We start from the raw sequence: 57,671 nt of genomic DNA, 5'->3' as shown, positions 1-57,671 counted from the left end.
ATCTTAGATCGCGAAAGTGATGAAATCATCCTCAGTTAAAGCTGCGGCTTGTACCCCTTCCAAAATCACCAACTCTTCCGTATCTAGGGTAATGACCGCCGACGAGCCATTTTGAGTAATACTCAATTGGTCAAAGCGCAAACCACCACCAAGAACAATCAGGTCTTCTCCAGAGACAAAATCAGCAATAGTATCCGTGCCGCCATTAGCAAAAATCACAAAGCGATCGCGTCCCGCTCCACCAATCAGGGAATCATTACCCTCATCCCCAAACAACACATCATCACCATCACCACCGAAAATAGTGTCATTACCCGTACCACCGTACAAAGTATCATCACCACCTTCGCCATAGAGTAAATCATCACCATCATTACCAAAAATCAGGTCATTACCACTACCCCCGCGAATCGTATCATTATCATCAAACACCAAAATTTCACCAGTGCTTGGCAAACCGCCAAAGATAGTATCATCACCATCACCGCCGCAGATGAAGTCATTACCCTCATCTCCGAACAGTAGGTCATTACCATCACCACCCAGAATTGTATCGTTACCAATGCCACCATGAATAGTGTCATTGCCATCTCCACCACAGATTTGGTCATCACCCTCATTACCAAAAATCAGGTCATTACCACTGCCACCGAGAATCGTATCATTGTCCTCAAACGGGGTTCCCGCAACCAGATTCTTACCAAGGCCACCAAAGATAGTATCATCACCATCGCCGCCAGAGATGAAATCATGACCCTCATCCCCATACAACAAATTATTTCCAGTTTGACCATAAATCAGGTCATGTTCCTTCCCACCATAAATAGTGTCATTGCCATCACCACCAATCAGGGTATCATTACCACGGTTGCCACTGAGGAAGTTATTACCCCGTCCCCCCCATAACAAATCATGATCATTAGGATCATCACTACCGCCAAAGAGGGTATCATCTCCATCATCTCCAAAGAGAGTATCACTTCCTAAATCTCCCCAGATCCAATCATCACCCTGGCCACCATAGGCAAAATCATCCCCTTGACCGCCATAGATACTATCGTTACCTGGACCTCCTTGCAGTAAATCATCATCTCGGTAGCCGTATAAAACATCCCCAAATACACCATTTCCTATGGGTAAACTACCAGCAGGAGTTCCGATAATAGTATCGTTGCCATCATCCCCATGTAAGGTATCGCTACCTTCATCTCCGTAAATTTCATCATCATCTTTACCGCCATAGATGATGTCATTACCAGGACCCCCACGAATTAGATCTGGGCCCTCATTACCAGAGATAAAGTCATTACCAGGACCACCGTCTAGGGAATCCCGTCCATTGACATCACGGGGTAATCCTAGCTCATCTTGACCCCCCAGTAAGGTATCATCACCAGGTCCACCGTAAAGGAAATCATCCCCAATATTTCCCCGGAGTAAATTGTTACCACCGCCACCGAAAATAGCTTGACCAAAATTGCCACCAATGAGGACATCATTAAAATCAGTACCTATAATCTGTGGCAGAAGACCTATCTCGGCCATATTCCATTCAGGGGGAGCAGGTAAAAAACGACCAACTAAGGATGGTAAAGGTGGTGGCTCCCACATACACTGGCAGCTCATCTCGGGTTCAGAAATATCTGTCAAATCCGGCTCGAATTCCAACCCAGGAATAGTCACTTCTTCATCGGGTTCTAGTTCATGATGAATAGGCTCAGAAGTTTCGCTACTGATTAATGTGTTATCGGGTGTGGGAACTCCTTCGTCTGGACGTACAACTACCACTTCCACAGTAGTTGTACTCGTATTTCCAGCCGGGTCAGTAATAGTGTAATCAAAGGTAGCTATTCCCACAAATCCCGCATCAGGAGTAAAGATGATTTCCTCATTTTCAGGATTCAACGTAACCGTACCACCTGTAGGATTACTGACATCAATAATAGTCAGAGTTTCTCCTTCTGGATCTGTGTCATTTTCTAACAGTTCAGAAACCGGAATAGTGATAGTAGTATTGATTTCTGTATTGACAGTATCTGGTTCAGCCGTTGGTGGTTGATTAACAGGAGGATTCACGGTAACGATAATTTCAGCCGGGTTAGATACAGCACCATTATTATCAGCAACTGTGTAGGTGATAGGAGTAGCTACTCCGCTGAAACCTTCTTCAGGGGTAAAGGTGACATTACCTTCATCATCTACAATATAAGTGCCTTCTCCGGGGACGGTGAAAGTAGTTTGGCGATCGGGAGTATTGGGGTCTAAATCTACGGTAGTTAAGTCTAAAGTCCCATCACTATCGGTGTCGTTATCGGTGACGTTGAAGGTGATAGGTTGTCCGGGGTTAGTTAGGACAGTATCATCGTTAGCTACTGGTGGTGCATTCACGGTAACGATAATTTCAGCCGGGTTAGATACTAACCCATTATTATCAGCAACTGTGTAGGTAATAGGTGTGGCTACTCCGGTAAAACCGTCTTCAGGGGTAAAGGTAATATTACCCTCATCATCCACAGTATAAGTGCCTTCTCCGGGGACGGTGAAAGTAGTTTGGCGATCGGGAGTATTGGGGTCTAAATCTACGGTAGTTAAGTCTAAATTACCCTCAGAATTATCAATAGTAAAGGTGACAGTTTCACCAGGGTTAGCTATGAGATTATCTCCGCCAACTTCTGGTGGTGCATTCACGGTAACGGTGATAGTTGCCGGGTTAGATACTAACCCATTATTATCAGCAACTGTGTAGGTAATAGGTGTGGCTACTCCGGTAAAACCGTCTTCAGGAGTAAAGGTAATATTACCCTCATCATCCACAGTATAAGTGCCTTCTCCGGGGACGGTGAAAGTAGTTTGGCGACCATCAGTATCTGGGTCTAGGTCTACGGTAGTGAGGTCTAAAGTCCCATCACTATCGGTGTCGTTATCGGTGACGTTGAAGGTGATAGGTTGTCCGGGGTTAGTTAGGACAGTATCATCGTTAGCCACTGGTGGTGCATTCACGGTAACGATAATTTCAGCCGGGTTAGATACTAACCCATTATTATCAGCAACTGTGTAGGTAATAGGTGTGGCTACTCCGGTAAAACCGTCTTCAGGGGTAAAGGTAATATTACCCTCATCATCCACAGTATAAGTGCCTTCTCCGGGGACGGTGAAAGTAGTTTGGCGATCGGGAGTATTGGGGTCTAAATCTACGGTAGTTAAGTCTAAATTACCCTCAGAATTATCAATAGTAAAGGTGACAGTTTCACCAGGGTTAGCTATGAGATTATCTCCGCCAACTTCTGGTGGTGCATTCACGGTAACGGTGATAGTTGCCGGGTTAGATACTAACCCATTATTATCAGCAACTGTGTAGGTAATAGGTGTGGCTACTCCGGTAAAACCGTCTTCAGGAGTAAAGGTAATATTACCCTCATCATCCACAGTATAAGTGCCTTCTCCGGGGACGGTGAAAGTAGTTTGGCGACCATCAGTATCTGGGTCTAGGTCTACGGTAGTGAGGTCTAAAGTCCCATCACTATCGGTGTCGTTATCGGTGACGTTGAAGGTGATAGGTTGTCCGGGGTTAGTTAGGACAGTATCATCGTTAGCCACTGGTGGTGCATTCACGGTAACGATAATTTCAGCCGGGTTAGATACTAACCCATTATTATCAGCAACTGTGTAGGTAATAGGTGTGGCTACTCCGGTAAAACCGTCTTCAGGGGTAAAGGTAATATTACCCTCATCATCCACAGTATAAGTGCCTTCTCCGGGGACGGTGAAAGTAGTTTGGCGATCGGGAGTATTGGGGTCTAAATCTACGGTAGTTAAGTCTAAAGTCCCATCACTATCGGTGTCGTTATCGGTGACGTTGAAGGTGATAGGTTGTCCGGGGTTAGTTAGGACAGTATCATCGTTAGCTACTGGTGGTGCATTCACGGTAACGATAATTTCAGCCGGGTTAGATACTAACCCATTATTATCAGCAACTGTGTAGGTAATAGGTGTGGCTACTCCGGTAAAACCGTCTTCAGGGGTAAAGGTAATATTACCCTCATCATCCACAGTATAAGTGCCTTCTCCGGGGACGGTGAAAGTAGTTTGGCGATCGGGAGTATTGGGGTCTAAATCTACGGTAGTTAAGTCTAAATTACCCTCAGAATTATCAATAGTAAAGGTGACAGTTTCACCAGGGTTAGCTATGAGATTATCTCCGCCAACTTCTGGTGGTGCATTCACGGTAACGGTGATAGTTGCCGGGTTAGATACTAACCCATTATTATCAACAACTGTGTAGGTAATAGGTGTGGCTACTCCGGTAAAACCGTCTTCAGGGGTAAAGGTAATATTACCCTCATCATCCACAGTATAGGTGCCTTCTCCATCTACGGTGAAGGTGGTTTGGCGACCAGGAGTATTGGGGTCTAGGTCTACGGTAGTGAGGTCTAAAGTCCCATCACTATCGGTGTCGTTATCGGTGACGTTGAAGGTGATAGGTTGTCCGGGGTTAGTTAGGACAGTATCATCGTTAGCCACTGGTGGTGCATTCACGGTAACGATAATTTCAGCCGGGTTAGATACTAACCCATTATTATCAGCAACTGTGTAGGTAATAGGTGTGGCTACTCCGGTAAAACCGTCTTCAGGGGTAAAGGTAATATTACCCTCATCATCCACAGTATAAGTGCCTTCTCCGGGGACGGTGAAAGTAGTTTGGCGACCATCAGTATCTGGGTCTAGGTCTACGGTAGTGAGGTCTAAAGTCCCATCACTATCGGTGTCGTTATCGGTGACGTTGAAGGTGATAGGTTGTCCGGGGTTAGTTAGGACAGTATCATCGTTAGCCACTGGTGGTGCATTCACGGTAACGATAATTTCAGCCGGGTTAGATACTAACCCATTATTATCAGCAACTGTGTAGGTAATAGGTGTGGCTACTCCGGTAAAACCGTCTTCAGGGGTAAAGGTAATATTACCCTCATCATCCACAGTATAAGTGCCTTCTCCGGGGACGGTGAAAGTAGTTTGGCGATCGGGAGTATTGGGGTCTAAATCTACGGTAGTTAAGTCTAAATTACCCTCAGAATTATCAATAGTAAAGGTGACAGTTTCACCAGGGTTAGCTATGAGATTATCTCCGCCAACTTCTGGTGGTGCATTCACGGTAACGGTGATAGTTGCCGGGTTAGATACTAACCCATTATTATCAGCAACTGTGTAGGTAATAGGTGTGGCTACTCCGGTAAAACCGTCTTCAGGGGTAAAGGTAATATTACCCTCATCATCCACAGTATAAGTGCCTTCTCCGGGGACGGTGAAAGTAGTTTGGCGATCGGGAGTATTGGGGTCTAAATCTACGGTAGTTAAGTCTAAATTACCCTCAGAATTATCAATAGTAAAGGTGACAGTTTCACCAGGGTTAGCTATGAGATTATCTCCGCCAACTTCTGGTGGTGCATTCACGGTAACGGTGATAGTTGCCGGGTTAGATACTAACCCATTATTATCAGCAACTGTGTAGGTAATAGGTGTGGCTACTCCGGTAAAACCGTCTTCAGGGGTAAAGGTAATATTACCCTCATCATCCACAGTATAAGTGCCTTCTCCGGGGACGGTGAAAGTAGTTTGGCGATCGGGAGTATTGGGGTCTAAATCTACGGTAGTTAAGTCTAAATTACCCTCAGAATTATCAATAGTAAAGGTGACAGTTTCACCAGGGTTAGCTATGAGATTATCTCCGCCAACTTCTGGTGGTGCATTCACGGTAACGGTGATAGTTGCCGGGTTAGATACTAACCCATTATTATCAGCAACTGTGTAGGTAATAGGTGTGGCTACTCCGGTAAAACCGTCTTCAGGGGTAAAGGTAATATTACCCTCATCATCCACAGTATAGGTGCCTTCTCCATCTACGGTGAAGGTGGTTTGGCGACCAGGAGTATTGGGGTCTAGGTCTACGGTAGTGAGGTCTAAAGTCCCATCACTATCGGTGTCGTTATCGGTGACGTTGAAGGTGATAGGTTGTCCGGGGTTAGTTAGGACAGTATCATCGTTAGCCACTGGTGGTGCATTCACGGTAACGATAATTTCAGCCGGGTTAGATACTAACCCATTATTATCAGCAACTGTGTAGGTAATAGGTGTGGCTACTCCGGTAAAACCGTCTTCAGGGGTAAAGGTAATATTACCCTCATCATCCACAGTATAAGTGCCTTCTCCGGGGACGGTGAAAGTAGTTTGGCGACCATCAGTATCTGGGTCTAGGTCTACGGTAGTGAGGTCTAAAGTCCCATCACTATCGGTGTCGTTATCGGTGACGTTGAAGGTAACAGCTTCCCCAGGGTTGGTGGTGATGATGTCATCGTTAGCCACTGGGGGGGTGTTTTCGGGGTCGCTAACAGTGACGGTGATAGTTGCTGGGTTGGATACTCCACCGTCGTTGTCTGTGACTGTGTAGGTGATAGGTGTGGCTACTCCGGTGAAACCGTCTTCAGGAGTAAAGGTAATATTACCCTCATCATCTACAGTATAGGTCGTCTTCTCCATCTACGGTGAAGGTGGTTTGGCGACCAGGAGTATTGGGGTCTAGGTCTACGGTAGTGAGGTCTAAAGTCCCATCACTATCGGTGTCGTTATCGGTGACGTTGAAGGTAACAGCTTCCCCAGGGTTGGTGGTGATGATGTCATCGTTAGCCACTGGGGGGGTGTTTTCGGGGTCGCTAACAGTGACGGTGATAGTTGCTGGGTTGGATACTCCACCGTCGTTGTCTGTGACTGTGTAGGTGATAGGTGTGGCTACTCCGGTGAAACCGTCTTCAGGAGTAAAGGTAATATTACCCGCATCATCTACAGTATAGGTGCCTTCTCCATCTACGGTGAAGGTGGTTTGGCGACCAGGAGTATTGGGGTCTAGGTCTACGGTAGTGAGGTCTAAAGTCCCATCACTATCGGTGTCGTTATCGGTGACGTTGAAGGTAACAGCTTCCCCAGGGTTGGTGGTGATGATGTCATCGTTAGCCACTGGGGGGGTGTTTTCGGGGTCGCTAACAGTGACGGTGATAGTTGCTGGGTTGGATACTCCACCGTCGTTGTCTGTGACTGTGTAGGTGATAGGTGTGGCTACTCCGGTGAAACCGTCTTCAGGAGTAAAGGTAATATTACCCTCATCATCTACAGTATAGGTGCCTTCTCCATCTACGGTGAAGGTGGTTTGGCGACCAGGAGTATTGGGGTCTAGGTCTACGGTAGTGAGGTCTAAAGTCCCATCACTATCGGTGTCGTTATCGGTGACGTTGAAGGTAACAGCTTCCCCAGGGTTGGTGGTGATGATGTCATCGTTAGCCACTGGGGGGGTGTTTTCGGGGTCGCTAACAGTGACGGTGATAGTTGCTGGGTTGGATACTCCACCGTCGTTGTCTGTGACTGTGTAGGTGATAGGTGTGGCTACTCCGGTGAAACCGTCTTCAGGAGTAAAGGTAATATTACCCGCATCATCTACAGTATAGGTGCCTTCTCCATCTACGGTGAAGGTGGTTTGGCGACCAGGAGTATTGGGGTCTAGGTCTACGGTAGTGAGGTCTAAAGTCCCATCACTATCGGTGTCGTTATCGGTGACGTTGAAGGTAACAGCTTCCCCAGAGTTGGTGGTGATGATGTCATCGTTAGCCACTGGGGGGGTGTTTTCGGGGTCGCTAACAGTGACGGTGATAGTTGCTGGGTTGGATACTCCACCGTCGTTGTCTGTGACTGTGTAGGTGATAGGTGTGGCTACTCCGGTGAAACCGTCTTCAGGAGTAAAGGTAATATTACCCTCATCATCTACAGTATAGGTGCCTTCTCCATCTACGGTGAAGGTGGTTTGGCGACCAGGAGTATTGGGGTCTAGGTCTACGGTAGTGAGGTCTAAAGTCCCATCACTATCGGTGTCGTTATCGGTGACGTTGAAGGTAACAGCTTCCCCAGGGTTGGTGGTGATGATGTCATCGTTAGCCACTGGGGGGGTGTTTTCGGGGTCGCTAACAGTGACGGTGATAGTTGCTGGGTTGGATACTCCACCGTCGTTGTCTGTGACTGTGTAGGTGATAGGTGTGGCTACTCCGGTGAAACCGTCTTCAGGAGTAAAGGTAATATTACCCGCATCATCTACAGTATAGGTGCCTTCTCCATCTACGGTGAAGGTGGTTTGGCGACCAGGAGTATTGGGGTCTAGGTCTACGGTAGTGAGGTCTAAAGTCCCATCACTATCGGTGTCGTTATCGGTGACGTTGAAGGTAACAGCTTCCCCAGAGTTGGTGGTGATGATGTCATCGTTAGCCACTGGGGGGGTGTTTTCGGGGTCGCTAACAGTGACGGTGATAGTTGCTGGGTTGGATACTCCACCGTCGTTGTCTGTGACTGTGTAGGTGATAGGTGTGGCTACTCCGGTGAAACCGTCTTCAGGGGTAAAGGTAATATTACCCGCATCATCTACAGTATAGGTGCCTTCTCCATCTACGGTGAAGGTGGTTTGGCGACCATCAGTATCTGGGTCTAGGTCTACGGTAGTGAGGTCTAAAGTCCCATCACTATCGGTGTCGTTATCGGTGACGTTGAAGGTAACAGCTTCCCCAGGGTTGGTGGTGATGATGTCATCGTTAGCCACTGGGGGGGTGTTTTCGGGGTCGCTAACAGTGACGGTGATAGTTGCTGGGTTGGATACTCCACCGTCGTTGTCTGTGACTGTGTAGGTGATAGGTGTGGCTACTCCGGTGAAACCGTCTTCAGGGGTAAAGGTAATATTACCCGCATCATCTACAGTATAGATGCGTCTTCTCCATCTACGGTGAAGGTGGTTTGGCGACCATCAGTATCTGGGTCTAGGTCTACGGTAGTGAGGTCTAAAGTCCCATCACTATCGGTGTCGTTATCGGTGACGTTGAAGGTAACAGCTTCCCCAGGGTTGGTGGTGATGATGTCATCGTTAGCCACTGGGGGGGTGTTTTCGGGGTCGCTAACAGTGACGGTGATAGTTGCTGGGTTGGATACTCCACCGTCGTTGTCTGTGACTGTGTAGGTGATAGGTGTGGCTACTCCGGTGAAACCGTCTTCAGGGGTAAAGGTAATATTACCCGCATCATCTACAGTATAGGTGCCTTCTCCATCTACGGTGAAGGTGGTTTGGCGACCATCAGTATCTGGGTCTAGGTCTACGGTAGTGAGGTCTAAAGTCCCATCACTATCGGTGTCGTTATCGGTGACGTTGAAGGTAACAGCTTCCCCAGGGTTGGTGGTGATGATGTCATCGTTAGCCACTGGGGGGGTGTTTTCGGGGTCGCTAACAGTGACGGTGATAGTTGCTGGGTTGGATACTCCACCGTCGTTGTCTGTGACTGTGTAGGTGATAGGTGTGGCTACTCCGGTGAAACCGTCTTCAGGGGTAAAGGTAATATTACCCGCATCATCTACAGTATAGGTGCCTTCTCCATCTACGGTGAAGGTGGTTTGGCGACCATCAGTATCTGGGTCTAGGTCTACGGTAGTGAGGTCTAAAGTCCCATCACTATCGGTGTCGTTATCGGTGACGTTGAAGGTAACAGCTTCCCCAGGGTTGGTGGTGATGATGTCATCGTTAGCCACTGGGGGGGTGTTTACTGGGGTGATGTTGATGGTTGTCGTTGCTGTGTTGCTGTTATTTTCTCCATCGTTTACTACCACTGTGACGCTGCGGTTTGTGGTGTCTGGATTTTCTGAGGTGTTGTTGTATTGGATTTGGTTTATGGCTGTTTGGTAATCAGCTAAAGACGCGCTTCCTGTTAGGGCGATGATTCCGGTGGCGGGGTCATAGCTGCTGGCTGTTATGCCTGTGGGTAGGGTTCCACTTACTGATAGGCTTTCTAAACCTCCATCAGGTCGGTTGGTCAGTGTAATGGTTGCTGACTCTATATTGCTGTCGTCTGGGTCGGTGATGGCTACATCTGTATCCCCTATGGCTACTCCACCTCCTCCTTCTGTGAAGGTGGTTAGGTAGTCGCTGCCACTGGCACCGCTGCTGTTGTCTCCGTCTAAATCTATAACTGGGGGGTTGTTTACTGGGGTGATGTTGATGGTTGTCGTTGCTGTGTTGCTGTTATCGTCACCATCGTTTACTACCACTGTGACGCTGCGGTTTGTGGTGTCTGGGTTTTCTGAGGTGTTGTTGTATTGGATTTGGTTTATGGCTGTTTGGTAATCAGCTAAAGACGCGCTTCCTGTTAGGGTGATGATTCCGGTGGCGGGGTCATAGCTGCTGGCTGTTATGCCTGTGGGTAGGGTTCCACTTACTGATAGGCTTTCTAAACCTCCATCAGGTCGGTTGGTCAGTGTAATGGTTGCTGACTCTATATTGCTGTCGTCTGGGTCGGTGATGGCTACATCTGTATCCCCTATGGCTACTCCACCTCCTCCTTCTGTGAAGGTGGTTAGGTAGTTGTTGCCTGTGGTTGTGCTGTCGTCTTCATCTAGGTCAAGGACTGGGGGGTTGTTTACTGGGGTGATGTTGATGGTTGTTGTTGCTGTGTTGCTGTTATCGTCACCATCGTTTACTACCACTGTGACGCTGCGGTTTGTGGTGTCTGGGTTTTCTGAGGTGTTGTTGTATTGGATTTGGTTTATGGCTGTTTGGTAATCAGCTAAAGACGCGCTTCCTGTTAGGGTGATGATTCCGGTGGCGGGGTCATAGCTGCTGGCTGTTATGCCTGTGGGTAGGGTTCCACTTACTGATAGGCTTTCTAAACCTCCATCAGGTCGGTTGGTCAGTGTAATGGTTGCTGAGTTGCTGACTCTATATTGCTGTCGTCTGGGTCGGTGATGGCTACATCTGTATCCCCTATGGCTACTCCACCTCCTCCTTCTGTGAAGGTGGTTAGGTAGTTGTTGCCTGTGGTTGTGCTGTCGTCTTCATCTAGGTCAAGGACTGGGGGGTTGTTTACTGGGGTGATGTTGATGGTTGTTGTTGCTGTGTTGCTGTCACTTTGTCCATCGTTGACGAATACTTCTATTATTCGAGGGGTGGTGTTGGGGTTGTTGGAGGTGTTGTTGTATTGGATTTGGCTTATGGCTTGTTGGTAATCAGCTAGGGAGGCAGGACCTGTGAGGGTTATGGTTCCGGTGGCGGGGTCATAGGGGCTGGCTGTTATGTCACCGGGTAATGTGCCTTCTACTGATAGGCTTTCGATGCTATCCCCATCGGGTCGGTTGGTGAGTACAATGGTGGCATCAGACATTTCAATACTATCGGGGTCGGTGATGCCGACATTACCGCTGGCTATGGCTACTGCTGCTCCTCCTTCGCTGAAGGTGGTTTCATAGCTGGTGCTGCTGTTATCTGTGGTGTCTAGGTCAATGACGGGGGGGGCAAATCCTTCTAGGGCGAAAACACCGCCACCGCCAACTAAATCTAAACCTCCATTTCCTTCTGTATCTGTGGGGAATGAAGCAGGATTAGTTAAATCAGCACCATCAGGTACATCTCCCCCAACAATAGCATAGCCATAAAATGTTTCATTATCGCCAATACCTAAAGTTGCATAGGAAATAAAAACACCTGATAAGTTTTGGCCAAGATCTGCAGTTTTTGTGAAGTTGGTATCAACTGCTGGGTCTTTTCTCAGAATATGAGATGTATTCAGCGTCTGAATACCAGTACCGAAATTGGTGGCATTGACAGTGGTTAGAGAACCAAATGCTGTGGCTTCTCCTGCTGCATTTATCGCTGTAATTGCTGCTATTTTAAACGGATCTCCTGTACCTCTATCTAAAATTAAGAAACCTACATTATTGGGACTATTAGCACTTAATCCTGCTGTAGAGATAAAGTCAATTCTTTCAATATTATTCTGATTTCCACTAGTATTTCCTGTATTCTGGAATACGTTGTCGGTGCCTCGGTTAATGGTTCGGCTCAGAAGGGCCTCTTCCATATTGTCAATAAAGGTGGGTTTGAGGTTAATATTGTTACCTGATGTTGACTGTTGTTCAAACCAGAGGAGTTGTCTGTTACCGGTTACGTTATCATTGTCAACTCTCTTGATATCAATCCTATCAACAAGCTGAATAAATCCATAGTTGTCTGTACCAGTGCTAAAGCCGGTTATATTACGGTTATTAATGTCGCCAACTTGGAAATCAAAATTATTTGTGCCATCGGAGAAAATATCATCATTATTTTCAGGCAAATTTTCGTTGTCAGTGGTCAGACCTGTGACGGGAGTGACAAAAGTAAAGCTATAGGTTTCTAAGGTTTGTTGTTTAAATGCGAGTTCTGGATAAAAATCTTGAGTAGATACGTCAAGAGTCCAGTTTCCTCCTAATAGAGGATTTCCGATCTTGGTGGTTGATGCTACAATATTGGCGCTGGTTAATTGATATAATTTTTGGATAAATTCTGACCCGGCATCTCCGGCAGCTACATTACAGCCGTAGAGGACTAAGGTGGAAATATTCCAGGATTTTATTTGATGAGCATAATGGTTAATATTCTGTAAGTTTAGGCTACTAGAACCTAGACTTAAACAGCCAGGACAACCGTGAGAAATGAGGTGAACTTCTACGGGTTGCTGATATGCTTTTAGGTGTTCTGATATCTGCTGGATCCCATCATGATCGGGATTGATAATAATTGTCTTGCAGCCAAGTATTGTGCCTTTTACTAAAACTTCTAGGTCTTGAATGTCTCCAGTCAAGAAAATGAGTTTATTGGTGGTAACTGAATCTGCACCTAATACTTTGTTATTCATTATGTTGTCTTCCTGGTAGATGCTAAACGTTGCTGTAAATAATTAGGAGTCCCTAGATAATAAGGCCAGCCTATAAATAAAAATGACGGCCAACATCAATTTGATTTTGACTGCCTATTATATATGTTGCATTGATATATACTCTATCACAACTGAAGGATGTGATCGATACATTTACGGTTGATCACAGATAATTTACCAAATCTTTACAAAAGGGGGGGATAAATATTGAGATAGCGGGGAAGTTGCTTAAAACATTAGCCTGACCCTAAATCCCTCTCCCACCTAGGGATAGGGACTTTGAAGGGGTATTACATGATTACTGAAAGGGCTGTATAGCTTAGACAATTAAAAAAGTGGCTGATTACATATTGCTAAATTGATAGAGTTGTGCTATAATAAACTCCTTTTTTTGGTGATTTTAGCTAATATTGATTGATAAATAAAATCCTGTGAGTGTATGAGATACACTGAAAACCTGACATGAAGGTATAGGTTAACAACACTGAGGGGTTAAAACCCTATAGCGCCGGAGTCATGGGGTGCAACTCACTGAAGGAGAGGCGGTTGCGCGTCTACACCCCAAAGGTCTCTCCCAAAGAGGGTGAGGGGCTTCAGAATGTACTTTATGGCTAGAGAAACTGCTGCTATATAGAGATTTACAATTCTTGACGGTTTGTCAGTAATCTTTTGATTGATGAATTTATATTTAACTATTATTAACTTAAATTCAGATTTAAATTAAACATAAAAAAATGGAGTATAGTAAATAATACTCCATGGTAAATATTGAAGTTTTATGGTTGACTGATGCGTGGAAATTAGTGGGGTTATTTATATGTTAAATAACTTGGTGATTGTTAGGGATAAAGAATCAGTGAAAATTGAGTTTCTTACTTGAGGATTAGTTCGCTGGGTAATTTCTTGAAAGAAAGCCGCTCATTTTCGACATCAACATAGATGGTATTTCCATGATTAAACTCTCCCCGAAGAATGCCTTTGGCAATTTGTGTTTCTAGTTCACGTTGAATAGCTCGTTTGAGGGGACGGGCTCCATAAACGGGGTCAAAACCGACATCAGCTAGGTAGTCCAGGGCGCTCTCAGACAATTTTAAGGACATTTTATGCTGCTCTAAACGCCGAGAAAGATTTACCAATTGTAGGCGGACAATTTCGCGCAATTGGTGGGGTTTGAGAGAGTGGAAAATAATAATTTCATCAATGCGATTAAGAAACTCTGGACGAAAAGCCGATCGCATAGAATCCATAACGCGGTGACGCATTTCCTCATAGCGAGAATCATCGCCAGCAATATCCAAAATATACTGCGACCCAATGTTACTGGTCATAATAATGATAGTATTTTTGAAATCGACAGTACGACCTTGAGCATCAGTCACTCGACCATCATCAAGGATCTGAAGCATGACATTAAAGACATCAGGATGAGCCTTTTCTATCTCATCAAACAGAATGACAGCATAGGGACGGCGGCGGATCGCCTCAGTGAGTTGTCCTCCCTCGTCATAACCTACATATCCGGGAGGAGCGCCCAAAAGGCGGGAAACGGAGTGTTTCTCCATGTATTCAGACATATCAACACGCACGATCGCCTCTTCGGTGTCAAATAGGTAGGAGGCTAAAGCCTTAGCTAGTTCGGTTTTACCGACTCCGGTTGGTCCGAGGAAGATAAAACTAGCGACGGGTCGGTTAGGGTCGGACAGACCAGCGCGCGATCGCTGAATAGAGTCAGCGACGGCTGTTACAGCTTCATCCTGTCCGACTACCCGTTGATGTAACTCATCTTCTAAATGCAGTAATTTCTCCTTCTCAGATTCGACTAATTTACTAATAGGAATCCCCGTCCACTTAGAGATAATTTCAGCAATATCAGACTCGGTTACTTCTTCCCGGAGGAGAGTTTTCCCTCCGGTTTGAGTATCTTGTAATTGTGACTCAGCTTGATGGAGTTGTTTTTTGAGAGCTTCCAGGGTCCCATATTTCAACTCAGCAGCGCGGTTGAGATCGTAATTACGTTCGGCTTGTTGAATTTCAATGTTAACCCGATCAATCTCTTCTTTGAGGGACTGAATATGGGTAATTGTATTTTTTTCCGACTCCCACTGAGCGCTGAGGGTGCGTTGTTCTTCCTTCAGGTTGGCTAAGTCTTTTTCCAGTCGTTCTAACCTTTCTTGGGAGGCGGTATCACTTTCTTTTTGCAAAGACAGTTTTTCCATTTCTAATTGGAGGATTTTCCGGTCGATTTCGTCTAGTTCCTCCGGCTTAGAAGTGATTTCCATTTTCAACTTAGCAGCGGCTTCGTCTACCAAGTCGATCGCCTTATCAGGAAGGAAGCGATCGCTAATATAGCGAGTAGACAGAGTAGCCGCCGCCACCAAAGAACTATCAGAAATCTTCACCCCATGATGAACCTCATAGCGTTCTTTCAAGCCTCGTAAAATCGAGATAGTATCAACCACATTAGGCTGATCAACGTAAACCTGCTGAAAACGTCGCTCTAAGGCTGCATCTTTCTCAATATACTTACGATATTCATCTAAGGTTGTGGCACCAATACAGCGCAACTCACCCCTAGCTAACATAGGTTTCAGGAGGTTTCCCGCATCCATCGCACCTTGGGTAGCTCCCGCACCAACAACGGTGTGAATCTCATCAATAAATAGGATGATTTTACCTTCCGAGTCCGTCACTTCTTTCAGGACTGCTTTTAAGCGTTCTTCAAATTCTCCTCGAAACTTAGCCCCCGCAATAAGTGACCCCATATCCAGTGCTATTAGTTTTCTTTCTTGGAGAGATTGAGGCACATCTCCGGCGATAATACGTTGAGCCAATCCTTCTGCGATCGCAGTTTTTCCAACTCCTGGTTCCCCAATTAAAACCGGATTATTTTTAGTGCGCCGACTCAAAATTTGAATAGTGCGGCGGATTTCTTCATCCCGACCAATTACCGGGTCTAATTTCCCCATACGCGCCGCTTCAGTTAAATCGCGTCCATATTTCTCCAAGGCTTCATATTTGCCTTCCGGGTTCTGATCTGTCACAGTTTGATTTCCTCGAATTTGGGTAATAATTTGTTGAAGTTTCGCTTCATCTAGTCGAAATTCTTGATAGAGAGTTTTACCAAATCTAGCATCTTTAGCGTAAGCCAATAACAGATGTTCAACGGATATATATTCATCTCCATATTGTTGGCGGTAGGCTTCGGCGTTGTCTAACAGGGTATCTAAACTGCGACCTAAATATACGTTGGTGCTGTTTCCTTTAATTTTCGGTTGACGATTAATAAAGTTTTCGGTACTTTCCCGAACCTTAGCCACTGATATTCCGGCTTTATTAAATAAGCTATTGGCGAGTCCATCTTGCTCTAGCAAGGCTTTCATCAAATGCTCAGTTTCGATTTGTTGTTGTTGAGCCTGTTTGACTATATCGGGAGTTTGTGCTAAGGCTTGCCATGCTTTTTCTGTAAATTTACTCGGATCTGTGGGTTGCATAATTTATAACCTCCTATACTGATTTTATCTAATAATTGACTGCTATTAACCATGGGGGACCTTTGGCGGAAGATTTTGATAAGAATGCCATCATTTTCTCAAGGTTTGAGTCTGTCCGACTATTTATAGACTTTAGCTTAATTGACTAGGGGCATTAGTTCTCTATTCCTAACCTTCGGGGTACGGATCACCGAAGTGATCAGCAGAGCTATGGTGGCTACAAATACTGACCAGAGACGTGGACTGGCAGCCAAACGACAAAGGTCGAGCCTACTCCTTCACGGCTTTTGACATAAATGCCGCCGCCTAAAATCTCACACAGTCGTTGGCTGATAGCGAGTCCTAAACCAGTGCCACCAAATCGTTTAGTTGTGGAAGCGTCAGCTTGGATAAAGGCTTTAAAAATGTGTTTAACCTGTTCTTTATTCATACCAATTCCTGTGTCTTTGACCTGAAAAACTAAATACTGAGTTTTAGCACTGGCAAATTTTTCGGCATTCAAGGTGTCTTTTTTCCACTCATTGGGAATTTTGGTTACTCGCTGCACTTGCAGGGTAATGGTTCCTTTATTGGTAAATTTGGAAGCATTACTTAATAGGTTTAATAGCACTTGTCTGACTTTGGGTAAGTCGGCATACATGGTGCCGAGGTCTTTGGCGGTTTTGACTTTCAGAGCGTTATGATTTTTTTCGGTTAAGGGGGTGGCGGTGGCTACGACATCATCAATTAATTGTTGTACGGCAAAATCTTCGAGATACAGGGTGACATGACCTGCTTCGATTTTGGAGATATCCAAAATATCACTAATCATGTCTAAGAGGTGTTTCCCGGCGGTTTGAATCCTCTCTAAATCGGGTAAAAAATCATCGTAGCCTAAATCTTTTGATTCTTCGTGCAGCATTTCGCTATAGCCAATAATGGCGTTTAAGGGGGTGCGAAGTTCATGGCTCATGTTGGCTAAAAATACGCTTTTTGATCGGTTGGCTGCTTCGGCGGCAATTTTGGCTTTTTGGAGTTCTTCGGTGTATTGTGCCACTCGTTTAATTAGTTGGTTAAGGGTGGTTGTGAGTTTGCCGATTTCTGTATGCTGGTCTTCCATTAGGGGAATTCTTAGGGCAAAATCGGAATCTTCTCCTACTTGATCAGCAATGTCAATCATTTTTTCAATCGGATCGGCGATCGCTTTACCTGTATATTTGGCTAGTAACCAACCTAGAACTATAGCGGTTAATAAACTTATTAATATAATGTTACGAGCGATACTTTGTCCGGTTTGTAATTGAACTAAGGCTAAGTCGGCGCGATCGCGGAAATTGACGGCTAACCGCAATGCTTCCCCAGACAAATTATAGAGGTTAGTGGCGGCGGGGCTGTTGTTGAAGTTGTTTAATGATTGTTGGATTATTTGTAGATTTTCGGGGCTGTTGTTCGCCGTTTCTGTGGCTTGAAATATCCGGTTTATTTCCTCTGTATATACGGCGATCGCACTGCTATAATCCTGCAAAATTTCTTGTAATCTTTGATAGTCTTGCTGGATTTTAGGGTCTGTGGTGCTAGGCACTTCCTGCAAATTGTTAATCGCCAGTTGTAATTGAAAAATTTCTGACCTAATTTGGGAAATGATGATTAATAGTTGCTCGGGGTTGTTGATATTATTAACCAGCTTTTTTTGCTGGTCTTTTAGGTCAAAAATATTCGTATCTAAGTTAATTAAAAAATGGGCTTGGTTGTGATTAATCTTAAACTGTTTATTACTGTTATGGGTGAGAACTGTGTTAACTACAAATCCGGTTAACACCCCCCCGACGGCTACACCGAGAACAATCATATAGCCACTACTAATTTTTTGCCGAATTCCCAAATTATTGAAAAACGGCAGAGACAACCCCCAAGGAGTTAGGGTATTTGAAGAATTGGGTTTGGGTGAGGTTTGAGGCATCCGTTGCTTTACAATTAGCCAGGAAGGTCTACAAAATACCAGGCGTAACCCTCGGTTCTGATGGCTGTCAGAATTTTAGATTTTGGGGATGTCTGATATTATTATCGATATCTATATTCAGGCGGCACATTCAGGATCAAGTTGAGCAGAAGGTGAGAACCTACTGGACAAGTATTCTAGCATTTTAATAAGTCAATTTTGATCAACCTTTGATAAACTTAATGAAGTTGGGAGATGCACGCTCAACAGTGTGCATGGGTCAAGGAACTTTGATAGTCCCCAGGCTATCTGCCAATTTTGGTTTTGGCATGGTGATGGCGCTAGGGGTACACTAGAAGTAAATTTAGTGAATGACGGGTAATTGTCCATGAAACTATTTGATCAAATTGTCGGTGCTTTGAATAACCCAGCACTGCAAGCCAACACTAATCAAATTAATGATCTCATAAATACGGCACAACAGCTAGGGGTTAACTTTGGTGGGTCTCCGGAAACCACCCAGGCGGTGATGTCTGTGGTGGGGGACTATGTGCGATCGGCACTCAAGGAAAAGTGCGACCAGGAAGGCAAGGAATCAGTACAATCCTTGGTGAATCAGTATAGTGGTGTTGAAGCGAATCCTGCTGTGGTACAATTACTATTTTCTCCCCAACAGCAAAATCGACTGATTGAAGCGGTCGAACAGCGCACGGGAGTTAATGCTCAGACTATTAGAAGTTTGCTGCCGCTATTGGTTCCTGTGGTTTTGAACTTTTTGCAAACTGGGACTAATAGCCAAGATCCACAAAAAGGCGAAAATCCGGTTTTGACGAGTTTCTTAGATAGTACCGGTGATGGAGAGGCTGATATTGCGGGTGTGCTGCGACTAGCTAGTAGCTTTTTTAAGCGCTAATCTGATAATTGGTCTAATGATATGGTGATTGAATGGTTACGGTTTAAGGTTCCTCCAGGACAGTGGGAAGCCTTCATTCAGAAGGATGAACAGGTTTGGACGGAAGGACTGAAGCAGTTTCCGGGTTTTATTGGTAAGGAAACTTGGGTTGACCCTAAACTAGAAGAGGTGATCCTGATAATTCGCTGGGAAACTCGCGAACAGTGGAAGTCCATTCCCACAGAAGCCTTAGAAAAGCTAGACCTAGCCATGGGTGATCTGAAAATGCCGATTATTGAAAGCTATGAGTATCAGGTGCGTAAGTTCCTACATTAAGGATTGAGGAAGATTAGCTGAATTTGTCAATGAGGGCAAACATAAGGTTAAGGGTCAGTAAACCTACCCCAATCAAAAGCCCGATAAAAGTGGCAATACTCAAAAATGGACGAATTTTGGCAAATCCACGGTTTTGTTTTGGTTCCATAAAACGGATAACTCCTGCTAGGCAACAGATCAGACAATTACGGATTAGACTGGGATTATAACATAATTGCTTGTACCATCATCGACCTGCCCACTTTTAACCTAAATTGAAACCATGGCTATGTTTTCTCCGATTTCTCACCCAAATCAATCTGTACTTAACCATAATCACAGTGCTGCCATGTCCAAACCTAATTCGTCAGAGTCTGATCTTTTACCCTCGCCTTTACCTGTGCGCCACTGGTTGGAGTGGGCAGAATATATTTCTTTGGCAAGTTCTGCTATTGGGTCGGTGGTGGTGGCGCTTTCGGGTCAGGCTTTCTATGGGGTTGCGCCTCTGACTGTGGCTCTCTCTCTTAATGTTGCTAACCGACATCGCCTACAACAGTCTATGGGGGAAACTCAGGCTGATGTGGTTGAGGTTCGGGAGTCGGTGGAGGTTTTGGAACAAAAGGCGGTGCGGGCAATTTTGGGGTTGCGCCAACAACTAAGGGGAGATATTGAGGCACTGGAGAGCAAATTACCAGAACCTGTAAGTGAGGATGAATTGATGAGGGTTCGTGGGTCAAAACAGGTGGCTGTGTTAACGGAGTCTGTGGCTTCGTTTCAGAGTGAAATGTCTCAGGCTTTGGATGAGATGGAACAGCAGTTTCACCAGGAAATTGCCCCTTTACAGGGTAGTGTGATTGAGTTACAAAATGCGATCGCATCATTACAAAATCAACAGGGTAAATTGACAACTCCTGTTCAGGGTCAGGCGGGTGATGTGTCTCAAATTCAGGCTGAACTAGAACGCATATCTAATGAAAACGAGACAATTATTAAGCCTCATATAAAACGTTTACTTTTGGTAGTTAAACAACTGCAAAAGACTGATAATAATTATTTGCCGCGTCCACCTAAACCCAATTCTAATAATAAGAATTAGCTGGCAATATGACATTAACAATAAAGCCGAGAAAAATTATCTTAGATACTGACCCAGGTGGGGATGATGTGTTCGCTTTGCTATGGTTGCAAAGTTTGGTTAGCCAAGGTATGGCTGAATTGGTGGCGGTGACAACTGCAGAAGGAAATGTGGAGGCTCAACGCACTTTTACCACGGCTAGTCAGGTTCTGGCTTGGACTGGAATGGATGGGGTGACGGTGGGTCGTGGGGTGATGGGGGTTAATTCTTTGGTGGGAAATGCTAGTCATATTCACGGGGATGATGGGATCGGGAATTTGTCGGATACTTTACCGCCGCCTACCCATAATTTTGAGGATGCTTTGGGTTCGCCACAGGTGATTATTGACTGTTTAGAAAAATATCCAGGGGAAATTACTATAGCAGCGATCGCTCCTTTAACTAATTTAGCCGCAGCAGAACAAATACGCCCAGGTATTCTCCAGTTGGCGCGGGAAATTGTGATTATGGGGGGTTCTTTTCATTTGGGGGGAAATGTTACGCCCCATGGAGAGTTTAATATTATTTATAACCCGGAAGCGGCGGCTACTGTTTTCGCCAGTCGCCATGATTTGGTGATGATTTCCTTAGATGTTACCCAGCATTTAATTTTCACCCCAGAAATTAGCGATCGCATAGCCGCAGTTAACCCCCAAAGTGCGATCGCCGAATTTATAGTTGATTTAGTCAAGTTCATGGTAACAACCGCCTTAAAAAACCGCCGCACTCGTGGGATTCCCGGTTTTTTAGTGCATGATGCCGCTACTATTGCTTATATATTCTACCCGGAATTATTCAAGTTTTACCGGGCTAAAGTTGAGATAGAAACCCAAGGAATATCAACTCGCGGTCTCACCTGGTTTGACCGCACCCATCAACCCAAATTAGATGTTAATAGTTGGGTAATTTCCGAGGTGGATGATGATATGTTTTTTGCGATTTTAGTCGAAGATTTAAAACAATTAATAATTAATAATTAACAATTAATAATGGATAATGGACAATTGATAATTAATTACCGATTACCGATTGTCCATGGCCGATTATCGATGGTTGAAAGGATTAATTTTCGTCGCTGAGAATTTGAGGAACTCGGAAGAAATCCCCTAACAATTAACAATTAATAATTAATAATTAACAATTAATAATGGACAATTGATAATTGATAATTAATTACCGATTACCGATTGTCCATGGCCGATTATCGATAGTTGAAAGGATTAATTTTCGTCGCTGAGAATTTGAGGAACTCGGAAGAAATCCCCATCAGGTTCTGGGGCGGCGGCGAGTAAAGCGTCGCGATTTGGATAGGCTTCAAGTTGATCAGGACGGGTGATATTACTGACATCGATCGCCCGCATAGTAGGGGCGACTTTTTCCGTATCCAGCTCCTTGAGTTGTTCAAAGTAATCCAAAATACCATTCAATTCCTTAGTAAACTTTTCCTCTTCCGAGGGCTGTAGTTGTAAGCGAGCTAAGTGAGCCACTTTGCGGACTTCTTCGCGATCAATCATGCTGGTAATCAAACTCCTATTTAGAAGTAAACATCAATATCACTGCGGCCTGTTGTTTTCAGCCAGTTCTGAGCTTCAATGTAGTTATTAGGAGCGAGACGAATAGCACGTTTCCAGTATTCTGCGGCTTCCCGATAGGCTTGTTCTGCGGCATCCTCATCTCCGGCTTCTTTGGCGCGATCGCCGCGATAGTGGAAAATGACAGCAATATTATTGAGAGCCTGGGGAAGGCGGGGGTTGAGATCAATTGCTTGATGGTAATAATCTAGTGCTTGGTCATGTTCGCCGTTGCTGGTGTGAATCAAACCAATGTTATAGAGGATATAACTGCGATCGTTAGGATCTTGTTCAAGTTTGAGAGCCTCATAATAGTTTTCGAGAGCTTCTGCATATTCTCCATCAGCTTGAGCGGACATTCCATCGCGATAGTAGGCGAAGGCTTCTTTTGCCTCCCGGCTGGTAGGTAGCATTTTCAGAAGCATATCAGCCGCGACCGTAAAAGTCTTATCAATGAAATTATCGTTACGTTGAGTTCTGGGCATTTTATAGGAATCTGATACATTTACGCGACATTTTTCCGGTTGTTCCCGGACAATGCGACGATAGCACTATTACCCGTTAAGGTAACAGAGGCGGTATCCCGCAAAGCTTTTAGAAAGATTCCCAAAGCACCGTTCCAGTCCCGTGGTAGAGTGAACCCGCACTCAGGACATCGGAACACTTTTGAGCCACCTAGCTGGGAATGGACATGACCACAGTGAGTACAGGTTTTGCTGGTGTATTCTTCGGTCACATCTACAACTGTTCAGTTATTTCCGCGCTTGATGTCTCAGGGTTAGTTTGAATCGATAATGCGCCCATGTCAGCATGGCTCGGGCAGTCTTAGACCTGATTAGACGCTTCACCTTGGCAACCATATTGGAAGTCTCGAAGGTGGGCCCAAAAAATCAGGCTGTGTTATGGGATGGTCAGGGATGCGACCCAATCAACCAAGGGGTTGAAGTCCTCACCGGGTAGTTATTTCGCCCATTTCAGCTCTATTTCATACCCGAAGGTCTCGCACCATACTTGGTATTATACTGTATTGCCGTAAAATGTTAACCTAATTTGAGATTAAATAATGCTCTTTACTGTAGCAATGATTGCCTTGCGATGCAGCCTACACCCATTCGCTTCCAGAGCCTTGAGTTACTGGCCCAAATTCATCTTGTCTGCGGGGTGGCGGGAACCGTTTTATATTCCCAAGGTATGGCGGTGGGGGTTTAATCCGGTTCCCAGAAACTGAATTTACGACAACAGGGAGAAAATCGCCAAAATCCCTACGAGTCTGGATTGGCTCGTTTCAGCAAATCAGAGCGAATTAAACCACCCATCCAAGTCCAGTTTGTGCGTTCTTCTTTTGGTATAAAATGAGCCATGACAGTATCTGGACTACTTTGATAGAAAGTCTTAATTTCTGCCCGTGCCCACAGTCCCCAAGGCGCTCTGACCAAAATATGATCTCCGACCACAAACACCTCACCCTCAGAATTTTCCGCCTGGGGAAGTTCCACCGCAACTTTCGGCTTGTGTTTAATGGGTTTTGAAGGTTTCACGGTGCGACTAGGAATGTGTTTGACAGTCCCAGTAGACCGAGAATTTTCTTGGGTGTTGGTAGTCGGCGATTCGGAACTAGGCTCAGGGGGTTTGTTTGGTCTAGTAACTGCTAAAATTTTGTGATTGCTATTCATTGACACTCCTGGATGCTACATCTCACCATATCCTTTGTTCCTATTTTGGCATCCTTGTTCCGCAAATCCAAGATGATATTTGGAACTTAACCGCTCAAAGATCGGGGTTTCCGGTAATAAAAGCCAAAATTCGGTCAAATTCAAAATTATCAGCCCATCCCTTTAATAAATCAGCCAAAGCGCCATGATACTCTGGAATTTCAGCAATCAAGGCTAGAATTTCCGGTTCGTTGGTACACAAAACCGCTTGATGTAGTTGCTGTATCCAAGTCGTCGGCATCACTCGCAGGGAGTCGCTGTCAAGGGGGACAGCAGGCTGGTTTTGCAGATCGGAAGTTAATGATACATCCTCTATAGGACTTCCTTCGTATAGATAGCGCACGCCTAAGTATTGAGCCATCTTATCAAAAATCACTGCTTCTCGAAAGGGTTTACTGACAAAATCATCACAACCCATAGCTAAAATTTGCGATCGCTCCTCTTCAAAAGCATGAGCTGTCAGAGCGATAATGATAGGGGCGCGATGTGGTGGTATAGTTTCTTTAATGTGTTTAGTAGCTTCCAAACCATCCATAACTGGCATTCTCATATCCATCCAGACCAAATCAGGTTGCCACTTAGCGCACATTGTAATCGCTTCTAAGCCATTTTCAGCCGCCTGCACCTCAAAACCCACCTTAGACAGTAAACAGACCAGTACCTGGCGATTTTCTTGGGCATCTTCTACCACCAAAATCCGATAAGATGGTTGTCCGTCAGCTAAAGCAATCACCCGTTTTTGGATAGGTTGAGCCGGGATTTCTTGAGGGTCTGCTGCTTGTACGACAATGGGAAATTTGACTATTGTACCCTTTCCCACCTGGCTGATAATATCAATTTCGCCGCCCATCATTTGTACAAATTTCTGGCTAATTGGTAATCCTAAACCCGTCCCTTCATTAGACTTACGACCTGTTTCAGTTTGCCCAAATGGTTTAAATAGCATATCAATTTCATCCGGAGCAATTCCTGGTCCGGTATCTTCCACCTCAAAACTGAGGATAGTTATATCGGGGGTTTCATAGTTCTGAGACTGAACTCGCAGGGTAACTCGTCCTGATTCCGTAAACTTAATGGCATTTCCCAATAAATTAATCAAAACTTGTCGTAGTTTATTTTCATCGGTTTTCACATATTGGGGGACATTATGATGCACCTGAAACTCTAATTTCAATCCCTTGGTTTTACTTCTTAAACCCAGCATTTCGTGCAAGTTTTTCAGAAGATAGTAAAGGTCAAAACTGATTTGATTAAACGTAATGCGACCCGCTTCAATTTTCGACATTTCTAGGACATCATTAATCAGTTCTAAAAGATGTTCTCCCGAACGACCAATAATTTTGATATATTCCTGTTGGGATACATTTAACTGTTCATCCCTAGCCAGAATTTGGGTAAAGCCTAAGATAGCATTTAAAGGAGTGCGTAACTCATGACTCATTTTGGTGAGAAATTCACTTTTAGCTCGATTAGCCGCATCAGAGGTTTCTTTGGCTTTCTGTAACTGTTTCATCAGTTCTACTTGTTGGAGGGCGACACCTAATTGATTGGCAATTTGAGCTAATAGACTCACTTCTCGATGCATCCACTCTCTGGGAAAATTGTGTTGATAGGCGGCAATAATTCCCCATTGAGTTTCGCCTAAAAATACGGGAGTAATCATATAGGATCTAATCATAAATTCATCCATGAGAACTCGATGAGAATCAGAAAGGGGGGAGGTATAAATATCATCAACTGCTTGTTGATGGTAAATTTGATTTATATTTCCCTGACTCTCTTTCAAATGTAAAGAAAACCAAGTATTAGGGTCAGTTAGATTGATAAACTGGGGACAGTTTGGCGCTACGGACTCAAACAAAAACTTGCCGTTTCCTTGGGGTAAAAGTCGATAAACTACAACGCGATCGCATCTGAGAATTTGGCGCACAGCTTGAGCAGTAGCCCTAAAAATCATATCCATATCCAGAGTTTGGCGTATGGTTTCAATTAACCTGGATAAAGCCCTTTCCTGTTGAGCGGCTTTAGTTTGTTCTTGGGATTGTTTTTGCGCCTGGGTGAGCAGTTCGGCTTGTTGCAAAGCCACCCCTAATTGGAGAGCTATTTTTTGTACAAATTCGACCTCAGAACTTTTCCAAGAACGAGGATAGGAGCATTGATGAATACATAATAAACCCCAGAGATGGCTCCCTTTTAGCAGGGGAATTACCAAATTTGCTCTCACCTGAAACTTAGATAAAAGTTGAATATAGCAAGGGTCTAAATTTGCTTCATAAATATCAGCAATGGATTGAATGCGGGAGTTTTTGTATTCCTCCACAAATGAATTAGCGAAACAAGCATCATGAACTTTCCAATTTAAAGCTGATTCAAACTGAGGTAAAACATCTTCCGATACAAAATTACCATCCCGGTAATTAGAGAGGGGATGAAAGCTAAAGATAGCCACTCTGTCGGCGTTCAAAAGTTGACGGACTTCGGCGGTAGCTGTAGCAAAAATTGTATTAATATCTAAGGTGCGCCTGATTTTATCAATCACTTCGGCTAAGGCTCGTTCTCGTTCAGCTTCCCTGGCTAAATGTTCGGCTTGGCGACGCAGTTCTATGGCTAAGGTAGTTTGCAATTTTTCTTTTTGTTGTTGGGTTTGAGCGAGAAGTTCTGCTTGTTGAATAGCCACCCCAAGCTGGGCACCAATTTGGATTAAAAAGTTGATTTCACTCTGAGTCCATTGTCGGGGTCGGGAGTTTTGAAATGCTGCTAAAAGTCCCCACAATTTCTGATTTTGATAAATAGCAATAATAGCATAGGATCGCGCTTGATAAGTATGCTGTACATTCAGATAACATTCGGAAAATCCACCTTGATAAATGTCATCGCAAACTCGGAAGACTTCCCCACGACTGAAAGGACCTCCTTGGCTTTCTTGAAGATGGGTGTCTACTATGGGAGAATCTGTTAAATATTTGAGGCTGCATTCACTTATATTGCTACATAATGAATTTTGTTGATTTTGTAAATCCATTAAGGAGATCCAACCTTCGCCTTTGGATTCAACTACAAATTCGCCACTCCAGTCGGGGTTAAATCGATAAATAACTACCCGATCGCTTTTAAGTAATTGTCTGACTTCTTCGGTGGTGGTGATAAAGATAGTTTGTAGGTCTAGGGATTGGCGAATTTTGTTAATAATGGCGGCGACGGCTTTCTCTCTTTGGACGGCTTGCGCGACGGCTTGAGTTAAATCTTTGGACTGTTGTTGTAGTTTTTGGACCAATTCGGCGTGTTGGAGAGCAATGCTTAAATGGGTGGCAATTTGTTCGACAAATTCAATCTCTGAGGTTTCCCATTTCCGAGGTCGAGAACATTGATGAATACATAATAAACCCCACAGGCGATCGCCTTGTAATAGGGGGACGACCAAATTGGCTCTGACATGAAACTTTTCGAGGATCTGAATATGACAAGCAGCCAATTCAAGTTGGTAGATATCTTCGGATATCCAAATTCTGCCTTTTTGATAATATGTCGCGTGATGTTCTCCAAAACAATGGTCATTTATTTTAGCTGCTAATGTGGAATTATATTCAGGTAAAACATCTTCGGAGACAAACTCACCACACTGATATTCGCAATTTTCATCAAAGCGGTACATCCCGACGCGATCGGCATTCAGAAGTTGACGGACTTCTCTGGCTGTCGAGGTGAATATACTTTGTAAATCGAGGGATTCTCGAATTTTGCTAATAACTGTAAATAGCGCTTTATGTTTGGCAATTTGGGCAGATTGAGCCTGGTTAATAGCTGCTATTTTTTCCAGTTCATAAATACGTTTTTCTAGGAATGCTATTTTTTCGATAAGTTCCCCTTGACTGGGGAGATTTGGGTTCAATTTTGGATGGTTAGACATATTTATTATCAACCATAGCTGTAACGCGATCGCGACCCTGTTGTTTAGATTGATACAAAGCGCGATCGGCAATATCAATTAGTTTACAGGGACTTTCTGTTAGCTTAGGAATTTGACTACTTACGCCAAAACTGAGGGTAACAATTTCACTTACCTGAGAATAGAGATGGGGGATTTTCAATTGTTTGACCGCTTGGGAAATATTCTCAGCTACCGTGATTGAACCTTTCAGGTCAGTATCCGGTAAGAGGACCACAAATTCTTCCCCCCCATAACGAGCGGCTAAATCCGAGGGTCGTTTAACATTGTTTTCCAGAGCTTTAGCAATATTGCGGAGACAATCATCTCCCATTTGATGACCATAATGATCATTGTAGGGTTTGAAATAATCCACATCACAAATAATCAGGGATAAGGGTTGCTGAACCCGTGCTAACCTTTTCCATTGCTGAATTATATATTCATCAAATCGCCGTCGATTAGCGACATGAGTTAAACCATCTAAATGAGCAATCCGATACAGTTCGGCGTTAGCTTGTTGTAATTCAATTTGCGATCGTTGTAGGGCTGACTCTATTTCTTTGCGTCTTTGAATTTCTTGCTGTAGCTGATAATTCTGGGCTTGTAGTTGTTGTTGTTGATGTCGCAAAATCATTTGAGTTTTGACTCGCACTAGGACTTCTTCTACCTGAAAAGGCTTAGTAATATAATCTACTCCTCCAATAGTAAAAGCCTTGACTTTATCAGGAAGTTCATCTAAAGCGCTCATAAAAATCACCGGAATTTCTGCCGTAATTTCATCAGCTTTCAGTTGCATACAAACCTCATAACCGTCCATATCAGGCATTTTGATATCTAGTAGCACCAAATCAGGAGGTGAGGCTTTAGCCGTAATCAAGGCCATTTTTCCCTTGGTCACTCTCCTGACATTGTAGCCCTGCTCTGTCAGCATTTGAGAAAGCAGTCGCAAGTTATCCGGTTTATCGTCAACCAGTAAAATATTGCCAAATTGGGATGTGTTTGGGGGCCGGATCATTAGCGTGTCGGTAAACCGGATAGCTAGAATAGGTAGCCAAGAGTCAAGGGAATTGACAAAATACCTCAAAAGGGAGGGAAGTTGATATTTTCCCCCAATGGTTGCCTTGAGAGCAACCCTACCATTTACCTAGAAGGTAAGCAGGAGGGCTGTCTTGCCTATAGATATCCCTCCGGGTGAGGTGGGATGTCTCGCAGTTTCCTAGTTTACCATAATTGCTGTCCTGGGATAATTTTCGATAAAGGCTCCTGTAGCGGCGTTGGTGCTGCTGGTTCACACAGATGTCATATCAATGCTACAACTTCGCCAAATCTCTCATTTAATCTAAGAACTATCAAGCGATTAATGGGAGTGTTAACGATGCAAGATTCTCTAAAATCCTCTGTGCGTCCTATTCAGCCTGTAGCTTATTTATCGATGCTTTTGTTGGGTGCGGGGCTTACTTTTGGTGTTGTTTCCCTTACCCCTAATGCTGGTTCTTCCCGTGAGAGTACCGGTGAAACTAACACTGGAGCGGCAGATATGAACCCTGGGATGGTTTCTCCAGGTCACGTTTTGGCACAAAATCCTAATTTAGTCAGTGCTGTGGTGGAGCGGGTGGGAGCAGCAGTGGTTCAAATTGATACAGCCAGAACTGTAGAAACTCAGGTTCCTGATGTGTTTAATGACCCGTTCTTCCGACGGTTTTTTGGCCAACGACTCCCTAGTGGTCCGGGGCGGCGAGTTGTTCAGGGTTCCGGTTCGGGTTTTATTGTGGGTTCTGATGGTCGGATTTTGACTAATGCTCATGTGGTGGAGGGAGCCACCCAAGTGCGGGTGACTTTGCGCGATGGTCGCCAGTTTGATGGGGAAGTGCTGGGAACTGACCCGGTGACTGATGTGGCTGTGGTGAAAATTCCGGCGCAAAATCTCCCAACTGTGAGTTTGGGTAATTCTGACCGATTGAGACCGGGAGAAATGGCGATCGCTATTGGTAATCCTCTGGGGTTAGAAAACACTGTCACCATGGGTATTATTAGTGCTACCGGTCGCTCTAGTGGCTCTATTGGCGCACCGGATAAACGGGTGAGTTTTATTCAAACTGATGCGGCGATTAATCCGGGTAATTCGGGGGGACCTTTACTTAATCAAAATGGTGAGGTCATTGGTATGAACACGGCTATTATCCAAGGCGCACAGGGTTTAGGTTTTGCTATTCCGATTAATCGGGTTGGGAATATCGCTGATCAAATTGTGGCTAATGGTCACGTTGATCATCCATTTTTGGGTATTCAAATGGTGAGTTTAAACCCCGAAGTTAAGCAGAATATTAATAATGATCCCAACAGTGGTTTAAAGGTTGATACAGACCAAGGGGTGTTAGTTGTCCGTGTGGTTCCTAATTCTCCAGCGGCTCAGGCTGGACTCCGAGTGGGTGATGTGATTTCTCAAATTAATGGTCAAATCATTCGGGACGCAGCGGAGGTTCAACAGTTGGTTGAACAAACGGGAGTAGGTCATCAATTACGATTGGAATTACGCCGCAATGGTCAAAATCAAGGTTTCGCTGTTCGCACCGGAACTTTGAGAGAACAAAGTTAGGTTAACTTGACATTAACTACACCTGGGGACAATTAGTTGGGTTGTTGGCAACTCTCCTAAACTGTCCCCTCCATTTTATAATTGACAGGCTGTATTTAATTTCTGGGTTTCCTGTATGATAGTTGTGGGGATATGTCCGATTATATTAAGCACCTAATATCAAGATTTTAGGCTGGTGGTTCTAAAATTCTAAAGGGTTGGTTATCCCTTTCCCAACGGCAAATTTCAGAGTAGAGGTGGGTTTTATAAAAGTAGGCTTTTTCGTAAGCAAGTCGCAGACTGCGATCGATTATCTCAGGTTTAACATCCTGGGAATTATGAGAACCAATTGCTTTGCATAAAGCCAAAGACAATATTTCTACTAAATCATGACCACAACAAATTTGCCAAGGATCGTCACTTTGACTATTTAAATTCGTGATTTTAGAGATAATATCTGGAGTGCTTAGATAGGACTTTTGGGATTTATTTTTCACAACATCAATTAGCTTTTCGTAGGCAATCTTGATTTGATTTTTATCAACAAACTTACTAAAATCAATAGCCTGAAAAGTTAAGTTTAATCCTTCCGTCTGGGAAATCCAACGCCAATATCCGACAGGCTTTCCGGCTGCTAGTAAAACCTCCCTAATATCTCCCGGAAAGCTAGATATTTTTGATTCTGAACCAAATTCATCCAAGACTTTATTAAAGGCTAGAGAGTTTAATAACATGGTTTCTAGGTCGTGGGTATCTGTCCTAAGTAAATTAGAACTATAACTGGGTAAATCATCAATTAAGTGATCAAAATCAGCGTCAACAATTGCTACAACTCCTGGAAAATCTGAATTTTCAAGTTTTTGGAGAACATCAATAACAAGCTGCTTGTTAGATGGCTTACCAGCAATGATGACAGATTGACAAACTGATTTATCAATAAGCCAATTATAAAAAATCCTGTCAGTATGACCTTCAACTAACAGAAAAGTACCTTTAAATGTACTTCGCAATAGGCGGACTTTATTAACCTCACGGTCTACGGAAATAAACTCTCTCATTTGGGTCCCTGGAGTTCCACTGTCAAATCCCAACGGTCTTGAATGATATCTGGAGAATGAGTAGCCATTACAATATTGAGTTTGGCGAGTTTAGTGATTTCTTGCAAGTCTTTGATAAACTCAACTTGCCAGCCAACATGAAGGGATAATTCTGGTTCATCTATTAATACTAAAGAATCGGGTTTAACTTTAAATAGTAATTCATATATAAGGATTAACTCATGTTGTTCGCCTGATGATAAATCCGTTGGACAAAGTTCATGATTTAAAACTTGTTTATATTCAGATAATGATGATTTATAGGATGATGTAAAAATAAATCCTTGGTCTTTACTAAAGCCAATATTTTTATAAGAATAGGCGAACTTTTTGTTAATTATTTTGCGAAACAAATCAATTTTGTCTGCTATATCATCGAAAACACTTAGTTTTTTATCCATGTCTTCTACATAAACAGATAAGATGTTTTTGGTTGTTTCGTCTATAGATGGTGGATGAATATCAACTTCTGAACTTTCATCTTGATTCAACAAACCCACTTCCATAAGTCGCGATCGCATTTTATCAAGATGGTCTAATTTATCATAAAGTTGCTCATCTGTTAAGTAAGTTGATGGCTGCTGCTGAACCACTCTGAGGGGAAAGGTTCTATCGAGAGATTGAGATATTGTGCCATATTCAGTAAATTTGTGTTGCATTTTTTGCGCTAATTCACGGGAATATACGGATACTGTTGATAAATCAGATAATCTTTTATAAGCGATTCTGCGTTCATAATTAGAGGCAATATTGAGGAGTCTTTGTGATTCTATAAGTCTGACATTAATCTGCCTCTGTAAATCTTGTAGCCACTCAGGTTGTTGTTCACATTTAATACCTCTCAATAAATCTGGGAACCTATCTACAATGTCTGATATTGAGAGCATTTCTTCCGTGGGTAAGTATCGCCACCTTTGAGGACCAACCCGCATAAGTTCAGGAATTAGATAGTCCAAGTCACTGATAGAAATTTCATCAATATCATTGATTTGGGACTTGTCTAAAATAAAGATTTCGGAATTTTTAGAAAAATTAAACCTGATGGTATTTGATTGGTCTTGTCTGCCTGTTTTTTTATCGATTTCCAGATAATTACCATCATCAAATTCTACTTTAAAAGTTTCAAAGGGAAGATTTCTTAATTCTGAATACTGGCAATTAAATAAGCCGTTAAGTAGTTTCAAAATCACGGTTTTGCCAAAGCCATTAGGGCCGTGAATGATGGTAATTCTATCATTTAAATTAACAGGAATTTCGTGGTTAAAAATTCCAAATAAGCCGCCAACATAAACTTTAATGATTTGCATAAATTTACCTCGGATACCTCAAGTTTTACCAGCATTTAAAATTTCTATGGCTGCCCGATCGCCTGCTCCTTCTCCCCCCAATACCTGGCGCATTTGTCGATATTCAGTTAACATTTGTTCTCGTTTGGTGGAGTTGGGAAAAAGTTGGATAACCTGGTTGACAATGGCTTCTGGTGTAACTTCATCTTGTAGCAATTCTGGCACAATTTCCTTCATTTGGACTAAATTGGGAGGAGCCATAAAGGGGATGGAAAAATGGAGAAGGTGACGAGCGACCCAAGCGGTAATTTGACTCACTCGATAAACGACAACTTGGGGAACTTCCAGTAAAGCTAATTCAAGGTTAACGGTACCTGACTTGGCGATCGCCAAATCAGCGGCGGCTAGTACATCAGTTTTATTTTCTACTAAAGAAGCCCGGAGATTATATTGTAAAATACCCCGTTCAATATCTGCCCGATACTTTTCTAAAGATAATGGAATCCAAAAACGCACCAATGGAAACTGAGCCTGAAGAGTGGCGGCGGCTTGAAATATAATGGGCATCAAATAGCGAATTTCCTGCTGTCGGGAAGCGGGAAGTAAGGCGATCGCTATTTCCTCAGTAGCAATACCCAAATTTTCCCTGGCTTGGTGGCGGCTGGGGTAGGCTTTAATCCGGTCAATAAGCGGATGCCCTACCCAGGTCACTTTCGCGCCTTTAGCGGCAAAATAGCGGGCTTCCTGGGGAAAAATGGCAAGGATGCGATCGCTAAAATTGACGATTTGATTAGTATTGCGCGATCCCAGAGACCAAACCCACTCCTGGGGGGCAATATAATAGATAATGGGAATCTCGGGGAATCTGCCTTTAATCAGATTACCGATACCGATATTAGGTCCCATGTAATCAATTAAAATAGCGACATCGACAGGGTTTTCTTGCAGATAACGCCTGACCCTAGCCTGCATTTGCAATGTAGGGATAAAATAGGGCAAAGACTCCCAAATTCCGACCGCACCAATAGCGGTAGTATCCCCCAACAATTGGGCTCCGGCGGCTGCGGTTTGCGGCCCTCCCAAAGCAGTAATTTCCAAGCTATAACCTTTAATTTCGGCTTGTCGGCGCAAGGCTGCTACCAATAGCGCCGCCTGCATATCTCCTGAAACCTCCCCGGTGCTAATAAAAATCCTCATGGCGCTTCTGGTGTGACCCGTTTTCCCGGAATAAGACCGCGCCTTTCCGGTGTGAGTGAGAGACGGACAAAATTAATCAAATGGTCAAGATAGGAATTTTGGGGGAGTTGTTCCAATTGAGCGATCGCTTCTGAGAGACGGTGTGGGGTACGGTATAAAATCCGAAATGCCTTTTTAATTAGTCCCAACTCCTCATTAGTCAAACCCGCGCGTTTAAGACCGACAGAATTAAGCGATCGCACTCGGGACGGGTTGCCTTCCACTAACATAAATGGTGGTACGTCGCGGTCAATGCGACTCATACCTCCAACCATAGAAAACTGACCAATGCGGACGAACTGATGGACTCCCAAAACGCCGCTCAACCGTGCTTTAGACTCAATATGAACATGACCCGCCAAAGCTACCCCGTTGGCAATTACCACTCCATCCTCAATGGTACAGTTATGGCCCACATGAACATAAGCCATAAGTAGATTACCATTGCCAATTTTGGTGGCTTCTCCGGCATAGGTAGCCCGGTTAATGGTCACATATTCCCGAATGCGGTTGTCGTCGCCAATGGTAACAAAACTCACCGCCCCCTCGTATTTTAAATCCTGGGTTTCCAACCCAATAGCAGCCCCCGGAAATATCTGGTTTCTGGCTCCTATTTCTGTCCATCCTTGAATGACGGCATGGGGGCCAATGGTAGTGCCAGGGCCGATTTTTACGTTTTCTCCAATAACGGCGTATGCACCCACCCGCACGGTCGGGTGCAACTGAGCACCAGGCTCGATCACTGCTGTCGGGTGGATTAAAGTGGTCATGGAAATCAAATATGTTACTGATTGACCAAATTGGTTTGCTGCCGCAATTATACGGAACTGTGGCAATTCCTGAACCTGATCTGGTGTAATTCCATTGGTCCAGTTTAAAGTTTAGGCTTTAGTCTGCGAGGGAAAACATTAGTTCTCCTTCACAGGTTCTTGCCCCATCAACTTCGGCGGCTGCTTGCATATAAGCAAAACGACGGCGTTTGACGGACAGTAGTTGTACTCGCATGATTAACTGGTCGCCGGGAACTACTGGGCGGCGAAAGCGGACTTTATCAATTCCCGCAAATAGGAATAGTTTACCTTCCATGTCTGGCAGTTGGGTCAGTACAATGCCGCCGACTTGAGCCATGGCTTCTACAATTAGCACCCCGGGCATAATTGGCCGACCGGGGAAGTGTCCCTGAAAGTGGGGTTCGTTGATGGTGACATTTTTAATTCCGGTTGCTCGTTCTCCGGGAATATACTCGATAATGCGATCGACTAGGGCGAAAGGATAGCGGTGGGGTAGCAGTTTTTGGATTTCTGCGATCGCTAAAGTGTTTTCCGGTGCTAATTGGGAGTTGCTGTTATCCTGAAGATCGGGGGTCGTGTTAACTGTGGACATTCTTTAACTGTTGAACGTTGCTGTTGGTAGGGGTTTGGCTAATGCGCCGCACTAACTCGACGTGCAGGTGATGACCAGCTTTATAGGCAAGATAGTGGGCTTGGGGGATAGTTCCCAGTAAACTGAGATCTCCTACTAAGTCTAAGATTTTATGACGCGCTGGCTCATTTGCAAATCTTAGGGGCGGATTTATCCAACCCGAATGGGAACAGACGATCGCATTATCTAGGCTTCCTCCCTTGATTAATCCAGCTTTTTGTAGGGCTTCTATCTGTGAGGCTAGGGTGAAAGTCCGGGCGGGGGCAATTTCTGTGATAAAGTTTTGCTCATCGGGACTCCAACTATGCCACTGGTTCCCGATAGCCGCCACTTCAAAATCAATGCCGTAGGTAAATCGGGTTTCGGTGGAGGGTATAGCCATCACGAAGGCATCTCCCTGACGCACAGAGATTTCTTGATTGAGGGGTGCACTAGGCTGTGGTTCAATTTCTTTCAGCCCGGCTGCTGCTATGGCTTCTGACCACGGTTTGGCGGAGCCGTCTAATAGGGGCAATTCTGGTCCGTTAACTTCTATGCGTGCGTGACTGACTCCCCCAGCGGTGAGGGCAGATAACAGGTGTTCTACGGTGCGAATACTGGCGCTATCACTATTTCCCAGTTCTGTTGATAGGGTGGTAGACCTTACTGATTCACAACTGGCTGTAATTATTGGGCATTCCGGTAGGTCAACTCGGACAAAGTGCCTTCCGCCTCTGGTGGCTGGCAGAATTTTTACGGTGGTGATTTCACCGCTATGGAGTCCGACTCCTGATTGGCTTATGGCTTGGGCTAGGGTGTATTGTTGAGCAAGACTCATGGGACTTTATGAATTTATGGCATTTATGACCGCTCATGATACAGTTTGACGCACCCTAGGCGCGGATCGTTCAGGGTATATGCACAAAATGTCGTTTTTGTCAAGAGGCGGATTTGGGGCGATCGCTTTTTCCTCAAAAACTCGTGCATCGGGATTTTTAAATTTTACTCGGAGAATTTTATGAGGGGCGATACAATCAGGGTTTTAGCCACTTTTTTGGCGTATAGACACAGCAAGCCCTTGGCAGCGATTTATATGATGATACTCTAACCCGCATCCTGTCGTCAAGTTTTTGAGAGAAGTTATCAACAAAAATTTATCAATCTTTGGAAAATCAAAAGTTTTTGCCGAAATACATCAGGGAAACTTAACTAAAGCCGGGATTCGTTGGAGTAGTTATGGCTATGTAGTTTTGTAGAGTCCCTGAAGGGAGCAACTGATGGGTGGGCCATTAGCCAGGTAAAGATGGAGATATTTCGTCTAGGGAATAGCCCATCATAGCAGGGCTGTATCTACTGTTATATCAAGATTTGTATCACTAAGGAACAAAGTCGGAAAAACCAACTTATCCTAAAAGAAAGACCGTTTAATAATAATAAAAAGCTCATAAAAATTGAGGTAAACCAGAATGATGGATAAGTATTTGTGTCCGTGCTGTTCTGAGCCGCTTCTCATTCATATTATCGCCCATAAGAAAATTGGCTTTTGTATGAACTGTCATCAGGAAATGCCACTAATTGAGCAAAGTCGGCAAATGGCTACTGTGACCGAACCTGTAGATGTTAGCACCATAAACACAGAGCAACTGAGTCGGGATCAAGTCTCTCGGGGAACCCTCCAGACCACGGCGGCGGGAATTTGGATTTTGGATCGCCAGACGAAGACGGCATTTGTTAATCCGAAAATGGCAGAAATCCTGGGATATACTCCGGAAGAGATGATTGGTAAATCTCTGTGGAAATTTATGGATGAGAGACACCCGGCATTTTCGGCGATCGCTCACCAAAATCACCCAGGCGATCGCGAAGAGAAATACAATCTGAGTCTGCGACACCGTTTAGGAAAATCGGTTTGGGTAACACTGTCGGTGCGTCCCCTATTTGATGAAGAAAACCAGTTTGAAGGAAATCTCTGCATTGCCATTGACACCAGTTCCCAAAAAGTGATGGAAGATGCCATCAAGAAACAATCACAACGGGAAGAAGCCATGGAAAGGTTAACCCAAGTGATCCGAAATTCCCTGAATTTAGAGCGGATCTTTCAGATAGCAGTGACTGAACTGGGGAAAATTTTTAAAGTGGAGTCGGTGCAAATTGTGCAGTATATTTCCCAAGGCAAATCATGGCTGAATAGGGCTGAATATCGACAACCGACTAATTCTATATTGGCTAAAATCCCATCTAATTCGGGTAAAACCTACACTAAACAGGTGGGGTCGGAATTACCGTCAGTATTGCGATCGCTAACCCTGAAGGTCCCCAATTCCCAAGATGAAGCCACCATTCAAGACTTCCTACAAAGTTGTCCAGGGGGGTGGCTACCAATTCCCCTGTATAGTCGCAGTCGTTTATGGGGAAGTTTAAGCCTAGTGATGACTGACCCCGGTTATCAGTGGCAAGAGTCCGACCTGAAACTGATCCATGGTTTTGCCAATCAACTGTCGATCGCCATTTATCAAGCCGAACTCTACCACCAGCTAGAAGAGTCCAACCGCAAACTCCAGCAACTTGACATCATCGACAGTCTCACCGGACTGGTAAGCCGTCATGGTTTTAATGATTATCTCAGTCGCCAATGGCAGCGAATGATGGAGGAACAAGCGCCCCTATCTCTGATTTTATCGCGCGTTGAAGATTGGGAACAATACCGAGAGCAACAGGGTGACAACGCCGCTGATCAATGTTTGCGTAATGTTGCCAAAATCATTAAACATACTGTCACCCACCCTCACGGTTTGGTTGCTCGTTATCAACAGGCAGAATTTGCGGTATTATTGCCTTCTACCAATGCTCGATGGGCGGTGCGCCTAGTGGATACTATCCAGGAACAAATTGGACAACTTAGCCAAGTGTCGATTTATTCCCAAAGATTACTCAGTTTTGGGGTCGCCAGTAGCACTCCGGCGATCGGTTCACCGACTCACACCCTAACTAAGGCGGCGGAACAAGCCCTTAATCGCGGTGCTTCTCGATTTTGTCAGTGTCTGCTTTCCCAAAAAGACTAAAAAAAGAGTTGTTGTCTATTAGCCAACAATTATGAAACCCTCCCATGCCTTCTGATTCGATTGACCACATTTCTGGCTTCCGACAACATATCTGGGCGATGCCGCTCGAAGCGCGATCGCCTTTTTTGTCTATCGCTGCAAACCCTATATAATAGGAATTTATCCGCTATTTTACCATCTATTTGTCAAAGTATTTGTAGCTTTTAAAAATATCTAAACCCGCCAATTAGACAATATTACAGCTTGTTCACCAGTCGCTTAATACATTGCCCTCACCCTAAATCCCTCTCCCACAGAGGGAGAGGGACTTTGAGAAGTGATCAGATGATTTATGAACAGGCTGTAATTGTCTGAAGGGAGTCAAAATTAACATTAAATCATGCTAAGAATTATCACTATATGTAATCATTTGTAAACTCCTCCCCACTTTCAGAAAAATCGTCTACCATAGAAACAATTGGCAACCATCATCTACATGGAATCATGCTTTTTGACATCATCACCGAAAACGGATTAGACCTAGGTATAGCTACTCCTGGGAATGACAGAATTATCATGTCTGAACTTCCCCCAGAACAGCTTTCCTATTTTAGATCCTCACCTTTTCCAGATGCGATCGCTCTGTTGGCGGGAAATGATTATGCATTGAATGATAATACCGGACGCATTTTCTACGGAAACCAAGGCAATGACACCATTATTGGAGGCGGTGGCAATGATACCCTTTTTGGTGGTAAGGATAATGACTTATTAGAAGCAGGTGGCGGTAACAATCTCCTATTCGGTAATTTGGGTAATGATACCCTAATTGGAGGGTCGGGAAACGATAGTCTTTATGGCGGCGCTGGTAATGATGTGATTATTGGAGGTCCGGGAAATAGCCTGATATCGGGCGATAAAGGCTTGGATACCTTAACAGGAGGGGGAGGCGCTAATCAATTTATCCTAGCTTCATCAACTGCTGACCGGGACCTAATTACTGACTTCCAGCCGGGAGTTGATAAAATCATTGTTCCTAATGGCGCGAGACAATTAGTAGTTCAAGCCTTAGACCCTTTCACCACCGAAATTCTCGAAAATGGTGGCGTATTAGCCACATTAAATAATGTCAGCATTTCATCTATTAATACCAATGACTTTATCGGTGGCAGAATATCCATCCCACCCCCAACCACAGATAATTCTGATGATGGACATAACCAAGTCTTTGAGCAAGAGGTGCTACAACTGGTCAACCAAGAACGCGCCCAGGCGGGTTTACAGTCCTTATCTTTGAACCCCCTATTAAACCAAGCCGCACGAAACCATAGCACCAACATGGCGCTGCAAGATTTCTTTAGTCATACTGGGCTTGATGGTTCTAGCCCCAGTGACCGCGCCCGAGCCGTAGGATTTACATCTGGGGTCGGAGAAAATATTGCCGCAGGTCATCGTACACCAGAATCTGTTGTTCAGGGGTGGATGGATAGCCCAGGACACCGCGAGAATATCCTCAATCCCAGTTATACCCAAATTGGTATTGGTCACTACTTCCTCGCCAATGACACTGGAAGTTTTAATTTGAACAACTACTGGACCCAGAAATTTGCCTTTTAGCAGTAGGTTGGGTGAAACTCCGTGAAACCCAACACCGTAGGTTGGGTGGAGTAGGTTGGGTGAAACTCCGTGAAACCCAACACCGTAGGTTGGGTGGAGTAGGTTGGGTGGAGGTACGCAACCCAACACCGTAGGTTGGGTGAGGTGGTAGGTTGGGTGAAACTCCGTGAAACCCAACACCGTAGGTTGGGTGAAACTCCGTGAAACCCAACACCGTAGGTTGGGTGGAGTTACGCAACTCTGAGTATTAAATTAACCGATAAACAATTGACCCATCACTCTCACGATTATCTATGGTAATTAACTGCTGTTTCATCATTTCTTCTAAGGTTTCGCGAACTTGTTGAGAACTTAAACTGGTTTCTATTACACAATCAGCTAGGGTGACTTCTCTGTTTCTTTTCATAAGTTTTAGCAGCTTAAGTTCAACATTATTGTCTGAGGGAAGATTGGCTGAATTATTCTGCTTTAAACCGCCATTCAGTTTTTTAGCTTTATTAACAGCACGGACATTTTCAATAGTAGCACCCACAACATACAAGCGTCCTACTAAGTTAAAAAAATCATCATCATCTTCCAAAGATGAATCTATCATGAAGCCCAAAAACGTTATCAAAACAACTATTCCAAATCCTTTAAATAAGGCTTTATAACGTCCGGTATAAATATAGCCAATCGGCAGAAAGAAAAAGGTCAATAATCCCGTAGCCCAAGCATTTTTATTAGCCAATTTGCTAATTCTTTCAGCATCTTGTAAGTCACTCATAATCAATTCCTCAATTTCAGATGATATAGTAGTAGGTTGGGTGAAACTCCGTGAAACCCAACACCGTCAATTGGGTGGAGTAGTAGGTTGGGTGAAACTCCGTGAAACCCAACACCGTCAATTGGGTGGAGTAGTAGGTTGGGTGAAACTCCGTGAAACCCAACACCTTCAATTGGGTGGAGGTACGCAACCCAACACCTCCTCAATTTCAGATGATATGGTTAGGGGGTAGGAAGGGGACTAAGCGACCACTAAGCGACCACTAAGCGACCACTAAGCGACCACTAAGCGATCGCATATTTTTAACTCTCTCAGGAAATCAAAATGACCTGATCCAAATAGATATAACAGATCCTGAGCGCGGGTCATCGCTACATAAAGTTCCCGACGACCCTCTGCTTTTGAACCCACACCAAACTGCTGCACCCACGGGATAATTACAGCTTTGAACTCTAAACCCAGGGCGGATTTACCGGTAACCACCCTGACACCAGGATGACTAGAACAGTAGTTATTTTTGTGGTCATTTTTATTATCATTAACCCAAAAAACTCCCATGCCAATATGGTCTAGGGTTTCAATTAGATGCTCAAAAGGTTGACGCTCATTTTCTGACTTATAGCGGTAAATAACAGCAATTTCATGAGGTTTATATCCCTCATTTACCAACTTCTTAATAGTGTCAATCACACCATTAATTTCATCCATACGGTTTTGTTTGATATGAAGCTGTGGCATATTACCATGTCTAACTGCTGCCAAGGGTTCTACTACAGGAAAGGTCTCGTCTTCCAGTTCATCATCTTCTGATGAATATAGATCACGAACCATATCCCATGCTAACTGTAATATTTCCTCAGTATTGCGATAGTTTTGGGTAAGTTTTCGCATCCTCCCCTGTGCTTTCACTCCCACAGATTTCCAGGTAAACTTACGTCGGCGATAAATACTCTGGGAACGGTCGGATACAATTACTAAATCGCCATCTTCTGGGTCTTTGAGAGCGGCGGTACAGCATTCAAACCACTTGGGATGGAAAGTATGACCTTCATCTATTAAGATGGCATCCCACCTGTCATCACTGGGCATTTTTTGCAGTGCATTTAACAGCCTAGTACCCATTTCATAGTCGTATATATCTCTGTCTTGAAAATGTTTAGGATTTGGTAGACCTCCTAGGACTGATTTTGCCCAAGCATGGAAGTGCATAACTTGAATGCGTTGGCGATATAAAAGGTTATAGTCTTCTTTGATGAGCGATCGCAAATAAGATGCCAGAGTAATATTATAGCAGAGAATTAAGACTTTGGTATCTGTCCAACCTCCCGCTAAAATTTTGGCGCGGCTGAGAAGAATCAACGTTTTACCACTACCTGCTACTCCCGAAAATAGTCGATGACCGGAATTCAAAGAACGTGCCAATTGTTCCTGGCGATAATCGAGAGTTGTCAGAATAATAGCATCCGGCTTCACCAGTTTACCTGGCGGGACACTGCTAGATTTAGCTGGTTCCTGTCTAACCTGAGCTTCCGGGTGAATTACCCCTCGAATAGTATTAATTTGGTCATCTTCTAAATCAGGAAATTTAAATCGCACCGTAAACATGGCTTCCAGGCGTTTAATCAATGCCCTTTCTCCGATTTCTTGCCATGTCATCAGTTCATCTTTGTAGCAGACCTGTGGCTTTTCTAGTAAGGTATAAATATGATTTTCCCGCGCCTGTGCTTCTGTGATATTAGTCATCACTGCACCGACACCGATAGGACATACCAACTTCCCTTGATAATCTCCATCATCTTCGCACAGGATAGAATAGCCTTTAAGTTTATTAAGGAGAGCATCTAGGTAGCCTTTCGCCTGTCTCAGAGGAGACTGACAATGCTCTAATTGGCTGTCTTGTTCAATATGAAAGAAGTAACTATCTGCTTTGTGGATTTGTTTAACCGACCAACCCTTAACTTCTAGTATCAGTAAACCGAAGCTGGGACTAAGGATAATAAAATCGGGGTAAAATCCGCTGGTAATGGGTTCATAGTAAACAAAGAAGTCGTCAGGTAGTTCATCCCGCAACAAGCGGAACAGCATTTTTTCTCCTTTGCTGGCTTTCGATGGAATTGAATCAGGGATGACTAATGCCATGGTTGATGAGCTAATAGACCAGAATAGCAGCCTTGAGCTTTTGAGTAAATTTGCTTGTCGCCGCACTGATAAACTCAGTATAAAGCAATTCCTACGATTTCACAATGGGTTTACTTAACTTCATGATTGAGTGTTGGTCAGTGTCAGTAATTTAACGGATTAACTACTAACAGCTACCATGGGGAGCCTTTTATCCCCCAGAGAAATGACAGGAGGTTGTTTGGTGAATGTTCTCCGTGAGGCGGTTACATCTGCGATTAAGCAGGAGAATGGGGAGTAAAATTGTAAGTGTCAATTATACAGAATAGTTTGTTCTCTTGGCGATCGCATCTGAGAGGGAGGGTGGTTAAATAGATAGAATTGACACTCCCCTGATTGGGGTGTGGCACATTCCTCAATAGTGAGGAATGTTAAGCCAAGTTTTCACGGATTAAGAAAGATCGACAATATTTGCCCACTTAGCAAATGACGGGGGAAAGAAATTGACCTCATAGCCTGAATCTTCCCATTCTTTGACCCACAGAGGGATTTTACCCCCATCAGGAGTTGAAGCAAATAGCCGAGCTTTGGTCTCCACGATATAAAATATCTGTTTGAGAGTATCTCCCTTGTCTAAGGCATCACTCAGGACTTCGTCTAACTCCGGGGGGACTCGCTTAACCCTTGTTTTGTCATCTTCGACCCAAACCAGTTTTAAAGATTTGAGGTCGCGCGGACCCAGGTTACTTTTAAAATAAACCCGTTTAAGGGCAGCGACGGGAGCTAAACTTCTTTCTATCCGTCGTATTTGCTGGAGTCTCAGAAAGTGCCATTCTGCTAAACGTAGTCTTTCTTCCGGTGAAATAACTCCTTTACTGGTGGCGTGTTTAAGACCATATTTAGCTTGGGAACATCCGAGGTTAGCCAGCAGATGGATTAACTCTCGTTCTTTGGGTGTGGCTTGTCGCCTCACTAAATTATGGGTCGGTTGCCGTCTTGTTTTAGTATCCATCTCAATTGGTTCTCTGCTGACGATAATAAAATCTGGGTAAAACTATTCAGTTGTCAGTAAGACCGGATTAACTTTGGTGTGTTGAAATCCATATTTCCCATGATGGCGATCGCTCCTAGCTTTTTACAGTGTATCAGTACGGGGGTACGAGATTAATTTTTCAGCCCGAGTCACTTAGCTACCACAGAGAAATAGGATCTTGATTTGGGGGAGTTGGACAGGAACAAAACCAAGCGTGGCGGGGATTTTTCCGGTTAATGGTCTATTAAACAGTTATCCCACTTTCAGAAAAAGCGGGTGATTGCAATAGACCCCTTGAAATCTCCGAAACCGACCTGTAATAATTAATACAGACTCGCAAACCTTTATTGGTCGGTAACACGAATTGGGCTTGTCCGTAGTGTCCGTGAGTTGTCCACTCAGATCCGACTTAATTCCCCTAGTTCAGGGATTGGGACGGATAGGAAATCTACCAAAGTTATCGGAAAGTTCATCGATCATTAGGGTGTTTTTTTCATCAGGGTGCATTTCCTTTACTCAAAATATCTATCATCATTCTACCTCACTCAGAGAGGGTTGCTCTCATGCTGTGAGGTGATTAGTTTCGATGACCCAATGTTCTCACCGGAATGCTTTTGGCTTCCGGTGCGTTTTTTTGTGTCGATTTGGGTTGCTGGGGGTTTCTTTACAAAATCTTTACAATAGGGGGCTTGACCCCTCACAGCAAAAAGGCTATATTGTGTTATGTAGATGCACCCTGATGGTAGAGAGAGTTGCTCAAGCAGTTCTCTCTTTTTTTTTGTCCCGTTTCCTGGACCGTGAGACAATACTCGTCTGGTAGGCTCAAATCTGGCGGTAAATATGGGAAAGCGGGTTCATCTCTGGGAAAGTTTGGTTAAGCACGATCGCATTAATTTGGTGTTACTCCTGGTCTGGTGCGCGATCGCCTTAATTTTGCGTCTGATCAACTTAGACGCTAAACCAATCTGGAGTGATGAATTCGCGACTCTAGCCTTTGGTCTGGGTCATGGTTTCCATAGAGTCCCGTTGGATACAGCGATCGCTCCAGAATTACTGCTGTTTCCCCTACAGGTGGGGGATAATATGGCGATCGCTTCGGTTCCCGAAAGGCTATTTATTGAAAGTAACCATCCCCCCATTTACTTTATGTTGACCCATCTCTGGGTTCACTGGTGGGGAACTCCTGGGGATTTAGTCTCCATTCATATAGCCAGATCCCTTAGTGTTCTGTTTGGGGTCGCTACGGTTCCCGCTATATTTGGCTTGGGGTGGCTATGTTTTAGATCTGTACTCGTCGGACATCTGGCGGCGGGGTTGATGGCTGTTTCACCATTTGGGGTATATTTAGCCCAAGAAGCACGACACTACACTTTGGCAATGTTTTTGGCGATCGCCTCTTTCGCCTGTCTCACCGTTGCTGTTGAACGTCTCAAAGCACAAATCTCCCTCCCGGTCTGGCTAATTTTGGCGACTGTCATAGTTAATAGCCTAGGAATGGCCGTCCATTTCTTTTTTATCTTCCTCCTGATAGCGCAAGGGTTAATCGTTTTCGCATTTTGGATTCAGGATATCCGCTACGATCCTCTACGGTTTCCCAAGCTGAAACTCTGGAAAGGGTTTTATGCGATCGCATTAGGTACAGCTATAGGTGTCTTGGTATGGTTGCCGATTTTTCTGAAAATTTCCACCGGAGATAGCCAGTTAATTGCTTGGACTTCACCGAGTCGGAATCATTTTATTGATCCGATTTTTCGGCTGGTGGCTTGGGTGATTACTATGGTGATTATGTTACCCGTCGAAAAGCAACCTTTGCCGATTATTATAGTTTCTAGTGCCGTCGCTTTGCTAGTTTTATGCCTGTTAGGAAAAGTCTTAATTGATGGTTGGCACTTTGCCAGTAATAGGGAAAGAAAACTAATCAAATTTTGGCTAGGCTTTACTTTGGTGATTATGGCGATATTTATCGCGATCGCTTGGGCGATTGGTTTGGATTTAACCCTAGCAGCGCGATATCAGTTTATCTATTTTCCCGTGGTTTTACTCATCATAGCCGCCGGGTTAGCTAAAAGTTGGGAGTTGCCCGGAAAATCTCAATGGCGACGATATGCGATCGCTTTTATCGGTTTCATGTCTTTATTGGGTGGGTTGATGGTCGTGTATAACTTAGCTTACCAAAAACCCGATCGCCCCGAACTTGTGGCTGAGGAAATATCCGCTTATTTAAGGTCAGATATTCCCACCTTAATTGCCACCGTTCATAAAAGCCATGAACAAACCGGGGAAATGATGAGCATTGCTTGGGAACTCAAAAATTTAGGAGTCCGGGAAAAATCGCCTTTCTTTCTGCTGGCGCATCGCCATAATCGTGATTCTTCCACCGCTACTAATACTTTAGTGACCACCCTTAATCAATGGCCGCAACCCATGAATTTATGGCTGATTAATTTTGCCGCTGAATTTGACCATTCCGGGTCTAATTGTGAGCGAGAATTGGGGATAAAATCTCGGGTTCCTGGTTATTTCTTGCGGATGTATCGCTGTGGGTATAATGAGAGTTTATGAGCGCAAATTGCCACCGTATATATACTGATTAGGTTACGCTTTTGTGGCTATGCTCAATAATCTTCCTAAATCGGGTAATTGTGAATTGGCAATTGTGCTTTAATTTCCCTATCGGGTTTGCATCGGGGTGACAATTACAGATACTATGGTTATTTAATAACATAAGTTACAAAGACATGAAAGCAATTACTCTTCTCGGTTCTACGGGTTCTATCGGTACTCAAACTCTGGATATTGTTGCTCATCACCCCGATAAGTTTAAAATTGTGGGATTAGCCACAGGTAGTAATGTGACTCTCCTGGCGCAACAGGTGCGACAGTTTCGGCCGGAAATTGTCGCTATTTGTGACCAGAATAAGTTGTGGGAATTGCGGGAGGCGATCGCCGATCTTGACCCCCAACCTATTATAGAAGCAGGAGAGTCTGGTATAGTCGAGGTTGCCCGCTATGGAGACTCCGAAGCTGTCGTGACTGGTATTGTTGGCTGTGCGGGATTATTGCCAACCATTGCAGCCATTCAAGCAGGTAAGGATATCGCCCTGGCTAATAAGGAAACTCTCATCGCCGGGGGACCTGTCGTCAATCCTATGATTGAGAAATATGGCGTTAAATTGTTACCCGCTGACTCCGAACATTCCGCTATTTTTCAGTGTCTGCAAGGGGTTCTGGCTGGGGGTTTACGACGGATTATTCTCACCGCTTCTGGGGGCGCTTTTCGTGATTGGCCTGTGGAAAGGCTAACCGAGGTGACAGTGGCTGATGCAACTACACATCCTAATTGGTCCATGGGGCGTAAAATTACCGTTGATTCTGCTACCATGATGAATAAGGGTCTCGAGGTGATTGAGGCTCATTTTCTCTTTGGTTTGGATTATGATCAAATTGATATTGTCATTCATCCCCAGAGTATTATTCACTCTTTGATTGAGTTGCAGGATACTTCTGTGTTGGCGCAGTTGGGTTGGCCGGATATGCGTTTACCCCTATTATATGCTCTATCTTGGCCTGAAAGAATTTATACAGATTGGGAACAGTTGGATTTGGTCAAAGCTGGTAATTTGACTTTTAAAGCACCAGATAATCAAAAATATCCTTGTATGCAGTTAGCATACGCGGCCGGACGGTCTGGGGGGTCTATGCCAGCCGTGTTAAATGCTGCTAATGAACAGGCGGTGGCTTTGTTTTTAGATGAAAAGATTAGCTTTTTGGATATTCCCAAGGTCATTGAAATGGTCTGCGCGCGCCATGAACAAGATAACTGTCAAAATCCGAGTTTGGATGATATCTTAGCCGCCGACCTATGGGCGCGTCAAGCAGTTATAGAGGCTAGTTCCAGGGTTCATCAAAAAACGGCGATCGCTTTGTAATTGATTCTATCCCAGAAAAACCCGGTTTCTGTGTCCAGTGGGAACTAGAGAAACCGGGTCTTTTAGCTAATAATGGAGTGTTGCCCTAAGTAGTGACACCAGTTTCCGGTTCTGCTTCAGGGGTTGGGGGTTGGTAGGAATAGTATCCCGCTACTTCCTCATAAACCTTGATGTATTCCCGGGCTGAGTTTTCCCAGCTAAAGTTTTGGTGCATGGCTCGCTGTTGGAGTCGCCGCCAATGGTCTTTATAGCGGAAAGCCTCCGAAGCGCGAACCATAGACGTAAAGAAGTCCAGAGGTTCGTAGCGGTCAAAACAGTAACCTGTGCCGCCTTCCCCTACTGGGTCGTTATGGGATACCGTATCGACTAAGCCTCCTGTACGCCGCACAATGGGAATACAGCCATAACGCATTGCTAACATTTGGCTAATTCCGCAAGGCTCAAAACGACTGGGCATAATTAAGGCATCCGCACCAGAATAAATCCGCCGTGATAGGGCATCATTAAACAGAATTTGGGTCGTCATTCTCCCCGGATAGCGGGATGCCATTTGCCACATTTGGGTTTCGTAATAGCGATCGCCTGTTCCCAGTAAAATAAATTGGGAATCAGTAAAGGACATAAACTGATCCATAATTTGAATTACTAGATCGAGTCCTTTTTGTTCCACCAGTCGTGTTACCATACCAATCAGGAAGGCACCGGAGTTAACTTCTAGTCCTAACTCTTCCTGAAGGGCAACTTTATTGGTTTTCCGTTTTTCCACGGTATCAGCATTAAAGTTTTCCACGATATAGCGATCGGTTTCCGGGTTATAAGACGACGTATCAATCCCATTAAGAATCCCCGACATTTTGCCACTTATATAGGAGAGCAAACCTTCCATGTTTTCCCCATAGCCAGCCGTTTGAATCTGACTAGCATAAGTGGGAGATACTGTAGTTACCCGGTCAGAAAATTGAACCGCTGCCGCCATGACATTATGACCTTCCATAAACCAAGGACACCAGGTAATCCGTTCCAAAAACCAGCGCCAAGGTCCTTGATAAGCTAAATTATGAATGGTAAAGATAGTACCTATATCAGGGGTTTCTTTCATCCATACGGGAATCATCCCGGTATGCCAATCATGACAGTGAACAATTTGGGGTTTCCAGTAATTCCAACAAAATTCGGCAGCCCCATTCGCAAATAGGGTGAACCGCCAATCCTCATCTTCTCCATAGTAAATCCGACGAGGCATAAACGAAGGATGTCCAAATAAATATAATGGAACATCAGTTTTGGGAAATGTCGTCTCAAAAACCGCAAATTTTTGATACATGGCGGTTCCCCACCATATAGGTTCCTTGGGTATTTTGATTTTGTCTGGTAAAAAGCCATAGTAGGGCATAAATACCCGGACATCATGGCCCATTGCCCGCAAGACCTGGGGCAAAGCACCCACGACATCCCCCATACCCCCGACTTTGGCCAGGGGTGCCGCTTCCGCCGCTACAAATAAAATTCGCATAATTGTATTTTGCGTTCCCTTAGATCGAGATGCGTAACGTGATCATACCGGAGGCCGTTGCAATATTTTTACATTTTTCCGAAAGTACCTAGAATGATCCCACCGGTCAGCCTAGAGCAAGAAGTGATCAACGTTCACACTTCAACCATTGTATGTTGCTAATAGCATCTGGGATTAGTTTAATTATTGACACCAACCACAACCGGGTTGGTGTCCTGATTGACTATGGTGCAGGTTCAATACCGTCATCCCGATTTTACCTAAACCCCTATCCTAACTGCGGTTACCGGGATTTACTCAACCCGATAACTACACCCAATTACTCAAATATTACTCACAATCCATTCCTAGCACAGGATAATAATTATGTCAACAGGATGATTACTCAATCAACAAGCACAACTTAATTAATCTGTCAAATAGCCACATCACTCCCCCCAACCAAACAAGCGATAGGGTAGCTCCCTTGCGATACCCGTCAAGGGCAAGCCTATCGGTTCGTGCCTCACCCTTGACTGCTATCGCGTCGGTCACGTCCCTAAGAATGTTTGTTCCGGTTAGGGGGGAGGGTATGTTTCTCAAAATCAAGACGATAGCCGTGTCAAAATTTCCTCCAGGTCTCCGAATTGATTCGATCTGGCTAAGTCCATTCATTACAATAGGTAAACCTATGTGCGATCGCCGTAGTGATTGTCTATGGGGTCAAACCATGATTACTACTGGGGAGATTCTTGGGAATGCGATCGCAAAATCAGAATCATCTCCTACCGGAACTAACCCGATACCCCTAAACAAATTTACTACTGGCGGAGACTATCGAGATGTGAACCGATACCAACATAATCACCTTACCCAAAAATCTTAGCCGTAGGTTGTAGATAAAACCACCTGCTAGGGGTAGCTTAGTTATGGGTATTATGTGGACATGATAGGGTGAGCATCCATGTAAACTCTCAACACTACTGTTGCAACACTACTGTTGAGGGAAAATATGCAGACACCCCTACAGTCAGAAACCATAGGGGGCTATTTTAGGATATTGGGTTAGGTACTAGGTGGGCTACTAGAGCTTAGGGTTTGCGCCAATCATCAGCATTCGGGGTATCTTTACGGTTAGGGTTTGGGTGATTGTTATTTGATTTACAGATGATTTTATCAAAAGAACCTCTAATAAAATCAAGTAAAATTCGTAACACTTCGCTGTTATAGTCAAGTTTTGACTCAATAATTTTATCTTCCCTAATTATTACATAAGTCGAAAGTATAATTAAAGTTATCAATAAAGCTAATTCAGCGATTACTATATTCATTGTGTTAATCTCCAAAAATAAAGAGTGAACCATTTTATTCGTTCTAACGGGTCAAATACCGCATAAAAGTTGCTATATGGGGGTGATTCGATTATTTGATATTCATTAAGCCAGATAATCTCACGCTTAACCATCATATTCTGTTTAACGTCATTATATGCGTAAAATTTTAACCAACCCGCCATCTTCCAATAAGTGGAAACCTGGTCTGCATCAAATAATATTCTAACAAATTTGCTACCCGATATATCTGGTAATCGTTTACTCCCGTGTGGAGTATTATCTTCTTTTATAAAATATTGGTTGTAAGTCAAAAACCATTTATTCTCTGATATATCGTAATTGTTAGGCATATTATTAAGTTATCCAGTGAGTAGGTTTAATAGCTTGAAGATTAGATTCTGTTATATGGGTTAATCCACTAACGTCTATTGATAACGGACTCCAGGGAAAATAAATATTGATATCATCTTCACACGATAATAAATCCCAACTTACACCGTTATAACCACTATCTGTAAAGTGAGTTACTAGATATATTTCGTTATTAGGTTGGGACACATAACATCTTAATCCTGCTACAGACGGGCTAAATGTGTGGGCTTGATGATGTGTAGAAAACTGAATCGATATGGCACCAGTGGCTAATACTCTATAAAACAATAAAACTGGAATAACACCTAACTCGCTATGAGACGCAACAACTATATCGCCTTTTATCCAACCATAGGTGTCGCTAGAATTAACCGTTATTTTGCAGACTTGGTTCCAACCTGATATAGTCGCAGAATCGTCAAAAAAACCGCCAACATATTTCTTGATTTTAAAATTGCCAACCGGACTACTGCTTCTGTCATTAAAAATAATATTTCTTGTGGTGATATCTCCGTTAACGTCTAACTCTGTTTGTGGTGTTGTGTTTGCAATTCCTAGGCGGGAATCCTCAGTTAATACCATCATCGTTGTTCCGCCAGGTCCCGGATTGAACATCTGGTTTTGATGAATTCCACGCTTAAACCAAGCAAAATGCTGCCCCGTCCTACAATAATATGTACTATTTTGTATACCTATCCCGTACAGGGAATGGTTCCCCGATAGGGTTATCATTTGCCTCGTGGTACTACTAAACCTAATAGTACCTAAAAATACTTTATTGTCTTGTATTGTTTGGTCTCCGGTCAAATTAACTGTTCCCGGTAAGGTAGTGGGTTTGTCTGTAATATTATCCCATGATAAATCAGTTAATTTAATTAAATCAGTGTTTGAGTCAATAACGGCTTGTATCCTTTCATTAGTTAAATAAAGGTTAACTTCACCCTCTGGTAAGTTATCAGTTGATTGCCCAAATCTACTGGAATAAATATTAAAGTTAGTCATAAATTAAGTCCTATTTAATAGGGGGAAATCCCCCCATATCATTTAATCAACAGTTATAAACTCAACTACAGTTACCGAAATATCTGCGACAGATTCACTGATTGCCTGTAGTTCACTAGCGCCAATAGTGAGCATAACAGTATCACCCGGTTTAACGGAAAATGCCGCGTCAGCGATAGTAGTCCCCGTTGGGTCTAAAATTAGGTGAACGGGTACAGTAGACCGATTTTTGATAAATACATTGCGTCCGTTTGTTGTATTGAGAGTAAAACTAAACAAAATGAGCAAGCGATAAAAGCAGGCTGTCCCGAATTAATCGAACCGGTAACAGATATTGACCCCAAGACACTAAAAATAGCCATAGAAACCGCTAAAAATGATGGTTACTTAGACTCACGGGTTACCGTAAATGAATTAACAAATCTAATGAAAAATAGGGGGTATAGCATGATTAATGTTAACGAGAAAAATGTATGGAAACAAATCACTTGATTTCCAGTTAGTTTATTAATTTAGGAGAACAAAAATGATGAAAGATATCACAAATCAGATGTTTGTAAAGTTTAAAACTATGGTAGATAGTTTAGTTTACAACAGCAACAAGGAGGAAGGCTTGGCAACGTTAAAATCAATTTTAGATGATTGTGAAACAGAATTAGCTGTTACAGAACTCAAAAGGCAATTACTGATTAAACAGCTAAATTACACACAACATCTAATAGATAAAGTCCAGTAAATACCCGTCCGCAATGACGCTAAACTACGACATAAAACAGCAACCAACTTTAGAAGTACAATCAATGAATATTGAGCCAAGGATGACAGATTCAAGGTTACTACGATTTTTGACCACACTGATTGCTAATCATAAATCACAATTGGAGTTAACTCTTAACTATATTAACGGGTTGATGGTAGCGTTTGATGCTGGTCTAATTTCTGAAGACAAGCTAAACAGTTCATTAAAAGAAATCAACAAAGCCACATTAACTCAATCCAAAGCATTTTGTAGCGTACTGCAGAATCACTGTATTGATGTTAAAACCTTAAACAATCCAAACGAACGTATCAACGATTAACAGGAGTTTTAATCATGAATGAAGAGCATGCAAAAATGATGGTTATTGCGGAATTGGCGCGCGATATTTATATCCAGTTAATGTCGCGAGATATTCCCTACAGCAACCAAGATACCAGAATCAAGTTAGCTGAAGTTGCACACAATGCCGCTATTGACTTTATGACGGTACATCAACAATGGATATCATCTCACGAAGCAATCATTCAACCGGTGCCATTTATGCCCGATTTCACTGGCAATGGATACAGTAGCGACATTTTTATGGGAGGTGAATTTAATGCCTAAGCTACTCCCCGTAATTACCCTACATACTGGAAATTTCAGTAACTATCTACAGGGTCCTAATGGAATCTGCATTGAGCTAGAATCTCCGGAGTGGTTTGATTATCTGAGAAAAAACAAATCATTTTCGGTTGATTTGAATGGCAAACGATTTACAGCCTGCAAAAAAATATCAATCAATGGTTTTGCATACTGGAACCTGAAAGGTTGGGACGGTACGGTTAACCATCACATCTATATCGGAAAATCTGACCAAGTGACAACCGAAAAAATCCAACAAGCCGCTATGGCTATGTTTTATCGGTGTAACCCCGATAGCAAGGCAAGCCCTAAGCTCTAGTAGCCCACCTAGTACCTAACCCAATATCCTAAAATAGCCCCCTATGGTTTCTGACTGTAGGGGTGTCTGCATATTTTCCCTCAACAGTAGTGTTGCAACAGTAGTGTTGAGAGTTTACATGGATGCTCACCCTATCATGTCCACATAATACCCATAACTAAGCTACCCCTAGCAGGTGGTTTTATCTACAACCTACTGGACTGTTTCGGCTAAAATAGGGTAATAGATACCGAGGACGGAGGACTGCAATTATGGGAAGAGGTCGGCGAGATCAAGTCTATCTAACGGTCGAACAGAGAGAAAATCTGGAACAAATCAGTCGAAATGGTCATGCACCCGCCAAAAAAATCCTACACGCTCGTATTTTGCTGATGTCTGATGAAGGAGAAATGGCTCCGAGAAAATGGACAGACCAACAAATAGCAGAAGCTTTACAAGTCCATCAGAATACAGTGGGGCGCATTCGCCAAAGATTCCTTCAAAAAGGGGAACAAGTGGATCTCAATCGGCAACCGAGAAAAACTCCACCGACTCCACCCAAAGTGGATGGAGCCACCGAGGCTCAAATTATTGCCCTGTGTTGTTCGGACCCCCCATCTGGGAGAGCTCGGTGGACGCTCAGACTGTTAACATCCGAACTCAAAAAACGGCAAATTGTCACCGAAATTTCCTGTACGACCGTGTGGCGGACTCTAAAAAAACCAATTGCGACCTTGGAAAACCCAACGATTCTGTATTCCCGAACGAGATTTAGCCAGATTTGTGGCTCAAATGGAAGTCGTTCTCGACCTCTACAGTAGCGTCCACAGTGAAGAGGAGCCTTTAATCAATATGGATGAAGCCTCAATCCAACTCCGAGGACATCTCTATGAGGCGGTCGCCATGAAACCCGGACATGACAAAAAAGAGGACTATCACTATACCCGTGAAGGGGTGCAAGCTTTGTTCATGTTTTTCGATCCCAATCGGGGCTGGCGACGGGTCAGCAACCGAGACTCTCGGACGAGGGTAGATTGGGCTGAGGAAGTGCGTCAACTTTTAGATGAAGACTATCCTCATGCTCGAAAAGTCAAGCTGGTGTGTGACAATCTGAATACCCATAACATCGCCTCACTTTATGAGGCTTTTCCGGCTCCCGAAGCCCATCGTTTGGCCCGGCGGCTGGAAATTTATCATACACCCCGGAATGGCAGTTGGTTAAATGTCGCCGAAATTGAACTGAGTATTTGATCCAAGCAATGTTTGGCCCGAAGGATCGCCACCAAAGAAGCGCTGCACCGGGAGATAGAAGCCTGGCAAAAAGAGCGAAATCAGACCGCATCTCGGGTAATCTGGAAATTTGCCACCGGCGATGCCCGCCTCAAATTAAAACATCTTTATCCGGTTTTTGAAATGGCTTGACCTCCAGAATTCCCCCACACTTTCTGAGAGTTAGTTGGGAGCGATCGCCCGTTTGGTGTCGTCCTTTTGACGCGATCGCCTGTTTTGTGCTGTCCGTTTTCGGCGATCGCCCGTTTGGTGTCGTCCTTTTGACGCGATCGCCTGTTTCTTGCTGTCCGTTTTCGGCGATCGCCTGATAGTTTTTGAGCGTCACTGTTTGTGGAGCATACTAAAGCAGCAAATTAGCCGAAACGGTCCACTACGGCTAAGATTTTTGGGTAAGGTGATTATGTTGGTATCGGTTCACATCTCGATAGTCTCCGCCAGTAGTAAATTTGTTTAGGGGTATCGGGTTAGTTCCGGTAGGAGATGATTCTGATTTTGCGATCGCACTCCCAAGAATCCCCCCAGTAATAATCATGTTTTGACCCCATAGACAATCACTACGGCGATCGCTCATAGGTTTATCTATAGGTCTAGTCCACGAAAAATAACCTAACTATCAATGTACAAAGATAGATTGAGGGATTATCTACTACGGCTACCGTGTTGATTTTGAGAAACAATCCTCCCCCGAACCGGAACAAACATTCTTAGGGACGTGACCGACGCGATAGCAGTCAAGGGTGAGGCACGAACCGATAGGCTTGCCCTTGACGGGTATCGCAAGGGAGCTACCCTATCGCTTGTTTGGTTGGGGGGAGTGATGTGGCTATTTGACAGATTAATTAAGTTGTGCTTGTTGATTGAGTAATCATCCTGTTGACATAATTATTATCCTGTGCTAGGAATGGATTGTGAGTAATATTTGAGTAATTGGGTGTAGTTATCGGGTTGAGTAAATCCCGGTAACCGCAGTTAGGATAGGGGTTTAGGTAAAATCGGGATGACGGTATTGAACCTGACGCATAACCTATAAACCCTATTCTACCGTTATTCAGACATTACTCAAAACCACAATAGGATCTATCAATTTGTAGCCATAAAATAACCCCTAGGAGTTTAATCTAGGGGTATTGACTTATGGAATTATAGTGGGTAAATTAATCTATCTGATAAATTACCCCAAGAAATAATTTAGCCTCGGGGCTATCAATATCAACCCCCAATGTGGTCAACCTTTCTACAGCCACGTCTAACGGTACGGGTAACTTGGATGTTCCTTTTAAGACTTCTAGTGTGGCGTCAATTCCTTCCGTTTTGTATTTACTCTCGTTGACGATTGTACTATGACCCATCATCCTAGCGCGTAACTCTATGGGTACCCCATATTTTTCGCCCAACAGATTGTACAGCCTACGGAAAGCATATTTTTGAGTTACCGGACAAGCCATAGCACCAATTCGTTTACTGAATGCTTCACCAAAACCCGCAGTGACGGTCCTAGGCTGGCTTCCCTCTCTGGGGGTATATTCTGGCAGTATTGGTTGTTTTAATTCCAGAAAATTAAACATCTCGGGGCTAGGAATTGGTGCTATAACCCGTCCCACAGTCTTAATACTTACTTTCCGACCTTCTCCATCGGTAAAGTAGGCATAGTCACCTAACACTAAGTAATTGTCCTGATTATCGGGGTCTGATAATGCTTTGATAACTACACCATCTTCTGTTGTGTAGGGTTTGGTTAAGTTAACAGCAGCAGCTATCTCGGTAGGTCTTAATCCGTACATTACTGCCATACCAGTAACCCACAACCAAGCATGACGTGCTTTGCTTACCGTATGGTTTTTAATGGTGTAGGTTTCTTGTTTGGCATTGTGCCACCAATCTTTAAATGTATCAATACCTATCCGCTGTTTAACCGTAAATCGTGTTTGTTTCGGGTTAATAGATTCTAATTGTTTCAGTAAATGGTCCTTGTTGGGGGATTTTTTGGCGATGGCTTTCAGGATGTAGTAACGTTCTTTGAATGTTTTGGACCCCATCAATTCCTCTCCATTCTGTAAGGGAGTGTACAGCATAGCTTTAAAACTCTCCCAGTTAGGGTAATCATCCCAATTAGGAAACTGGCTAAAAAACACCCATTTAGTTTGATGGTATGATGTTAAGTCACTGACGATATCACGAGAGCGCTTCCTTCCCGTGTTGCGGTTGTATCCAGCGAAATACTCATCTTCTAGTTGTTGGAATATCTCCCGGTAGGTTATCAGGTTATCTTCAATCTGATTCTTTCCTAGGATAGTTGCATCATACCAGTTCCAAAATTCACTAGCGCTACTGATAGTTCCCAGGGCTTCTGCCACTAACTTGGCTTTCTTAACCCCGTCTATCACCCCTTGGGGTGTACACTCAAGATTGGCTGTCTTGGGTAGCCGTTTCCCGGTAGGTGGTTGCTTAAACTGCAATAGCAGATTGTACCTGGTCCCGGACTTCTGTAGCTTGAGAGTCACTCCCTTGGGACATTCCCCCTTAAAGTCTTGGTAGGCTTTCAGAAATCTATCGTAACTCTCGTCATAATTACCCTTTCCTCCTACGGTAGGGGTGTTAGCGGCGTTACTCATTTTTTACTCACTTGTTACTCTATTGTGGTTTTGAGTAATGTCTGAATAACGGTAGAATAGGGTTTATAGGTTATGCGTCAGGTTCAATA

At 43.9% G+C, this 57,671-nt stretch carries 43 protein-coding genes and 6 pseudogenes (1 of these 49 running past the window's edge); 16 read left to right on the top strand and 33 right to left on the bottom strand.

All coding sequences use genetic code 11. The features are described 5' to 3' along the window. Nucleotides 1-3: 3 nt before the first annotated feature. The 7 genes and pseudogenes from NLZ44_RS05320 to NLZ44_RS05290 all read right to left on the bottom strand — a co-directional run bounded on the left by NLZ44_RS05320 (nucleotide 4) and on the right by NLZ44_RS05290 (nucleotide 18,188). Nucleotides 4-6,531, bottom strand: coding sequence for an Ig-like domain-containing protein (locus NLZ44_RS05320; protein WP_493752093.1), 6,528 nt, complete (start codon nucleotides 6,529-6,531; stop codon nucleotides 4-6). Next, nucleotides 6,503-8,626, bottom strand: coding sequence for an Ig-like domain-containing protein (locus NLZ44_RS05315; protein ID WP_493752092.1), 2,124 nt, complete (start codon nucleotides 8,624-8,626; stop codon nucleotides 6,503-6,505). Before NLZ44_RS05315 ends, NLZ44_RS05320 begins: the two co-directional genes overlap by 29 nt. Nucleotides 8,627-8,710: 84 nt before the next feature. Beyond that, nucleotides 8,711-8,761: pseudogene (locus NLZ44_RS05310) on the bottom strand (hypothetical protein); the annotation flags it as partial. 14 nt (nucleotides 8,762-8,775) lie between these two features. After that, on the bottom strand, nucleotides 8,776-10,551 hold the full coding sequence (locus NLZ44_RS05305; protein ID WP_493752091.1) for a beta strand repeat-containing protein: 1,776 nt from the start codon (nucleotides 10,549-10,551) through the stop codon (nucleotides 8,776-8,778). A gap of 203 nt (nucleotides 10,552-10,754) precedes the next feature. Then, on the bottom strand, nucleotides 10,755-12,737 hold the full coding sequence (locus NLZ44_RS05300) for a DUF4347 domain-containing protein (RefSeq protein WP_493752090.1): 1,983 nt from the start codon (nucleotides 12,735-12,737) through the stop codon (nucleotides 10,755-10,757). 893 nt (nucleotides 12,738-13,630) lie between these two features. Further along, nucleotides 13,631-16,249, bottom strand: a complete 2,619-nt coding sequence (gene clpB, locus NLZ44_RS05295; protein ID WP_493752089.1) for an ATP-dependent chaperone ClpB — start codon at nucleotides 16,247-16,249, stop codon at nucleotides 13,631-13,633. 217 nt (nucleotides 16,250-16,466) lie between these two features. Then, nucleotides 16,467-18,188 (bottom strand): sensor histidine kinase, encoded by a 1,722-nt coding sequence (locus NLZ44_RS05290; RefSeq protein WP_493752088.1) that lies wholly within the window; start codon nucleotides 18,186-18,188, stop codon nucleotides 16,467-16,469. Between the two features lie 367 nt (nucleotides 18,189-18,555). Between NLZ44_RS05290 and NLZ44_RS05285 the strand changes: the two genes are divergently transcribed. Next, the gene (locus tag NLZ44_RS05285) at nucleotides 18,556-19,080 is read left to right on the top strand and encodes a DUF937 domain-containing protein (protein ID WP_493752087.1); all 525 of its coding nucleotides are present in this window, start codon (nucleotides 18,556-18,558) and stop codon (nucleotides 19,078-19,080) included. Nucleotides 19,081-19,101: 21 nt separating this feature from the next. Then, a complete protein-coding gene (locus NLZ44_RS05280) occupies nucleotides 19,102-19,395 on the top strand; it encodes a TIGR03792 family protein (RefSeq protein WP_493752086.1) in 294 nt (97 codons plus the stop codon). 13 nt (nucleotides 19,396-19,408) lie between these two features. Here NLZ44_RS05280 and NLZ44_RS05275 read toward each other — a convergent pair whose 3' ends face one another. After that, nucleotides 19,409-19,543 (bottom strand): hypothetical protein, encoded by a 135-nt coding sequence (locus tag NLZ44_RS05275; protein ID WP_493752085.1) that lies wholly within the window; start codon nucleotides 19,541-19,543, stop codon nucleotides 19,409-19,411. 114 nt (nucleotides 19,544-19,657) lie between these two features. Here NLZ44_RS05275 and NLZ44_RS05270 point away from each other — a divergent pair, with 114 nt between their 5' ends. Both NLZ44_RS05270 and NLZ44_RS05265 read left to right on the top strand, forming a co-directional pair. Continuing rightward, nucleotides 19,658-20,470: a hypothetical protein gene (locus NLZ44_RS05270; RefSeq protein ID WP_493752084.1), complete on the top strand. Its 813-nt coding sequence runs from the start codon at nucleotides 19,658-19,660 to the stop codon at nucleotides 20,468-20,470. Between the two features lie 8 nt (nucleotides 20,471-20,478). Next, nucleotides 20,479-21,468 (top strand): nucleoside hydrolase, encoded by a 990-nt coding sequence (locus NLZ44_RS05265; RefSeq protein ID WP_493752083.1) that lies wholly within the window; start codon nucleotides 20,479-20,481, stop codon nucleotides 21,466-21,468. Between the two features lie 240 nt (nucleotides 21,469-21,708). On the opposite strand, the gene gatC is transcribed toward NLZ44_RS05265, so the two are convergent. From gatC to NLZ44_RS05235, 6 genes and pseudogenes are all read right to left on the bottom strand, one after another. Further along, complete coding sequence (gene gatC, locus NLZ44_RS05260) at nucleotides 21,709-22,002, bottom strand: Asp-tRNA(Asn)/Glu-tRNA(Gln) amidotransferase subunit GatC (protein WP_493752082.1); 294 nt, start codon at nucleotides 22,000-22,002, stop codon at nucleotides 21,709-21,711. Nucleotides 22,003-22,022: 20 nt separating this feature from the next. Further along, entirely contained in the window at nucleotides 22,023-22,544 is a 522-nt protein-coding gene (locus NLZ44_RS05255; RefSeq protein WP_006624111.1) for a photosystem I assembly protein Ycf3, read from the bottom strand. Between the two features lie 20 nt (nucleotides 22,545-22,564). Beyond that, nucleotides 22,565-22,946, bottom strand: a pseudogene (locus NLZ44_RS05250) (zinc ribbon domain-containing protein); the annotation flags it as partial. 375 nt (nucleotides 22,947-23,321) lie between these two features. Next, nucleotides 23,322-23,732 (bottom strand): hypothetical protein, encoded by a 411-nt coding sequence (locus NLZ44_RS05245; protein ID WP_493752081.1) that lies wholly within the window; start codon nucleotides 23,730-23,732, stop codon nucleotides 23,322-23,324. Nucleotides 23,733-23,826: 94 nt separating this feature from the next. Further along, nucleotides 23,827-27,678, bottom strand: coding sequence for a GAF domain-containing protein (locus NLZ44_RS05240; protein WP_493752080.1), 3,852 nt, complete (start codon nucleotides 27,676-27,678; stop codon nucleotides 23,827-23,829). Then, complete coding sequence (locus NLZ44_RS05235) at nucleotides 27,671-28,714, bottom strand: GGDEF domain-containing response regulator (RefSeq protein ID WP_493752079.1); 1,044 nt, start codon at nucleotides 28,712-28,714, stop codon at nucleotides 27,671-27,673. Before NLZ44_RS05235 ends, NLZ44_RS05240 begins: the two co-directional genes overlap by 8 nt. A 360-nt stretch (nucleotides 28,715-29,074) precedes the next feature. Between NLZ44_RS05235 and NLZ44_RS05230 the strand changes: the two genes are divergently transcribed. Continuing rightward, complete coding sequence (locus NLZ44_RS05230; protein WP_493752078.1) at nucleotides 29,075-30,295, top strand: HhoA/HhoB/HtrA family serine endopeptidase; 1,221 nt, start codon at nucleotides 29,075-29,077, stop codon at nucleotides 30,293-30,295. Between the two features lie 167 nt (nucleotides 30,296-30,462). Here the strand turns inward: NLZ44_RS05230 and NLZ44_RS05225 are convergent, their stop codons facing one another. The 6 genes from NLZ44_RS05225 to lpxC form a co-directional block, all read right to left on the bottom strand. Then, complete coding sequence (locus tag NLZ44_RS05225; protein WP_493752077.1) at nucleotides 30,463-31,332, bottom strand: DUF4435 domain-containing protein; 870 nt, start codon at nucleotides 31,330-31,332, stop codon at nucleotides 30,463-30,465. Beyond that, nucleotides 31,329-32,678: an AAA family ATPase gene (locus NLZ44_RS05220; protein WP_493752076.1), complete on the bottom strand. Its 1,350-nt coding sequence runs from the start codon at nucleotides 32,676-32,678 to the stop codon at nucleotides 31,329-31,331. The genes NLZ44_RS05225 and NLZ44_RS05220 overlap by 4 nt, the downstream gene beginning before the upstream one ends. Nucleotides 32,679-32,696: 18 nt before the next feature. Continuing rightward, nucleotides 32,697-33,854, bottom strand: a complete 1,158-nt coding sequence (lpxB, locus tag NLZ44_RS05215) for a lipid-A-disaccharide synthase (protein WP_493752075.1) — start codon at nucleotides 33,852-33,854, stop codon at nucleotides 32,697-32,699. After that, complete coding sequence (lpxA, locus tag NLZ44_RS05210) at nucleotides 33,851-34,663, bottom strand: acyl-ACP--UDP-N-acetylglucosamine O-acyltransferase (RefSeq protein ID WP_006617111.1); 813 nt, start codon at nucleotides 34,661-34,663, stop codon at nucleotides 33,851-33,853. Before lpxA ends, lpxB begins: the two co-directional genes overlap by 4 nt. A 118-nt stretch (nucleotides 34,664-34,781) precedes the next feature. Then, entirely contained in the window at nucleotides 34,782-35,276 is a 495-nt protein-coding gene (gene fabZ, locus NLZ44_RS05205) for a 3-hydroxyacyl-ACP dehydratase FabZ (RefSeq protein WP_493752074.1), read from the bottom strand. Further along, nucleotides 35,263-36,132 (bottom strand): UDP-3-O-acyl-N-acetylglucosamine deacetylase, encoded by an 870-nt coding sequence (gene lpxC / locus NLZ44_RS05200; protein WP_315641950.1) that lies wholly within the window; start codon nucleotides 36,130-36,132, stop codon nucleotides 35,263-35,265. Before lpxC ends, fabZ begins: the two co-directional genes overlap by 14 nt. 628 nt (nucleotides 36,133-36,760) lie before the next feature. On the opposite strand from lpxC, the gene NLZ44_RS05195 reads away from it, so the two are divergent. Both NLZ44_RS05195 and NLZ44_RS05190 read left to right on the top strand, forming a co-directional pair. After that, on the top strand, nucleotides 36,761-38,356 hold the full coding sequence (locus tag NLZ44_RS05195; protein WP_493752073.1) for a sensor domain-containing diguanylate cyclase: 1,596 nt from the start codon (nucleotides 36,761-36,763) through the stop codon (nucleotides 38,354-38,356). 483 nt (nucleotides 38,357-38,839) lie between these two features. Then, a complete protein-coding gene (locus tag NLZ44_RS05190) occupies nucleotides 38,840-39,952 on the top strand; it encodes a CAP domain-containing protein (protein WP_493752072.1) in 1,113 nt (370 codons plus the stop codon). Between the two features lie 247 nt (nucleotides 39,953-40,199). Here NLZ44_RS05190 and NLZ44_RS05185 read toward each other — a convergent pair whose 3' ends face one another. The 4 genes from NLZ44_RS05185 to NLZ44_RS05170 form a co-directional block, all read right to left on the bottom strand. Beyond that, a complete protein-coding gene (locus NLZ44_RS05185; RefSeq protein ID WP_493752071.1) occupies nucleotides 40,200-40,718 on the bottom strand; it encodes a hypothetical protein in 519 nt (172 codons plus the stop codon). A gap of 16 nt (nucleotides 40,719-40,734) precedes the next feature. Continuing rightward, a complete protein-coding gene (locus NLZ44_RS05180; protein ID WP_199456362.1) occupies nucleotides 40,735-40,908 on the bottom strand; it encodes a hypothetical protein in 174 nt (57 codons plus the stop codon). Nucleotides 40,909-40,991: 83 nt separating this feature from the next. Further along, nucleotides 40,992-42,857 carry a 3'-5' exonuclease gene (locus NLZ44_RS05175; RefSeq protein ID WP_493752070.1) on the bottom strand — a complete coding sequence of 622 codons (1,866 nt, stop codon included), beginning with the start codon at nucleotides 42,855-42,857 and terminating at the stop codon, nucleotides 40,992-40,994. Between the two features lie 430 nt (nucleotides 42,858-43,287). After that, entirely contained in the window at nucleotides 43,288-43,848 is a 561-nt protein-coding gene (locus NLZ44_RS05170) for a hypothetical protein (protein WP_493752069.1), read from the bottom strand. 861 nt (nucleotides 43,849-44,709) lie between these two features. On the opposite strand from NLZ44_RS05170, the gene NLZ44_RS05165 reads away from it, so the two are divergent. Together NLZ44_RS05165 and dxr are read left to right on the top strand one after the other, a co-directional pair. After that, nucleotides 44,710-46,431, top strand: coding sequence for a glycosyltransferase family 39 protein (locus NLZ44_RS05165; RefSeq protein ID WP_493752068.1), 1,722 nt, complete (start codon nucleotides 44,710-44,712; stop codon nucleotides 46,429-46,431). A 176-nt stretch (nucleotides 46,432-46,607) separates the two neighbouring features. Continuing rightward, entirely contained in the window at nucleotides 46,608-47,798 is a 1,191-nt protein-coding gene (dxr, locus tag NLZ44_RS05160) for a 1-deoxy-D-xylulose-5-phosphate reductoisomerase (protein ID WP_493752067.1), read from the top strand. A gap of 85 nt (nucleotides 47,799-47,883) precedes the next feature. On the opposite strand, the gene glgA is transcribed toward dxr, so the two are convergent. Next, entirely contained in the window at nucleotides 47,884-49,311 is a 1,428-nt protein-coding gene (gene glgA / locus NLZ44_RS05155) for a glycogen synthase GlgA (RefSeq protein WP_493752066.1), read from the bottom strand. A 670-nt stretch (nucleotides 49,312-49,981) separates the two neighbouring features. Between glgA and NLZ44_RS05150 the strand changes: the two genes are divergently transcribed. Beyond that, nucleotides 49,982-50,176: a hypothetical protein gene (locus NLZ44_RS05150; protein ID WP_493752065.1), complete on the top strand. Its 195-nt coding sequence runs from the start codon at nucleotides 49,982-49,984 to the stop codon at nucleotides 50,174-50,176. Between the two features lie 205 nt (nucleotides 50,177-50,381). Here the strand turns inward: NLZ44_RS05150 and NLZ44_RS05145 are convergent, their stop codons facing one another. The 4 genes and pseudogenes from NLZ44_RS05145 to NLZ44_RS05130 form a co-directional block, all read right to left on the bottom strand. Continuing rightward, entirely contained in the window at nucleotides 50,382-50,621 is a 240-nt protein-coding gene (locus NLZ44_RS05145) for a hypothetical protein (protein ID WP_493752064.1), read from the bottom strand. Next, a complete protein-coding gene (locus tag NLZ44_RS05140; protein WP_493752063.1) occupies nucleotides 50,618-50,974 on the bottom strand; it encodes a hypothetical protein in 357 nt (118 codons plus the stop codon). Before NLZ44_RS05140 ends, NLZ44_RS05145 begins: the two co-directional genes overlap by 4 nt. A gap of 841 nt (nucleotides 50,975-51,815) precedes the next feature. Continuing rightward, nucleotides 51,816-51,998: pseudogene (locus NLZ44_RS05135) on the bottom strand (hypothetical protein); the annotation flags it as partial. A gap of 42 nt (nucleotides 51,999-52,040) precedes the next feature. Further along, nucleotides 52,041-52,253: pseudogene (locus NLZ44_RS05130) on the bottom strand (hypothetical protein); the annotation flags it as partial. A 3-nt stretch (nucleotides 52,254-52,256) separates the two neighbouring features. On the opposite strand from NLZ44_RS05130, the pseudogene NLZ44_RS05125 reads away from it, so the two are divergent. The 6 genes and pseudogenes from NLZ44_RS05125 to NLZ44_RS05100 all read left to right on the top strand — a co-directional run. Further along, nucleotides 52,257-52,490, top strand: a pseudogene (locus tag NLZ44_RS05125) (hypothetical protein); the annotation flags it as partial. A gap of 34 nt (nucleotides 52,491-52,524) precedes the next feature. Next, a complete protein-coding gene (locus NLZ44_RS05120; protein WP_493752062.1) occupies nucleotides 52,525-52,734 on the top strand; it encodes a hypothetical protein in 210 nt (69 codons plus the stop codon). A gap of 13 nt (nucleotides 52,735-52,747) precedes the next feature. Then, nucleotides 52,748-53,077: a hypothetical protein gene (locus NLZ44_RS05115; RefSeq protein WP_493752061.1), complete on the top strand. Its 330-nt coding sequence runs from the start codon at nucleotides 52,748-52,750 to the stop codon at nucleotides 53,075-53,077. Between the two features lie 14 nt (nucleotides 53,078-53,091). Beyond that, entirely contained in the window at nucleotides 53,092-53,364 is a 273-nt protein-coding gene (locus tag NLZ44_RS05110; RefSeq protein ID WP_493752060.1) for a hypothetical protein, read from the top strand. Beyond that, nucleotides 53,357-53,701 (top strand): hypothetical protein, encoded by a 345-nt coding sequence (locus NLZ44_RS05105; protein ID WP_493752059.1) that lies wholly within the window; start codon nucleotides 53,357-53,359, stop codon nucleotides 53,699-53,701. The genes NLZ44_RS05110 and NLZ44_RS05105 overlap by 8 nt, the downstream gene beginning before the upstream one ends. Before the next feature lie 251 nt (nucleotides 53,702-53,952). Beyond that, a pseudogene (locus NLZ44_RS05100) lies at nucleotides 53,953-55,102 on the top strand (IS630 family transposase). Here NLZ44_RS05100 and NLZ44_RS05095 read toward each other — a convergent pair. From NLZ44_RS05095 to NLZ44_RS05080, 4 genes are all read right to left on the bottom strand, one after another. Next, nucleotides 55,062-55,295, bottom strand: a complete 234-nt coding sequence (locus NLZ44_RS05095; RefSeq protein WP_493752058.1) for a hypothetical protein — start codon at nucleotides 55,293-55,295, stop codon at nucleotides 55,062-55,064. The pseudogene NLZ44_RS05100 and the gene NLZ44_RS05095 overlap by 41 nt on opposite strands. A gap of 51 nt (nucleotides 55,296-55,346) precedes the next feature. Beyond that, nucleotides 55,347-55,541 carry a hypothetical protein gene (locus tag NLZ44_RS05090; RefSeq protein WP_493752057.1) on the bottom strand — a complete coding sequence of 65 codons (195 nt, stop codon included), beginning with the start codon at nucleotides 55,539-55,541 and terminating at the stop codon, nucleotides 55,347-55,349. 583 nt (nucleotides 55,542-56,124) lie between these two features. Then, nucleotides 56,125-57,582: a recombinase gene (locus tag NLZ44_RS05085; protein WP_493752056.1), complete on the bottom strand. Its 1,458-nt coding sequence runs from the start codon at nucleotides 57,580-57,582 to the stop codon at nucleotides 56,125-56,127. A gap of 70 nt (nucleotides 57,583-57,652) precedes the next feature. Beyond that, a protein-coding gene (locus tag NLZ44_RS05080; protein WP_493752055.1) for a Uma2 family endonuclease crosses the window boundary here: on the bottom strand, nucleotides 57,653-57,671 show its 3' end. Its footprint extends 710 nt past the window's final position; the window shows 19 of its 729 coding nt (coding positions 711-729); its start codon lies beyond the right edge, outside the window — the gene reads right to left on this strand; its stop codon occupies nucleotides 57,653-57,655.

The organism is Arthrospira sp. PCC 9901 (genome assembly GCF_059013425.1).
This window is presented reverse-complemented; position numbering and strand designations above follow the sequence as displayed.

Bases quoted from the DNA above. Each gene is read 5' to 3' on its own strand.
- glgA (WP_493752066.1), bottom strand. From the start codon at position 49,311: ATGCGAATTTTATTTGTAGCGGCGGAAGCGGCACCCCTGGCCAAAGTC.
- NLZ44_RS05105 (WP_493752059.1), top strand. From the start codon at position 53,357: ATGCCTAAGCTACTCCCCGTAATTACCCTACATACTGGAAATTTCAGT.
- NLZ44_RS05300 (WP_493752090.1), bottom strand. From the start codon at position 12,737: ATGAATAACAAAGTATTAGGTGCAGATTCAGTTACCACCAATAAACTC.
- NLZ44_RS05220 (WP_493752076.1), bottom strand. From the start codon at position 32,678: ATGCAAATCATTAAAGTTTATGTTGGCGGCTTATTTGGAATTTTTAAC.
- NLZ44_RS05290 (WP_493752088.1), bottom strand. From the start codon at position 18,188: ATGCCTCAAACCTCACCCAAACCCAATTCTTCAAATACCCTAACTCCT.
- fabZ (WP_493752074.1), bottom strand. From the start codon at position 35,276: ATGTCCACAGTTAACACGACCCCCGATCTTCAGGATAACAGCAACTCC.
- NLZ44_RS05320 (WP_493752093.1), bottom strand. From the start codon at position 6,531: ATGGAGAAGACGACCTATACTGTAGATGATGAGGGTAATATTACCTTT.
- NLZ44_RS05085 (WP_493752056.1), bottom strand. From the start codon at position 57,582: ATGAGTAACGCCGCTAACACCCCTACCGTAGGAGGAAAGGGTAATTAT.
- NLZ44_RS05145 (WP_493752064.1), bottom strand. From the start codon at position 50,621: ATGAATATAGTAATCGCTGAATTAGCTTTATTGATAACTTTAATTATA.
- NLZ44_RS05255 (WP_006624111.1), bottom strand. From the start codon at position 22,544: ATGCCCAGAACTCAACGTAACGATAATTTCATTGATAAGACTTTTACG.
- NLZ44_RS05110 (WP_493752060.1), top strand. From the start codon at position 53,092: ATGAATGAAGAGCATGCAAAAATGATGGTTATTGCGGAATTGGCGCGC.
- NLZ44_RS05265 (WP_493752083.1), top strand. From the start codon at position 20,479: ATGACATTAACAATAAAGCCGAGAAAAATTATCTTAGATACTGACCCA.
- clpB (WP_493752089.1), bottom strand. From the start codon at position 16,249: ATGCAACCCACAGATCCGAGTAAATTTACAGAAAAAGCATGGCAAGCC.
- NLZ44_RS05150 (WP_493752065.1), top strand. From the start codon at position 49,982: ATGTGCGATCGCCGTAGTGATTGTCTATGGGGTCAAACCATGATTACT.
- NLZ44_RS05245 (WP_493752081.1), bottom strand. From the start codon at position 23,732: ATGAATAGCAATCACAAAATTTTAGCAGTTACTAGACCAAACAAACCC.
- lpxA (WP_006617111.1), bottom strand. From the start codon at position 34,663: ATGACCACTTTAATCCACCCGACAGCAGTGATCGAGCCTGGTGCTCAG.
- NLZ44_RS05185 (WP_493752071.1), bottom strand. From the start codon at position 40,718: ATGAGTGACTTACAAGATGCTGAAAGAATTAGCAAATTGGCTAATAAA.
- NLZ44_RS05090 (WP_493752057.1), bottom strand. From the start codon at position 55,541: ATGAGCGATCGCCGTAGTGATTGTCTATGGGGTCAAAACATGATTATT.
- NLZ44_RS05190 (WP_493752072.1), top strand. From the start codon at position 38,840: ATGCTTTTTGACATCATCACCGAAAACGGATTAGACCTAGGTATAGCT.
- NLZ44_RS05170 (WP_493752069.1), bottom strand. From the start codon at position 43,848: ATGGATACTAAAACAAGACGGCAACCGACCCATAATTTAGTGAGGCGA.
- NLZ44_RS05280 (WP_493752086.1), top strand. From the start codon at position 19,102: ATGGTGATTGAATGGTTACGGTTTAAGGTTCCTCCAGGACAGTGGGAA.
- NLZ44_RS05235 (WP_493752079.1), bottom strand. From the start codon at position 28,714: ATGATCCGGCCCCCAAACACATCCCAATTTGGCAATATTTTACTGGTT.
- NLZ44_RS05175 (WP_493752070.1), bottom strand. From the start codon at position 42,857: ATGGCATTAGTCATCCCTGATTCAATTCCATCGAAAGCCAGCAAAGGA.
- NLZ44_RS05225 (WP_493752077.1), bottom strand. From the start codon at position 31,332: ATGAGAGAGTTTATTTCCGTAGACCGTGAGGTTAATAAAGTCCGCCTA.
- lpxB (WP_493752075.1), bottom strand. From the start codon at position 33,854: ATGAGGATTTTTATTAGCACCGGGGAGGTTTCAGGAGATATGCAGGCG.
- NLZ44_RS05115 (WP_493752061.1), top strand. From the start codon at position 52,748: ATGACGCTAAACTACGACATAAAACAGCAACCAACTTTAGAAGTACAA.
- dxr (WP_493752067.1), top strand. From the start codon at position 46,608: ATGAAAGCAATTACTCTTCTCGGTTCTACGGGTTCTATCGGTACTCAA.
- NLZ44_RS05230 (WP_493752078.1), top strand. From the start codon at position 29,075: ATGCAAGATTCTCTAAAATCCTCTGTGCGTCCTATTCAGCCTGTAGCT.
- gatC (WP_493752082.1), bottom strand. From the start codon at position 22,002: ATGATTGATCGCGAAGAAGTCCGCAAAGTGGCTCACTTAGCTCGCTTA.
- NLZ44_RS05120 (WP_493752062.1), top strand. From the start codon at position 52,525: ATGATGAAAGATATCACAAATCAGATGTTTGTAAAGTTTAAAACTATG.
- NLZ44_RS05140 (WP_493752063.1), bottom strand. From the start codon at position 50,974: ATGCCTAACAATTACGATATATCAGAGAATAAATGGTTTTTGACTTAC.
- NLZ44_RS05195 (WP_493752073.1), top strand. From the start codon at position 36,761: ATGATGGATAAGTATTTGTGTCCGTGCTGTTCTGAGCCGCTTCTCATT.
- lpxC (WP_315641950.1), bottom strand. From the start codon at position 36,132: ATGAGTCTTGCTCAACAATACACCCTAGCCCAAGCCATAAGCCAATCA.
- NLZ44_RS05270 (WP_493752084.1), top strand. From the start codon at position 19,658: ATGGCTATGTTTTCTCCGATTTCTCACCCAAATCAATCTGTACTTAAC.
- NLZ44_RS05165 (WP_493752068.1), top strand. From the start codon at position 44,710: ATGGGAAAGCGGGTTCATCTCTGGGAAAGTTTGGTTAAGCACGATCGC.
- NLZ44_RS05240 (WP_493752080.1), bottom strand. From the start codon at position 27,678: ATGTCTAACCATCCAAAATTGAACCCAAATCTCCCCAGTCAAGGGGAA.
- NLZ44_RS05285 (WP_493752087.1), top strand. From the start codon at position 18,556: ATGAAACTATTTGATCAAATTGTCGGTGCTTTGAATAACCCAGCACTG.
- NLZ44_RS05275 (WP_493752085.1), bottom strand. From the start codon at position 19,543: ATGGAACCAAAACAAAACCGTGGATTTGCCAAAATTCGTCCATTTTTG.